Origin of the sequence: Halobacteriovorax sp. CON-3 (genome assembly GCF_043196995.1) — a bacterium.
In the GTDB taxonomy this organism is placed as follows: domain Bacteria; phylum Bdellovibrionota; class Bacteriovoracia; order Bacteriovoracales; family Bacteriovoracaceae; genus Halobacteriovorax_A.
Genome location: NZ_JBEBNA010000002.1, coordinates 57,672 through 115,342, shown reverse-complemented (window position 1 = coordinate 115,342; position 57,671 = coordinate 57,672). Strand labels below are relative to the sequence as shown.

The following is a 57,671-nucleotide window of genomic DNA, read 5'->3' as shown; positions in this document are numbered from 1 at the left end:
TTAAGAATTGACGTCTGCTCAGATAAACTTTCTGCAAAGCCAGAAGTTTCTTGTGCAATTGTCGAGTTAGTATGTGTTACTTCATCAAGCTCATTCATTGCATCCGAAATATTATTAATTCCTTCAGCTTGCTCCTCAGAAGCAGTTGAGATCTCAGTCATCATTTTTGTTACAGCATCAACATTTTCAACAACACTATCTAGGATCTTTCCACAGTTTTCAGAAACATCTACACCCTTAGTGATACTTGTCTGTGCTTCAGAAATAAGTCTTTTTACATTCACTTGAGTTTCATCAACGATTGATTGAACCTTTTTAATTGATCCACCAAGTAGCTCTTCAATCTCAAGAGCAGCATTCCCACTCATTTGAGCAAGGTTTCCTACTTCCTCTGCAACAACTGCAAATCCCTTACCATGCTCACCAGCTCTGGCCGCCTCTACTGAAGCGTTAAAAGAGAGAAGCTTTGTTTGGAACACAATATCGTTGATAACTTTAGTCTTTTCAGAGATTTCATTAATAACATCGACAATCTTTACGATTTCTTCGTTATTGCGATTCATCTCTTTCATAATATCTTCGTTATTGCCGTTAATTTGTCCAATGGCCTCAACCATTTCATTAACAGCGCTCTTCCCTTGAAGGGCAACACGTTGAGACTCGTCTGCTTTCTGGCTTGATACCTTAGCATTCTCAACACTCTTATTTACCATTGCAGTAATTTCATTAAGGGTCGCTACTGTTTCTTGAATAGCGCTTGCCTGTTGAGTTACAGATGATGACACTTTTGATGAAGCCATGCTCATATTAGTTGAAGACTTTTCAGTAACTTGTGATGAGTCACGAAGTCTCTCACTAAGGCCAATGATCTTCTTAATTGACTTAGAGAAGTTGTATTGGAAACCATATGCAAATGCTGCAATAATCGCAAAAAGGATTGGGATATAGAAGCTAATCTTCTCTTCAAGAGCAGTACTTGACTCAATTTTTTCTTCAGTCTTTCTATCAATTAACTCAACATTATCCTGAATATTTTTAAAGATCTTCTTTGTTCCAGAAACTGCGATTTGGCTATACTTTTCAAGAAGAAGTTGGTTTTCATATAATTTACTAAATGAACGAATATAACTATCTACAGATTTAGTTACATCGTTGTAAATATATTGCTTATATTTACGAGCAACTAACTCTTTCTTTATTTTTAGACCTTCTTTTTGAGCTTTTTCTACATATTTCTTTGTTCTTCTTAAAAGAAAATCTTTTTCATGACGACGAAGCGTTAAAAGAGAAATCATAAAACTTGGGTTCAAGTCATATTTTTTGATCTTAGTTTCAATGTCATGAGCATAGCTACGTAATTCACCTCTAAGGCCACTCTTAGAGTCTCCTTCTTTTTTCAGAGTTTCACGTGTGTTTTCAAAGTTTTTAGAGTGTTCTTTATAATTTTTAGAAAGCTCATCCCATTGAACCTCATTAGCATAGTCAACATCTAGCCTCTGCATACTTTCAAAGATTTCTTTATTGATCTTTCCTAGCTCTAAAAAGCGCTTTGCGGCACCAGGGTCTTGTGAAATGACATACTGCTTTTCATTCGATATTTGTTCACCAAGATTTGCTGCAAATGTTCTCATCGAATCTTTCATTCGAAGGTCTCTCTGTACAGTATCTTTTAAACTTTCAACTAGTCCATAGTAAGAGTAAATTGAAATGGCCAGTCCTATACCAAACATTGCAAAGATACCAAGAAAACTTAGAATCGTTTTTTTGTTCATTGACATTTTTGTCTGTTTCATTACTTTCCCCCGGTGCTATAGGCACCATTCTCTACTAAGCAGCTTTCTTTACAAGGCCATTAATTTCATCGATGTTTAAAATTGACTCAAGATCAACTAATTGAATTAATGCTTCGTTATTGCGATATACTCTATTCAGTCGATCACGTTTCTTCGTTTCTACTGAAGCTACTTCTTGAATTTGTTCTTCATCTACTGAAAGAACCTTACAAATATTATCCACAACAATTCCTAAGCAAAGCTGTCCAAATTCCACAATAATAACTGCTTCTTCATTTGATTCAGCTGGCTTAACACCTAAACGAGTACGTAGATCAATAATTGAAATAACCTGTCCACGTAGGTTCATGATCCCTACATAATAAGTTGGACTAAAAGGTACATTAGTTGTTTCAGGAACAGAGATTAGCTCTCTAACTTGCAGAAGTGGAATTGCATAGTGCTCATCTCCAAGTTTAAACTCTAGGTATCTTTTTGTTACATCAGTTGTTTCATTTTCCATATTATCCCCACATATCAAGTTATATATTTTAATTATGCCGCGTTACTTACTGGTCTTTGGCCTTTCGTTTTACTTACTTTATTAACAACAAGTTCTTTTAAATCTAAGATTAGAGCTGGTCGTCCATTTCCAAGAATCGAACTTCCCATAAAACCTTGAGTATTCTTAATATCATTCCCAAGACTCTTGATAACAACTTGCTGACGTCTAAGAACATCATCGACTACGATTGCAAAATCCATATCTTCAGTTCTTACAACAAGAGCAATCTCATTTACCGAAGGCTCTTTAACATTATGTTTTAAAAGTTTACTTAGCCTAAATGCAGGTAGGACTTGTCCTCTTAGAACAATACAGCCACCAACATTATTTACTTTCTTATAATTTTCTTCTGTAACAGAAACTGTTTCGTGAACTAGATTCAGTGGGACGACATAGTTTTCGTCACTAACTCTTGTCACCATTCCTTCGATAATTGCCATTGTCAGAGGAAGCTTAATTCTAAAGGCAGAACCTGAGCCTACTTCAGATTTAACTTCAACGGCCCCTGAAATATCTTGGATATTCTTTTTAACAACATCCATACCAACTCCACGGCCTGAAATTTCACTTACCGCTTCTTTTGTTGAAAAACCTGGTGCAAAAATTAAGTTAATCGCATCTTGATCACTTAATTTGTCAGCATTCTTAATAACGCCCTTTTCAATGGCCTTATTCTTTATAATATCAGGATCGATTCCCTTACCATCATCTACAACTTCAATAACAAGGCTATTCCCTTCGTGATATGCCTTAATTTGAATCTCTCCAGCATCGGACTTTCCAACAGCTTTTCGATCCTCAACACTCTTTTCAAGCCCGTGGTCAACAGCATTTCTTACGATGTGTACTAAAGGATCTGAAAGTTGCTCAAGAATATTCTTATCAACTTCTGTCTCCTCTCCAACAATAGTAAGATTAACTTTCTTACCAAGTGCTTTTGAAGTATCTCTTACAATTCTTTGAAGTTTTGAAAATGTCGTCTTAAGCGGAACCATTCTCATCTTCATTGAAATATCTTGAATTTCTTTGGTAATCTTTGATAAGTGACTAACACTTTTTCTAACATGCTCATCAGCTACGAGATCATTACATTCACTAAGTACAGTTTGTAGAATAACAAGCTCTCCAACATAGTTATTAAGCTTTTCAACACGACTGATACCAATACGAATCGTCTCTTCTGGTTTTGCTGGCTTCTTTGGTGCAGCAGCAACAGCAGGCTTCTTTTCTTCTTTTTTTGCAGCAGTTTCTAAACTTACAACATTATCTGCCACAGGAGCTTCTTTTGGAGAAGCCGACTCATTCATAAGTGCATCGAGATCATTTGGTCCACTTGCAACAGCGGCCACTTCAACAGGCTTCACTTCTTCTGTTGAATCAAAAGACTCTCCATATAACATACGATCGAGGTCACTGATATCTGATTCACTTGGGCGTGATTCAGCAACGACTTCCTCTTCAAAACTTACAGATTCCTCATTATCGAGGATACCTTGTAATTCCTGGTCTTCGAAATCGTCGTGCTCTTCTTCGTCTTGTTCTTCTTGTTCTTCTTCGTGTGCACTAGCTTCAAACTCTGCTTCATCAGGAATATTTGAGATTCTAAGATCATCATGCTCAACATCAGCACTAGAGACATCTTTAATTAACTGGATAATATCGTCTGAATTAAACTTAGCATCAATATCATCTCTAAGAGCAGAGATCATATTATTTAAATGGTCAGAACACTTGAGGAAAACATCAATAACATCAGCACAAATATCAACCTCACCCTTCTTAACCTTTAGGATGAGTTCCTCCATCTCGTGAGTAAACTCTGCAACATCACTGAACTCAACTGCTCTTGATGTTCCCTTTAGGTTGTGAGCGAGTCGAAAAATTTTATCAATATGCTCATCTGTATTATCGACACCAGATTCTAATTCTAGGAAAGATTCTTCACAGTCTTCAAGAAGCTGTACTGCTTCTTCAAGGAAATCCATCTTTAATTCTAATTCAAACTCATCCATAATCACATCTTGTCTTTTGTGTTAATATCTCTTCATTATTCGGACAATATTTTTATTTAATTAATGTTTTTAGAGGCTTACTGTAAATTTCTATAAATAATCTTAGTTTCATGACATTGATCATGTTCGCTTTTTTACAAGTCCTTAATTATTCGTTTGCCCCTAGTAGAATGTAGATATAAAAAGAGCCCATTTTTGTCGCAAGTGGAATCATAAGAGACTCATATTTACCTAAATCAATCTCAGAAAAGTTCTCTCTAAGTAAAACCGATGGAATTGCTCGATCAATAACAATCCCTCTATTTTGATTCAAATTGGCCTTTGCTTGTCCTAAGGTAATATTTGTAAACTCTGCAATAGCATCCTTCACATCGTCGTTAAGCTCAGTATAGTCTTCACCAAAAATTTGGTTATAAATATTGATGAAAACAATATCTGGGAAACAAATAAGAAGCCTTCCATTAAATTGCTCATTTTGAACATCAATGGAACCAATCAACCCAATTTCATAGCTTTCAAAATCTTTTGCTTTGGAAACTTTTCCTGGCAATACTTTTAAATTTGCCTGAACACCAAAAGTATCAATTGCCGCTTGAATAAAAGGGTTTACAAAGTTTACGTCTAACTCAATTCTTTTCTTTTTAAGATTTAGCTCTTGTAGTCTTTTTGAGATCGAATCAGTAAAGTTGAAACGTTCATCAACATAATCACTCTTGAGTTCTCTAATAAGTTTAGAGCGTGCATTAATTGTATATATTAAAATTGACTTCTCTTCAGCTGACTTGAATAACCTAAAAATTTCGTTATAAATTTTTGGAGAAACATACTCAACGCTCTTAAAATCTAAAATTATTAACTTATCTTTCTCATCCTCTAATATCGCATCAAAGATCATCGACAATGACTTGACACAGTCTTGATCGATATCGCCCGAGAAGGCCAAAACTGAGAAGTGAGATTTTGTAATTCTCTCTACCATACCCATGAAAGCCTCCTATTAACCTTGTGGAAACCTTTTCTTCATGGCCAGGGCCAACCTCTTCTTAAAAGATGCTTGATCAAATGGCTTAATTACATAGCCGTCAACATCACTAGCAATCGCCTCTTGAATTTGAGCAACATCTTGTTCGGCAGTTACCATAACGAATGGCATTTCTTTAAAATTCTCACTACCTCTAATAGTTTTTAAAAGATCTAGTCCTGTAGCATTTGGCATACTCCAGTCAGAAATAATAAATGATATCTCGTTTGGTCCACCTTTATTCTCTACAATCTTTTTAAGAGCATCTTTTCCATCAACGGCCTCAACAAATCTATCGGCCCCTAAATCACGCAGTAACTTTTTAACGATCTTTCTCATTGTGCTCATGTCATCCACAATTAAAAAAGAAAACTTTTTAAGATCTTCCATATACTCTTTCTCCTACTCAATAATCTTCAACTAATATATCACCAGGAAATTTTGCCAAATAGCGACCTTATTTTTCCCCGCAAATAAAAAAAGTTTTGATTCTCTATTTAAACTTAATATATCTAGTTAGTTATCGGCGCTTGTGATTTTTTTTTTACGCTCATTTGTGTCAAAGCTTATATTTTCCCCAAAGAAAATCTATTGGATTGAAGGCCAATAATATTCAATACTTGCCAATTAAGTGCCACATAAATTAAACGCTTTAAGAAAATTCTCAACAAAGTAGGTAGTCCATCAAAAATGTTTACACTTTGTTCATACTTATAAGTATTACATTCAACGACTTTTCAAATATTTATTATGATATTAGTCATAGACATGAGTAGGTTAAAAACACTGACAATTATCCTAATTACGTCGATGAGCTTTGCAGCGAAGCAGCCGCAGACCAGTAACGTCCCCGCTCCTGAAGAAGTCATTCAAGACAGCTCACCAGGTGTATATTCGAAATTTAAGTATTTTCTTAGAGATCACCTTTCAAAAGAGAATATTAATCGTAAGTTGATTGATGCTTTCAATAGTTTGAAGATCAGTCTCGATGTGGATATTTTCAAAATCAATATCGCAGACGGACTCTCTCTTAGAGGTAAGTACGAATACGAAGTAGAAAAGTCCTATATTCAAGGAAACTATACTCGTCGCGATCAATTCAATTTCAGAATTCATCACGACACGAAGAATGCATTCTTTCCAGAACTGCAGACACCTTTCTTTCTTAAGCTTGATCGTAATAACGAAGTTGTCATTTCAAGACAATTTGAGAAGAAAACTGATGCGATGAAGGCCCTACCTTTTAATGTGGCAAAAATCCCAATTCGCTCAAAATATGTCGATGAACTAAATCCAGGAGACTTTATCTCCATACCGGCCTCAATGGCATTAACAACAGGGTTTAGCTACAATAATACAATTCCTCTACTAAATACTGGCCTGTCAGGTTTTTACACCATGGCCGGAGACTTTCTCATTCAGGTATATAAGCTCGAAGATCAGAAAGTAAGAGTTAAGATTATCGCACAAAAGAAGAAAACTTCAGGACTAAGCTTTAAGAGTCGATTTGCCATCGAACTTGTTAGCTTTGAAATCTTAGGACAAGAAGTTGATTATGAGTATAAACTCGACTGGTTTAAACTCGATGCTTCCCGCACAAAAGGTAATATCATTCTTGCCGACTATGTCTTTAATCTAAAAGATGACGAGGTTAGAAAGGTTTACGATAGATTATTTAATAATGTCTTTAAATTTAAAGAGGCCAAACTCTTTGCTGAATCATTAAACTCAGATCTACTTGATAAGTACTATGTCGTTAACCTTGAAGATGTTGACCGTATTGCCAGAGTTGACGAATGCCAAGAAAGCCCAAGGGTAGAAAGAGTCTTTAAAGGACACAATAGATACAAATCAAAATCGTCAGGAATTCAGCTTAATCTTGATATTTTAAAATTAAGTGCAAAGAGCCACTATGTTAACAATCGATTTAATTTTGAACGACTCGATGGTTCCACGGTAGCTTTCTACTACCCTAACTATACGAAGACTAAAGAGTCTAAGATTTCCATTGAGATTTTTGATACTAAGGAAAAAGAGATCCTCTCTTATTTCGGGCTAACTTCTTCGCATAGTGATCATAAATTTTTAAATGTTGGAATGAACTTTAATCGCATCGATAATGAATTTAGAAGACTAGAGCAAAGAAGATACTTGAGAATTCTAAAGGGTATCCTACCTTCTCTTATTCGCGATGAAGTCATTGCTCGTATTCCAAAAGAAAAACGTTACGTAAACTTCAATTCAAGAGTTACGATGATATTGAAAAAAGAAGCATTCTCTTATCTGAACAAGATCCCATTTGAAGAGTTCCGCTATCGCCTAGCAGAGCACCTCAGAGGAAAGAGAGTTATTCGCTCAACAAGTCATGATAAGGACTCTAGGCTTCATCCATTTGATGTACCAGAGGACGAGTATCAAAGGAAGACAAAGAAACTTGCAAAGTACTTCTATGACATCATTCATAGTGACATGCCATATAATGAGAAGGTCGATAAGTTCACATCTAAACTAAGAAGAATGAATAATGAACAATATATTATGCAACTTCTAGTGGAACTTCTTCCTAAAGATGATATTGAGAAATATCTCTACCTCGATGTCTATATTGTTGATGACTCTGAGACACTTGTGGACTTAAGAATCGGAACAAATAACTACCAAGAAATCTATAATCAACTTGAGTACTTGAACCGCTATATTAGAGGAACAGGTGAAGATCTAAGAATTGATGATCGAGTTGATCGTATTGAAGATATTCAAGAATTAAATTAAGAGTACCAAATAAAAAAGCCGCTTAAAGCGGCTTTTTTTATTTAACAAATTCGACGTGAGTATGTTTTTGTTGATTTTCTTTTTTAGCAAGACGAGCCTTTTTCTTATTTTGTCTCTTCTTGAATGCTGCTTCCTTCTCTTCGTAAGCCTGTCTTCTAATCTCTTTCTCTTTTGCCTTCTTAGTTTCAGCAATTTCTTTAATCGATTTGAAGTAAGTCTCTCTTCTAAACTTAGTAAAGGCCTTATCATCGGCTGCTGTACAACCTTGGTGACCTTTCTTCTTTAAGTTTACAGACTTTTTACTTGAGATATACTCAACAGCATCTCTCGTCTTATTTCCTGCCATATCAATTCCAATAGCATTTAATAAGTTCTTTCTATTAACAAGGCGGTATGAGCCAGGAGCAATCCCCTCAACAGTTAGTCCACCAATAGCAACACGCTTTAGCTTATCAACAGTAAGACCAGCACCTTCACACATACGACGAATTTCACGGTTCTTACCTTCATTGATTCTAAACTCTAGCCAAGTTTTTGTTTCTAGCTGCTTAATAACACGAACAGCTTGTGGCTTTGTCATTACGCCATCAATATAAACACCTGCTCTTAATTTCTTAAGTAGGAATTCATTGATCGCACCAAAAACTTTTACCTCGTACACCTTAGTAATTTCAGAGCTTGGGTGAATAACAAGATTTGCGAAATCTCCGTCATTCGTCATTAGCAGAAGACCTTCTGAAAGGTAATCAAGACGGCCAACTGGATAGATTCTCTCACTGATCTCTTTACAAAGATCAATAACAGTTTCTCTTCCCTCTGGATCATTAACTGTTGTCATAACTCCACGAGGTTTATTCATAATCATGTAGATTTTTTCTACTGAACCAAGGTCGGCGGCCTTACCGTCAACTTCAACAGCATCAATAGATGGATCAACCTTAGTTCCTAGTTCACGAATAGCAATACCATTAACCTTTACACGTCCTTGAACGATTAGGTCTTCGGCCTTACGACGTGAAGTGATCCCACAATCTGCAATAAATTTTTGTAAACGTACTAATTTAGACATTTGACTCTCCTATCTGCCATCACGGCGGTTAAAAGCTATAAAGAAAAAGCTTACGTCTAAATAGAACTAAACGTAAGCTTTTACAAGTATTTAAGTAATTATTTCTTATTCAATATGAGACTCAGAATCCCCTAAGTCCTTGTTATTTAAGAAATCAAGGTCAAGATCTAGGTCTTTGGCCCCATTAATTAAATTTTGAGTTGTTTCATTGATACTGTCATCAAGGTCAACATCCATCTCATCTTGAGGAAGAGCTGAGTCTCCACCAAATAATTTAGCAAAAGCATCATCAAGTGCCTGTGCTAGATGATCGGCCTCTTCATCAGACTTAGACTCATCAATAATTGCAATTTCTTCAACTTCTTCTGCAGCAGCTTCAATGTCCGCTTCATCATTTTCTTCGTTGATTACAATTTCTTGAGCTTCTGTATTCTCAGAAGAAAGAATAGCGTCCGCAACTTCTTCAAGTGCTTCCTCTACTGTCATATCTTTAATAACTTCACCTGAATCAAGATCGATCATTTCAAAATCATCTTCCTCTTCTTCAGGGATATTAAATGGACCTTTTGTTAGATCAGCAATAACCTCAGGGCAAGTGATCGCAGTAAAGACTTCCGATTCTGCAGACTCTTTATTTGCACCAGTAACAAGAGAGTTATCTAGGTGTTGTTCAAGGAGATCAAAAGCAGTTAAAACAGGTGCTGCTGCTTCTTCGCCTTCAGCTGTTTTAGCAGACTTACGTCTTCTTTCTTGAACCTTAAGAGATTTAGTAAATGCTGTCTCTGAATCAATTGATTTAATCGACATTGCGATATTATCAAGTTCTTCAATTTCATCTTGATCAAAACGTGATGCTAGATCAGCGTTTACAAGAGTCTTAATATCTTCAATTTTCCCTACACCTTGAGTAGCAATTTCAGCTAGCTCATGCTCTGGTGGTAATTGGTCAATATTTGCAAGGTTAAATACTTCTAAGAACTCAGGAGTTGTCCCATAAAGAACCGGGCGTCCAACTTCTTCAGAACGGCCAATAACTTTAACAAGTCTCTTATCCATTAGACCACGAACAATGTGAGAACTATCAACCCCACGAATTTTTTCAACATCAATTTTTGAAACCGGCTGCTTATAAGCAATGATTGCTAGTACTTCAAGAGCTGTTGGAGAAAGTACTAATTCATTAATCTTAAATAGGTCTTGAACATATTTAGAGAATGTTGCCTTCGTTCTAAACTGGTAACCGTTTGCAACTTCTTGTAGACGAATTCCGTGGTGCTTTAATTCGTACTCATCTTGAAGACGAGTAATTGCCTCGTGAACAACACGTAGAGGGATATCTTCATCAATTAATGACTTAATCTTCATTAATGGTACAGGCTTATCACTCATGAATACAATCGTTTCAATTGCTCCACAGATTGTTTCTTCATTAAGTCCAGTTCTAGCTTTCCAAAGCTTATCTTCTTGCATCTTCTCATCGGCAAAGTCAGATTCGAGCTTTAAGTACTCCTCTGGAAACTCTAGGTCTTCATCAGTTGGCATAAGGGCCATTTCTAACTCTTCCACCATCTCTTCATCTGTTGATAGAAACTCTAGATTTGCTTCAGTAACTGTTGTGTTCTCTTCCATTTGTGTGCTCTCTCTAAGTAGCGATTAGTGCGCTACTTGTTCCATATTTTCTAATTCTTGTGTATCGATCTTATCTTTTGATTCATTCTCGTCTTCAAAACCATCGGCCTGAGTTACGTCGAAGTCATCAAGTGTTTTAACGACATCAACATAAACTTGCCCAAAGCTCTCATTTTGGAAAACCTGAACACGCTTAAGCCTTGCTAGCTCAAGAAGTGAGATAAAAGTAATAACAACGTTATCAATTGTATTCTTACCATCTGCAGACATCTTTGCAGTATCTTCACCTGTTGTCGTTGCCATACGGCTATTACTATCGTTTTCAAGTAGTTCTTCTAAATTCGTTTTCTGTCCTACTTGTAGATATGTCTTTAAGAACTCTAATTTCTCTTTAATCGATAAACGGTCACGCTTAATAACCGTGTACTTACGATTTTGACGGAATATGAAGTCAATCATTGTATCCGTTAACTTCTCTAACTGCATCGGTGTAAGAATTGAATTAACAATTTCCTTGCGATTTACCTTTGGTTTAACAAAGATATCTTTGCCCGTTTGAGGAAGTTCTAAAAGCTTTTGTCCCATCTTCTGGTAGAGTGCTAACTCTTCAAGACGGCGAACAAGCTCTGCATGAGAAGTGATATTTAAAGAGCCTTCTGCACCTAGTTGGTTTTGTAGCTTTGCCTGCTCTTCTTCTGTAACTGCATTTTTTGACTTTAGAAGAACTAATGTAGCAGCAAGGAATAGATAGTCACCCGCAATATCAAAGTTAAGCTCTTTCATATTCGCAAGATAGTCTAAGTACTGCTTAGTAATTTTCGTAAGGTCTAATTCCTTAATCGACATTTGCTCTTTTTGAATAAGAAGCAAAAGCAGTGAAAGTGGACCATCAAATGTATCCGTTTTAACCTTAATCGTTGTGTCTAACATGTGTTAATTCCCTCAAATCCCTCAATTAACAAATTAAGAGAGAATACCTGCAAAAGTATTCATTAATACCATTCCTAAGCTCATAACCGGTCTGATCATGTAACCGAAGATTGGTGTAAACCAAAGAATTAGAATAAAAATAAAACTAAATCTTTGAAGCTCTTCATATTTTCGTGCTGAGTTGTAATCTAAATAAGCTGCAACCATTTTCGATCCATCAAGTGGAGGAAACGGAATTAAGTTAAAGACCGCCAGTAGGATATTAATAAATACCGAGTACTGAAGCATATCCATAAATTGCGTCTTTAATGAGAACGTCGATGGAACATAGGCATAGACCATTCCAAAGAATAGCGCTGATAAAACCATAAGAATCAGGTTTGCACCTGGGCCTGCAAAGCTTACCCAAAAAATACCTGACTTCATATTCTTAAAGCGACGAACATCAACAGGGACAGGCTTGGCCCAACCAAAAGGAACACCACCAAGCATGATACCGACCATAGGAAAGATAACTGTTCCCACAAGATCAACGTGTGGAATTGGGTTAAGGGTTAGTCGACCTATTCTCTCGGCCGTATCATCACCATATCTTCTGGCCATCCAAGCGTGACCAAACTCGTGAAATGAGATAGCTAAAAGAAAGCCCGGTAGGGCCAAAGTTAATGTATTGATAATTCGCATTAAATCCATCGCAATAATCTACCAAAAACCACGGGAATCGACAAAAATTTGCGATGCAAAATGAACGGAATGTAAGACAAATTAAAGAAATTAACCTCCAAATTTGCCCAAGGCATTGAAATTAAATTTTTTTGCTATAATAAACCTATGAATACGCGTCATAAAAAGGTTCAAGTTGTCACCATGCACAACGATTTAAGAGCAATCCTTCTATTAGAAATGAAGGCGGATCGTGGTTTTGGCTGGCAGAATGTAACAGGATCTGTTGACCCTGGAGAAGATATTTTTGATGCGGCCAAGCGCGAACTACTTGAAGAAACTTCAATTAATGAAGCTGAGATTGTCGAAATTGATCAAAAATTTGAGTTTCATGACCGTTGGAATAAGGATGTGACAGAGTATTGTTTTCTTGCAAGAACGAATCAAAAAGAGATCACAATCTCCCCTCAAGAGCACCAAGGATTTAAGTGGGTGCCACTTGATCAAGTAACAAAGAAAGACTTTAAATACGAAAGTAACTTCATCGCATTTCAAAAGGCTCTTGAATGTCTAGACTAATTACTCTTACTATCATTGGCCTTTTATCTCAGAAGCTTTGTTTTGCTCAAGCCTCTTCAGATAAGCTATTTGAGGATCTTAGAAGAATCAGCAAGAAAGAAGAAAAAGTTAAAACAAAGGCAAAGCCACGTTTTAAGTATATAAAAAATAACCTCAGGGCCAAGACTTTTCGAAGTGTAATTCTAGCAAACTCTTTAATCGAATCACTTGATGGCAAGAGCTATTACCGTATTCAGAAGAATACAATTATTCGTACAAAAGAAGTCTCTCCTGGCTCACGCTACTTCTTCATCTTACCTAGTGACGGTAGTGAAGATAATGTGAAGTACGTTACATTAAGTACAAACCTTGATCACCTTGAAACGATTTTAACTTTTAATAATGAGAAGTTCACACCTTTTGACCAAACAAAGTTTAAGGCCATCGAATACGATAAAAAACAAATCCATACTTACACACAGCTTAGAGCAGGACTAGGCAGCTCTACTCCAAACTTTTTTTTAGATAATATATCTTTATCAAGTACAACTATTGCTGCAGAAGCAGGAGTCGAGACTTTCGAAAATATTCCAGTATTTCTTAGCGCTGAATATCTTGCTCAAAATAGTGGCCAAGAAGTTCAATTCACATCTTTTTCTGTTGGCCTAAGAACAGAGTATCGCTATTACATTAATGAAAAATCATTTCTTGCGGCCGGCCTAAGTGCGCAAAGATCACTTTATACATCAGCTACGATAAATGATTTAAAAGTTGGCTATACAATTGATTCCTTTGGCCTCAATGTTAATTACAACTACGCCAAGTACTTCATTGGCCTAGATCTTAAAAAGCAAAATTATGCATTTGATTCAAATGTAAATTTCCCAGCAGCAAATCTTACCAATGACAATTCAGCAACTGCCATTAGTATCAATATTGGGAAAGAATTTGAGGTTTCAATATGATCAGAAAGCTATTATTTATAATGCTTTTAACAACATCGGTTTTTGCCACCGATGGAATTATTCGTGTTCATGAGGCCCCAGTCATAAGTAAGCCAAATGAAGATGGCATCATACTTATGAAGCTAAGAAAAGGGACAAAGCTCTACTTACATCCAAACTATTTAAATGAAGAAGCCTACTACGTCACACTGACAAGAGATGGGCGAAAGGCCTATATTCGAAAAGATTTCATTAAGCTTATTTTAAATAATGAGTCAGAAGATTTAGGTCATACGATCTATGTAAAAAATGATCCGACTGATTATGTTATCGCAGAGCCGCTCCCTGATGAATATCCCCTAAAAGGACGCCCACTTAATCGTGCTCAATTTGATCTTATCTTCAAAAAGGGAGTTTCTTCTCGCTACGCTTATAACTCAGAAATTCAACAAGAAAGTACTGGGTTTGAAGGAAGCCTTAACATTAAGTACTTAAGTCCAGCTACTTTTGATGATGGAAACCGTCTCTACTACGGCTTCTTTGGCGGTATCACAACGGGACAAGCGGAGTACCGATTAAGTGGAGATATTTTTACAACAGAAAGTAATATTCACTATACTTTTGGGCCTGTCGTTTCTTACACATTTCACAAAAGACAATATTTTGAAATTGAATCAATGCTACAAGTTGGGCTTAATTACCAAAGACGTTTTGTGAACCAAGACGATCAAACCAATAGCTTAGCAGAGGAAAAACTTTTTAGTGGCCTCTTCTTTAATATAAGACTTTCAGTCAACCTATCCCATAAGAAGATTTTTGACTCCCCTTCTTTCTACCTCTATCACGGGCCAGTTATCGACATCCGTCTTCCATCAACACTTGAGTCAGATGGTCAATTTGTAAATTCTCAATTATGGCCAGACAATCAAATTTCAACAAATCTTGAAGGAACGTTTGGTTACAACGTTGGATTCACCTATCGTTACTAGTATCTTGGGCCTATCGGCAAAGATTTCCGTTCATAAATAATGCTCATAATTTTTTAAAAGAAAAAATTAAAGGGACGATAAAGTTAGTGTCATTGTTTTAGCAAGGACTGCAAAACTATTTCAGGAGGAAGGTTTATGACAATTCAACACAAAGGTACAGAAGTTCTTTTTCAAAAACTAGGTAACAACTGGTTTATCTTTGCAGAAATCAACAACGAAGTAATTTATTCAACAATGCCAGAAGGCATGGATCCATATTCAACAAAATTAGAATTATATGAAGTCATTGAAGAACATATGAAAAGAGTTTCTACAATGAAAAAAGGTGTAGCTGAAGCGGCTGCTTAGGAAATCTCATGGGTGTAAAAAAATATACACACTTATATAAAGGTGCTGACTCACGTGAAAACGCAGCACCTACTACCTCTCAAACTAAAACACAGCAAAAACAAGAGGTAGAGCAACTTCAAAAGCTCATTCAAAAGCGCCTTGAGAACCCTCAAGAAGCTAAAAAAGCAGCACGAATTATCGAGCAAATGCTAAAGGGCTAATTGCGATTAAAGTTGGCAACAGCTTCAATAAGCCCCTTAAGCTCACACTGCTTTAACACCTGGACGACTTCTGTATTCACATTGTAGATCTTACAACTCTCAGCTTCATCCAAAACAAGATTCTGGCCTACAAAACTCTTAGTAAAATTATTATATGACTGACTCTCCATCTTCTTCATTCCCGATATGAGAGCGCGATAAAGTCGTTTATTTGTTTTTCGTACATAGAGATAAACTGGATAGCGATAATAGATAAAGTTCTTCGTATCGATTAAGAGGTTTTCTTTTTGATTAATAATTTCAATGAAGGCTTCCGACACTCCTCTAAGCGTATAATCAGCGCGACTGTCAGATAAGGCCCCATAGATATCATCAAAGGTATCAACTGCAATCAATTTGAATTTATACTTTTCTAGAATTTTATAATCACGCCAATTCTTATTAAATGAAACTCGTTTTTTCTTATACTCTTCAGGAGACTTAATTGCTTCAAATTTTAAACGATCCTTATACTCGTAAACAGGTAAGCGAAGCCCCATAAGGCCTGACAAAATAGGCGCTTCAATTTTTTTGAAACCTGAGAGGTCCCAATTCTCAGATGGAGAATAGATGATATCTCCATTCTTATAGGCACCTGAGTTCACACATTCCTCTTCGTTACCGCAATCAAGTGCCGTCACTTTAAAGTCACCAAAATCATTACGTGAAAGAGTTAGTATCTCTTCTAAGAAATAGCGAAAGTATTGATGGCGAAAATGGCCTTGGAGAATCTTAACTTCGTGCTCTTTATAGATGGGAGCTGGGGCAACTGAAGCTGGCCCTCTTCTCATTGCATCGAAAGCATGAGCCGCTTGTGAAAAGAGAAATATAAGAAATAGGTGCAAAATAAACTTCATACTACAGTTTCTAAAGCTTTTGAGTAAATTAATACTTAAATATCCCTAATATTTATTTATGAAGCTCCTTACAAAAGCCTGTATAAAGGTTTTAAAGCCTTGCCTGAGCGCCTTCAATTTGATAACTAGGTGCAATAATCATTTAGGAGTATAAGTTGCCAGTAAAATCAGACGCTCAAGAAGCGACAAACGATCCATTTGCGTACGACCAAGACCAAGACAAGTCATTTGCTAAGGACTTCCAGTACAAGCACCGCAACCCTTACCACGATAAGTTAGAAGAATTTAATGAATTTGTTCTAAGAGACGAAGAAGCTGAAGTTCACTCTGGTAAGTGGAATAAAGAGGTGTTCTCGCAAGATGGTGAACTGTGCCTTGAGATCGGAACTGGTTATGGCCACTTTATGCTACAATATTGTGACGCTTATAGAGACCAGAATTTTGTTGGTCTGGACTATCGCTTTAAGAGAAGTTACGCATTAGCAAAGAAGCTAAAGTCACTTCCTTACCGCAATTTTAAATACTTAAGAGCTAAGGGTGAAAGAATTGAGCACCTATTTGCTGAAAATGAGTTAGATAAAGTTTTCTATTTCTTCCCTGATCCATGGCCAAAGGCACGTCATCACAAGAAGAGACTTTTTCAACTTCCTTTCCTAGAAAGGGCATATAAAGTAATCAAGCCAGGTGGATACTTCTTTGTTAAGACGGATCATGATGGTTATGCAGAGTGGATGAAAGAAGTTATCGAGAAACAAGATCTCTTTGAGCTTGAGCTTGAGACGAAAGATCTATGGAACGATGCTCCGGATCACCTACTTTGCCAATTTAAAACAAAGTTTGAAAAAATATTTATCGAGCAAGGTGTAAATATTAAAGCTTTTGTTCTAAAATCCAAGAAAGCAAAATAAAAAGCTAGGTTAGTCACACACATGTCATTACAAAGACTGCGCGAAAAGATCGTCAATGAGATCCCGATTTCTGATTTAATCGAGCGCTATGGTGTGCACTTAGTTCGCAAGGGTAATAACCTTTACGGAGTTTGCCCTTTCCACGATGACACAAACCCTTCCATGTCTGTTGTTAACGACAAGAAAATCTATAAATGCTTTTCTTGTGGTGCTGGCCACAGTCACTTTGACTTCGTTATGAATCTCCAAAGTATGGAGTTCATCGAGGCCATGAAGGATATCTGTGATAAATTTGGCATCGATTTCGACTCCTACACAAATACAAAAGAAAAGTCGAAAGAGTTCATTTATGCTGAAAAAATTCTGAAGGTCGCTACAACTATTTACTTCCAATCGGGACGTAACCTAAAGCCAGAGCAATACTTAGACTTTTTAAAGAATCGTCATTTGAGCAATGAGATCGCCGACCTCTATCAGCTCGGTTTTGCGCCAAAGAAGAATAGTATCTATGACTATATCTGTTCACTTCCGGCCAAGGATCGCGGGGAGATTCTTCAAGCGGCCCTGAAAATTGGAATCGTTAAGTATAACGCTGATAATAAGTCCCATTATGATACTTTCCGTGAGCGCATAATGTTTCCGATTTGGGACCACTACGGTAAAGTTATTGGCTTCACTAGCCGACGAATTCATGAATATCAACACGCTAAGTACATGAATTCTATAGAGTCGTTCATCTTTAATAAGAGAAACCTACTCTATGGCCTCCATCTTGCAAAATCATTCATTAGAAAGCGCGATAGCGTGATTATAGTTGAAGGAAATATGGACCAAATTGCAAACTACAAGAAGGGTTTTGAAAATAGTGTCGCAATCATGGGGACGGCCCTTGGCGACAACTCTCTTCGTACGCTTAAGTCCATGACAAAGAATATTTATCTTTCCCTCGATAATGATGAAGCTGGCTCTAAGGCTTCTCAGAGGGCAAATCGCCAATTCCTAGAATCTGGAATCATACCTAAGTTTGTCGATCTAAATCCCCATAAAGATCCAGACGACTTCCTGGAAAAGGAAGGCATCATAGCTTATCAAGATAGAATCGATAATGCGGTTCCGTTCATTGATTATGAATTTTCAAAAATACTACCGGATCGCAAGATTGAGATACTCGATGAGAAATTGGCACTGCTAAGACAGGCCTTTGATCTTGTTTCTCCTCTTGGAAAAGATCTTAATGCCATTGAAAGACTCGTTGGGTGGGCAAAGCAGCTAAACCTCGAATCGAGTAAAGAAAGTATCATTGAGAATTATGAAAATTTCTTAAAAGACGAGAAATCTCAGACCTTTAAGCCGGCCGTTGTCGAAGAGACACCTCCGATGGAAATGCATGCTCCAGAGTATGACGAAGACTACATGGCAAGCTTTGTTGAAAGTGATGCAAACGAGATGCCAATAATGGATGAAGTAGAGGCTCCAATCTCACGTACAGAGAAGACTTTACTGCTTGCTATCGTTGAACATCCGGATTGTCTTGAGTATGATGAAATGACCGATCTGCTTGATTTTATGCACTCAGATAGGGTAAAAGAGTATGTTTTAAATCTGAAAAATTTAATCTTTGAAATAGATGAGAGGGAATTTAAAAATTTTGCGCTTTCGAGTTCTTCCAAGTACGGCCTACATGAAATTATAGATGATGGCATAAGAAATAAATACAAAGGAATCAAACTAGAAAAAGAGAGAGCGGTTAAAATTATTAAGGACCTCAAAGCAAAACTTGAAAGAGTTAGTCTAGAAGAAGAAAGTGATCGCTTAGTTATAGAGAAAGGAAATGTTACCACTCAAACTGAGCTTACTGAGTTGAATACAAAGATTATTGAAATCCGTAAAAAGCTTCATGCTTTAAAAAAGTAAAAGACTGGAGAAACCAAACATGTCAAGTGCTGCACAATTTTTAAAATCGAAGGGTTTCGAAAAACTTATCGCACGCGGTAAGGATCAAGACTCCCTGACTCCAGAAGAAATTAACGATGCTATCCCAGCAAGCTTAATTGCTCCTGAAGAACTTGACCTCATTATGCTAGCTATCAGTGAATCAGAAATTGAAGTTACTGAAGCCGAAGTTGAAGAGGAAGATGAAGGAATCAAACTTGACGGTACTGAAATTATTGAAGAAACGCTTTCGAAAGAAGAGAGAGCTGAACTTAGAAGTGCCTCAACTGATCCTGTAAAATTATATCTAAAGAGAATGGGATCTGTTGCCCTTCTTACAAGAGAAGGCGAAGTTGTTATCGCAAAAGAAATTGAAGAAGGTGAAAGAGAAATTATTCTTTCATCACTAAAGTCTTCTCACGCGATTGCAGAAATTATCACGCTAAAAGATAGAATCAATGAACTAGAAAACCCAACAGAGTTCGTAAGAGAGCTTGTCCGTGGTTTAGATGATGAATCGACTCAAAAAGACGTTGATAAAGTTAAGAAGACAATCATTAAGGTTTGTGACGAGCTTAAAGAAATTTATGACTCTGCACTTAACGAAGATGATGGAACTCTTGATAAGTTTTCTAAAACTGAAAAAACAAAAATGGATGCTATTGCAACTGAACTTGCAGACCTTACTTTCAATAGAAAGATCATTAATAGCTTCGTTGAGCCAGTTAAGAAATACTACCTTCAATTTAAAGACCTTTACGAACAACAAGATCGTATCTTTAAGTTCCTAGAAGTTGAAACAATTGAAGCTTACCGTGATCTACATGAGAAGATCATGGAAGATGATGCATTTAAGCGTGCATTCGCAAAAGAGCTTTACACAACTGATGCAAAGGTAGAGCAACTAGTTCGTAACCAAGAAGATATTCTTAGAAAACTAAGAAGACTATCTCAAGAAGCTGGAATGAGCTTTGATGATATCGAAACAGTTTACAAGATTATCACGAATGGTGAAGAAAGAGCTGACCGTGCGAAGGCCCAACTAGTTGAAGCTAACTTAAGACTTGTTGTTTCAATTGCTAAGAAATACACAAACCGTGGTCTACAATTCCTAGATCTTATTCAGGAAGGTAACATCGGTCTTATGAAAGCAGTTGATAAATTTGAGTACCGTCGTGGTTACAAATTCTCAACTTATGCAACTTGGTGGATTCGTCAGGCCATTACTCGTGCCATTGCTGACCAAGCAAGAACAATCCGTATCCCAGTTCACATGATTGAGACAATCAACAAAATGGTAAGAACTCAAAGACAACTTATCCAAGAACTTGGGCGTGAACCTACTCCAGAAGAAATTGCTGAGAAAATGGAAATGCCAGTAGATAAAGTTAAGAAAGTTCAAAAGATCTCGAAAGAGCCAATCTCTCTAGAAACACCAATTGGTGAAGAAGAAGATTCATCTCTTGGAGACTTCATTGAAGATAAGAAAATTATTTCACCAGCAGATGCTGTAATGAGTATTACATTATCTGAGCAAACTCGTTCAGTACTTTCAACTCTTACACCAAGAGAAGAAAAGGTTCTAAGAATGAGATTTGGTATCGGTGAAAAATCTGACCACACTCTAGAAGAGGTTGGACAGGACTTCTTCGTAACTCGTGAACGTATTAGACAGATTGAAGCCAAAGCGCTTCGTAAGCTAAGACATCCTTCACGTGCGAAACTTCTTAAATCGTATATCGAAAATAACTAAGTAAATTAGGCCCCTATTCAGGGGCCTTTCTCTTAACAGAACTAAGACTATTACATTCTTTATTTTTGCGTTATAATAAGGCTTTTAGACATAAAAGTAATATATGACACAAGAACCTGGACTCGATCTAGCAAAAAAATATTTTTCAACTCTGGCAATTTCTAAGGCCAGAAAAGTTCTCAGCCTTGGGAAGGTCTCACTTTCATTTAAGAAAGGAAGTCTTGATGGTTACCTCATCACAACAGGAATCATTAAAGAAGATCGCCCTTATGAGTCTAAGGTCGTCTATAAGAAAAGGCTTGAAGGAACAGATGAATCACCACTGTCAACATCATGTGATTGTCTAGAATGGACAAAAGAAAAGCACTGCCACCATACAGCTGCTCTCTTTATGTACTATATTGCAACAAATAACGACCAATCTGATACAAGCACTCACCTCCCTCCTATTGGTGGATACGGTGTTTACCCTCTTGAGTACGGGACAATTATCAGTGGCCCGCACGAGTTAGAAAATGCGCCACATGGACCGACTTACTCAACACTAAATTACTCATTAACGAATAAGAAAACGATTGAGTTTCCAATTCCTGAAAATCTCTCAGGAAAGTTAGTCTTTAATATCGCTCCAAATAAAGAACAAAGAGTTGATTTTCAAGATGACTTGAAATCTAGTATTCGCTTTGCCCTACTAGATGAGGAAGGTAAAACTCATCGTGATATCAGTATCTTTGAAAGTTTATATCTTTTTAATTGGGATACTGGTGAACTCTTTTCACTTCCAAGTGAACTAAAAGAGTTCTTCTCGACTCTAAGATCGAATTTATCAACATATAAAATCGATGATGCCTTAAATCTTGCCTACTCTGAAAGGCTAGAGAAGTACATCGCATTTGAAGTTGAGGGTAAGCAATTTGATATCACAAATATTGAGTCACCAGATTTAAGAATTTATATCAATAACTCTCAAAGAAAGGGTTATAACAATTTTTCAGTCGAGTTCTTCAATAAAGAAGAAAAGAGAACAAGGCCTCCACAGTTTATGGCCTCTCTTACATTTGAAGGTGGCTATCTCGATTTATTTCGCAAAAAGGTTGAAGCCTACCACTTCCTAAGAGAAGTTCAGCACTACTTTGAAACTGGTGTTGACGGCTATAAGAAGTCCCTTTCTGGAAAGTCGAAAAAGTCTTCATGGATTCGTCTAATTTCTGAAGTTGTTAGCAAAGACTATACACTTAGCTTTGATCACGAAAATCACAAGCTTTACAAATACGACAATAAGCTTCAACGTCTTCTATTTAAAGTCATGGTAACGGAATTTGGAGACCACTTCTTCCGCTACTCTTACCTATATCGAGATACAAACGAAGTTATTTTCCAAGTTTCAATGTCCCAAATCACTCAAGGCCTATCGAAACTATTTACAGTAACGAAGCCTTACGGTGTTGAGATTTTCTATAATAATAATGAAATTAAAAATTGGAACTCTCGTATTCGCTTTGAAAGAAAGCAAATTGGACGCTCGGGTTGGTTTGATCTTGAACTAGAAATCAATGACGTTGACCAAGAAGTACTTAAGAATGTCGACCTCGACAATAATATTGCTATTACTAAAGATGGTGTCATCTTATTAAATAATGAACAAAAAGATCTTTTGAAATTTGTTCAAAAATACACAAAATTTGAAGCAAAAGAAGAAGTTCAGGACGGAAAATTTAAAAAATTCATCCTACCTTTTTCTCGTGCCAGAATCTTTGAATTATTTGAACTTAAAAAGATTGGACTTGAAGGTGCCCTAACGGATGAAGAAATCGCACTTTGCGAAAGACTTCAAAACCTTGAAGGTATCCCTGACTACCCTATTTCAGAACATCTTGGCTCAACTCTTAGAGCATACCAAAAGACAGGTTATAACTGGCTTAAATTCCTTCATGAAAATAAGCTTGGTGCTTGTCTTGCCGATGACATGGGTCTTGGTAAGACTATCCAAACCATCGCCTTTATTGAAAGTATCTACGATAAAATTGATAAAGTTCTAATTGTTTGTCCAGTTTCCCTACTACTAAACTGGGAAAATGAATTTAAGAAATTCTCGGATATCGATGTTCACATCTTCCACGGAGCTGATAGAGAGCTTCCAGAAGATAGTAAAGCAAAAGTAATTCTAACTTCATATGGGATTCTTAAAAGAGAACTCGAAGCACAATTTGAAGAAACTAATTATGATGTTCTTGTTCTTGATGAGGTTCAGCACCTTAAGAATATGCGTTCTCTAGGGGCTTCTTCCGCAAGAAAGATCAATGCCGACTTTAGAATCTGCTTAACAGGTACACCTGTAGAAAATGATCTTGCTGAGTTCTTTAATATTATTGATCTAAGTATTCCTGGCATCTGGGGAGATTTAAGATTCTTAAGATCAAGCTCTACTCCTAAGTCGAGAGTATACGCAAGAAAAACGGCCGCACCGTTCATTCTTAGACGTACAAAGAACCAAGTTCTTACTGATCTGCCTCCTAAGATTGAAAACAGTGTCCTTCTTAGCTTTGATGAAAATGAAGAAGAATTTTACAAAAATAAATTACAATCAATTAAAGACAATATTCAAAATGCTCCTAAGAATAAGAAGTATGGTGAAATCCTTAAGGGACTTCTCGAACTTCGCCAGAGCTGTCTATGGCAAAACCATAATAATAAAACAACAAAAGACATCAGAAGTCTTTCATCAACGAAAGTTGATTATCTAATTGAAAGTTTAGAGCAAATTGTTGAAGAAGGTCACCAAGTTATCGTCTTCTCTCAATTTACAACATACCTTGATATCATTGGAACGGCCTTTGATGGCCAGTGCTGGAAGTACTCTCGAATTGATGGATCGATGAACGTTAAAAAGCGCCAAGCAGCAGTTGACGAGTTCCAAAGCGGTAAAACAAAACTCTTCCTAATCTCTCTTAAGGCCGGGGGTGTTGGTCTTAACTTAACAGCAGCAAGCTACGTCTTTATTATGGACCCTTGGTGGAACCCAGCGGTTGAATCGCAAGCAATCGATAGAGCTTATCGTATTGGTCAGAAAAATACTCTAAACGTATTTAGACCTATTATTAAAGGCTCTGTTGAAGAGAAGGTTTTAAAACTTCAAGAAATCAAACGTGAACTTTTCAAAGAACTTCTTCCTGAAGATGATGAAGAATTATTCAGTGGAAAACTCACAATGAAGGATTTTGAAGATTTATTTAACTAGGACTTCTTTAAGCGATTAACTTCTTCATGAACCGCTACTTTTAATTCATCTCGACAGAAAATAAAAGGCCCTCTCAGCTTCTTGCTGGAAAGATCCTTAATTTCATCAGAATGAATCCCTCTGGAATGGCAAATAATCACTCCAGCAGCGATGTCCCAAATATTCTTATCACGAAATGAGACAACACATTCAGCTGCACCAGCAGCAAGTAGTCCTAGCTTAAAGGCAATAGATCCAAGTGGAGTAATTCTAAAGTTGTGCTTAAAATCTAATTTATTAGCACCCTTCTCCCACTCCGAGCGCGAGATCATAATATTGACTGCCTCAGCGTGAGCATGGCGACTTCCGAGCGGGTACTTAACATCACTCGTAATTTCAAACCCAGTAAATGGATTATAGATCCAGCCAAAGCTTCGATCATCGTTAATATCTGCTGAAAATAAAATGGCCAGGGAGACTGCACACTCACCATAGCCCTTTGCAAATTCACGAGTTCCATCAATTGGATCTAAGACAATCACAGGAAACTCAAAACTCTCTTGATCTTCTTCCGAGAAGAAATTGAAGTCAAAATTAGACTCATGAAAGACCTTTTTAACTTGGTCAGAAACAAAGATATCAAACTCTGTCACAATACTTTTGTCGGCCTTTCTTTCAATCGACATATCTCCCCACACCATAGTGTCGAGCTTAGTATGAATACTGTTCTTTATTTCTTCTAACTCTTTACGATACATTACTGATCCTAGCGGATATGCCTAACGAATGTGAAAGACAAACTCATGTTTAAAAGTCTTTTCTTGCTCTAAATCAATCAGACCTTCTTTCGTGTAGAAGTCATTATTAGAGTCTAGTGCATCTGTCACACCAAATGCAGGCGCAATCCTAACGAAATTTGCACCAGGATAAGTCCAAATTGAAAGATAAGGAATATTTCCTAAGTCTATATTAACCGACTTCTCGTTTAAAATATTCTTAAGAGCAACGCTCTTTGACTTAATATCCTTAAACACCATCTCCCCACCTCTAAAATTCTCTTGAGTGAAGAAAACACGACAGTCCTGAACAACCTTCTTATTATCGGCATCATGGAAGTTAACAAGATCATTTTCTAAGAAATAGGCTCCACGCTCTTCTTGAGTAGAGAACTCAATAAAGCAATCCTCGTGACCTTCTGGACCTAGTGGAACATTGAAAGTCGGAGCAAAACCTAGAGAGAAGAACATTTCTTTCTTATCTAAATTCTTTATAACAAATGAGACTGTAAGCTTTGGCCCATAAACCATATAGGTTACTTCGATACTATAGCGAAATGGAAAGATAAGCTCTGTGTCTTGGTTATTCGTATGAACAAAAGTGATTCTGTCCTTGCGTTGATTCTTCACTTCAAATTGGAAGTCTTTTAAAAAGCCATCTTTTTGCATGTGATAATACTTACGCCCTAGCCAATACTGGTCATCCTTAAGCTTTCCTACAATTGGAAAGGTAAGCTGTGGCTTCCAAGGATTTAGCGTTGGATGTCCTTGCCATAGATATTCAACATATGATTCAAGATCAAATATTGATAACAGTCCAGCTCCCTGCTTCGTAACAGAAACTCTAATAAACTCACTTTCTAAATGGTAAATCTGATCCTTATTCATCAAATTATCCTCTACTACATAATGATATCAGTTTTTGGCCCAACGTGAAACTCATAAGCAATTGAATATAGGCAATATATTTCATTGTGGGATAGATCACTCATTTCAAATGTGAAAAAAGTCCAAATATATAATCCCCTAGGTTAAAAACTCTACAAGTTTGAAGCATAGCTGATGCTTAAAAACTTACTAATATCCTTCCTTCAAATTTATCTAAATATTCCATTTACCCAATTCATTCGAATTAACCTAAGGCCCCAGAAAAAGGGGCCCTCGCCTTTTCTTATTGCTCATAAATGATTAAAATAAGGTAACAAATTTACACATAGGGAAATACACGAATGAAAGTTATCGAGCATATCGACAAGGCAACAAACCCACTTTTTAGTTTTGAGATTGTACCACCACCAAGAGGCAAAAATATTTCGGCCGTAACAGATATTGTTAAGCAGCTTTTGCCATTCAATCCGGCCTGGATTGATGTAACGGCCCACTCAGCAGGTGCTTATTACAATGAAAAGAATGATGGTTCGGTAGAAAGAAAAATATATAAAAAGCGTCCAGGTACAGTTGGTATTTGTGGAGTCATTCAAAATCGCTTTAAGATTGATACGGTAACTCACCTTCTGACTCAAGGATTTACAAAAGAAGAAACTGAAGATGCTCTTATTGAGTTAAACTACCTTGGAATTCATAATGTGCTTGCACTACGTGGAGATGCTCTTAACTATAATAAGAAGTACGACCTTTCTCGCCAAAGAAACTTCTACGCTAAAGACTTAGTCGAACAAATTGATAACGTAAAAAAAGGAATCTACCTTGACGAGATTTCTAATAGCTTACCGCTAGACTTTTCAGTAGGTGTAGCTGGTTATCCTGAAAAGCACTTTGAAGCACCAAATCTTGCAACTGATATTAAGTACCTCAAAGAGAAAGTTGATGCTGGTGCCGATTATATTGTTACTCAAATGTTCTTTGATAACTCAAAGTATTTTGAGTTCGTTGATAAATGTCGCGAGGCCGGCATTACATGCCCAATTGTTCCAGGAATAAAAGTGATAAAGAGTATGGGACAACTTTCCAATGTTCCGAGACACTTCTATGTCGACTTCCCTGACGAATTTGTTAATGAAGCAACTGAGAATCCAGAACATATTAAGGAAATTGGTATTAAGTGGGCAAGAAAACAAACAGAAGAGTTATTAAGTGCCAATGTTCCTTCTGTTCACTTCTATGTCATGAATGACAGTGCTAATGTTACTGAAGTTCTAAAAGGTTTATTTTAATGAGCGATATTCGTAAAGAGCTAGAGTCGACACTAAAGAGTAGAATCCTTTTCTTAGACGGTGCAATGGGAACAATGGTTCAACAGTATCATCTAACAGAAGAAGACTTTCGAGGAGAACGATTTCAAGAAACAAAAATCGACTTGAAAGGAAATAACGATTTACTGAACCTGACAAAGCCAGAAATTATTAAAGAAATTCATACGAAGTACCTAGCTGCTGGTTCAGATATTATTGAAACAAATACATTCTCGGCGACTCGTATTGCTCAAGATGATTATCACTTAAGTGAAATTGCTTATGAGCTTAATGTAGAGGCGGCCAAAATTGCAAAAGCGGCCTGCCTTGATTTCATGAAAGAAAACCCAGAGCGTAAATGCTTTGTAGCAGGAGCTCTGGGACCAACGAATAAAACGGCTTCAATTTCTCCAGATGTAAATAACCCAGCTTTTAGAGGAATTACATTTGATGAGCTCGTCGATAATTACTATGAGCAAACAAAGGGGCTTATTGATGGTGGAGCGGATCTTCTTTTAGCAGAAACTTCATTTGATACCCTAAATTTAAAAGCGGCCATCTTTGCCATGAGAAAGTATCTTGATGATCATAATCTTGATACTCCGATTATGCTCTCAGTAACGATTACTGATGCTTCTGGAAGAACGCTTTCAGGTCAAACTGTTGAAGCATTCTGGAACTCGGTTGAACATGCTAGACCTTTTAGTGTTGGAATTAATTGTGCTCTTGGTGCCAAAGAGATGCGCCCATATATTGAAGAGTTATCAAGAGTATCAGATTGCTTAATCTCTTGTTACCCAAATGCAGGTTTACCTAATCCACTAAGTGATACAGGTTATGATGAAAAACCAAATGAAACAGCATCGCTGTTAGAAGAATTTGCTGAGTCAGGACTCGTCAATATCGTTGGTGGCTGTTGCGGAACAACGCCAGATCATATCAATGCAATTTATAACCACTTAAAAGAAATCAAACCACGTGAAAAACACGATCTACCTAAGACTCAACGATTATCAGGTCTAGAGCCTCTTAATCTTGAGTTTACTGGTGAGCGTCCATTTATCATGGTTGGAGAGCGTACAAATGTAACAGGCTCTCCAAGATTTGCACGTTTAATTCGTGAAGAGAATTTTGAAGCAGCTTTAGATATCGCCCGTCAACAGGTTGAAAACGGTGCTAATATTATTGATGTCAACTTTGATGAAGGTCTCCTCGACTCTAAAGCTTGTATGGTGAAATTTCTAAACCTAATCGCTTCTGAGCCTGATATCTGTAAAGTCCCAATTATGATTGACTCATCTAAGTGGGATGTCATCGAAGAAGGACTTAAGTGTATACAGGGAAAAGGGATTGTTAACTCAATTTCACTAAAGGAAGGCGAAGAAGTCTTCAAAGAACATGCAAGAAAAATCCTTCAATATGGAGCGACCGTTGTTGTCATGGCCTTTGACGAGAAAGGACAAGCGGCTTCTAAGGAAGAAAAGGTTTCAATTTGCCAGCGTGCCTTTAAGATCCTCACTGAAGAAGTAGGATTCCCTGCAACAGATATTATCTTTGATCCAAACGTTCTAACAGTTGGTACAGGAATTGAAGAACATAACGACTATGCAATCAACTTCATTGAGGCCGTAAGAGAAATCAAAGAGACTTGCCCAGGCGCTTTAACAAGTGGTGGAATTTCGAATATATCTTTTTCATTTCGCGGAAATAATATTGTTCGCGAAGCAATGCATAGCTCTTTCCTCTACCATGCAATTAAAGCGGGCCTTGACATGGGAATCGTAAATGCAGGAATGCTTGAAGTTTACGAAAATGTTGAGCCTGAGCTTATGAAAAAGATCGAAGACGTGCTCTTTAATCGCTCAGAGAGTGCAACTGATGACTTAATTGAATATGCCGAAAAATTCAAAGGCGTAAAATCAAAGTCCAAAGAAGATGACTTAACTTGGCGCGAAGGAAGCCTTGGTGAGCGAATCACTCACGCACTTGTAAAGGGTATCGGCAAATTCATCGAAGAAGATGTCGAACAAGCAAGACAAGAGCTAGGTATTCCTTTAAATGTAATTGAAGGTCCTCTGATGGACGGTATGAAAGTTGTCGGAGACCTCTTTGGTGCCGGTAAAATGTTTCTACCTCAAGTTGTAAAAAGTGCCCGCGTAATGAAGCAGGCAGTAGCTTATCTTGAGCCATATATGGAAAAAGGTGCAGACGGGAAAAGTAAGAAGAATACATTTGTTATTGCGACAGTAAAAGGTGACGTTCACGATATTGGAAAGAATATCGTTGGTGTTGTACTGGCATGTAATGGATATAACGTCGTTGACTTAGGTGTCATGGTAAGCTGTGAAGATATTATAAAAGCAGCAAAAGAACATGAGGCAAAATTCATCGGCCTAAGTGGGCTTATCACTCCTTCTCTTGATGAGATGATTCACAACGTAGCTGAGTTTAATCGTCAAGGCCTTGAAGTCCCTGTACTAATTGGTGGAGCAACAACATCTAAAACTCACACTGCAGTTAAGATTGCACCAGAATGTACTAGTCCAGTTGTTCACGTTGGCGATGCCTCGCAAACGGTAGGAATCTGTAATAGTCTTTTAAGTGAAAAGCTAAAGGACGACTTCTTAAAAGATTTAAAAGATTCACAAAGAAGAACAAAAGAATATTTTGAAAATAAAAAAGACAGTGGCCAAGCTACTATTTCAATCGAAGTGGCCCGTGACCACTTAAGAGTTGACCCAACGAAAACTTTCGTCGACTTCACTCCTCCATTTATTGGAGCTAAGAAGTTTGATGATATCAGCGTTTCTGAAATTGCAAAGTATATCGACTGGTCTCCTTTCTTTTGGACTTGGGAACTAAAAGGGCTCTACCCTCATATCTTATCTCATAAAGATTATGGAGAAGAGGCCAAGAAGCTATACGATGAAGCACAAAATATTCTTGATGATATTATTGAAAATAATCGTTTCTCGCCAAAAGCGGTCTTAGGCTTTTGGCCAGCTTATGCAAAAGATGAAACGGTGACTCTTCTCGATGAAAATAAGAATGAATTTGGTACTTTTAATTTTCTAAGACAACAAAAAGAAAAGACACAAAAAGATCGTCCTTACCTCTCGCTTGCTGACTACATCCTACCTCAGGGAGAAAAACAGGACTTTATCGGTTCATTTGTTGTCACAATGGGTGATCAAGTAGAGAAATATGCTAAGAGTTTTGAAGACAAGGGCGATGACTATACATCAATTATGGTTAAGGCCGTTGGTGATCGTCTCGCAGAAGCCTACGCAGAGTTAATTCATGAAAGAGCACGTCAGTTGTGTGGAATTGAAGAAGAACGTAAGTTCTCACTTGATGAGCTCATTAAAGAAAAATACACAGGGATTCGTCCTGCTGCAGGCTACCCAGCATGCCCAGATCACACGGAAAAAGCAAAGCTATGGGATTATATGAATGTTAGAGAAAATACAGGAGCATATTTAACAGAAAATTTTGCGATGTATCCAGCAAGTTCAGTTTCTGGCTACATATTCTTTAACCCTTGTGCTAAGTACTTTAATATTTTAAATATTGCCCAAGACCAAATTGAGCTTTACTCAAAGGCCAAAGGTCAGGACATCGAAACAACAAAGAAATGGCTAAGGCCAATACTATAGGATTATAAAATGCATGTATGTATTCCATACCACAAAGTATTACCAGTAAAAACTTATGGCGGTGTTGAGAGACTCGTCTTTTGGCATATGAAAGAATTAATTAAATTTGGTCACCAGGTTACCTTTATCGGACCAGGGCAAAGCCAAGTAGCAGAATATGGTATCAACCATATTGCATGTGAAAAGATTGAAGAGTGGCAAAAATTCGTTCCAGATAATATCGATGTTATACATGGCTTTGATAACATAAAAGTTGATCTTGATATTCCTTACGTTATTAATATCGGAGGCAATGGCTTCCCAGGTGAAAAGTTCGACTTAAATACAGTATTTGTTTCAAAATCGCATGCTCGCCATCACGGTTCTACAAGCTATGTAAATAACTGTCTTGATATGAGTGAATACCCGGCCATTTATAAAGAAAGTAAGATTACTGAAATCAAAAGCCTACTCTTTCTTGCAAAGGCTTCTTGGCGAGTGAAAAACCTTCAACAATCTGTAAAGATTGCAAGACAAACTAATAAGCATCTCCACATTTGTGGTGGTGGTTCTAAGTTCTTTGGTTGGCACCCTTTAATTCACAACCATGGTATGGTTGGTGGCCAAGAGAAGTTAGATTATATGCGACAGTGTGATGCCCTACTCTTTGCTGTTCGTTGGCATGAGCCTTTCGGCCTTGCTATCATCGAAGCGATGACTCAAGGGCTACCAGTCTTTGGCTCAAGCTTTGGTTCACTACCTGATTTAATTGCCCCTGGCACAGGTCGTACATTCTACTCTCACGAAGAGATCATTGAATACTTTAATACAACAAAGGATGTCTATGATCGTGACTTTATTCGAAACTATGCAATCAAGAACTTCTCAATGGAAAGATTCACTTCTGACTTTATTGAAAAGTATGAAATTGTTATGTCAGGAAAAAAACTTAATGATGTAGAGCCTGAGTGGATTCACCCATTTAGAGCAGGAAAAAGGCTACCTTTCTAAGGTAGCCTTTAGTATTTTCTAAGATTTTACACTTAACTCATATAATTTCTTATACTCACCACCAAGAGTCATTAACTCCTCATGGCGACCTTGTTCAATCATTCTTCCATCTTTTAAGACAATGATTTTGTCATAATTTTGAATCGTTGAAAGCCTGTGCGCAACTGCTACAACTGTTTTATTTTTAGCAAGTTCATTAAGTGACTGCTGCACAACCTTTTCTGATTCATTATCAAGAGCAGAAGTTGCTTCATCGAATAAGAAGACATCATTATTTTGTAGGTATGCACGAGCAATTGTCAGACGTTGGGCCTGTCCTCCAGAAAGTCTTAAGCCACGATCTCCAATAACTGTTTCAAGTCCACTTGGAAGCTCATTTATATAATCTGTCGCATGAGCAACTTTCAATGCTTCTTCGATTTGCGCTTCACTTACTTCCTTTCCAAGAGTTAAGTTTTCTCTTACCGTTGTATTAAATAGAAAGATATCTTGTGATACAAGGCCAAAATAGTGACGTAGGGACTTTAAAGTGAACTCACTTGAGTCTGCACCATCAATCTTATAACTTCCCTTTTTAACTGGGTATAGGCCAAGAAGAACATTAATTAGCGTTGATTTCCCAGAGCCAGAAAGCCCAACTAGCGCAACCTTCTCACCCTTATTAATATCGAAACTTAAATCGTTAATTACCTGATGATCACCATATGAGAAATCTAAGTTCTTAAATGAAATCTTATCACTTAACTCAGAGTGCTCTTTTGTTCCCGAGTCTTCTTCATTGTCTACCTTTAAGAATTTAAAGATACGCTTTTCTGCTGCTTGGGCCTGGCTAATCTTAAGATTCGCTTCATTAGTTTTTCTGATCGGATCCTGGATCATGGCCATAATAGCAATAAAAGTAATAAACTCTCCTGTCGTCATTGCATTTCCAGTGATCTTTACCTGAGCAAAGACAATGACAGAAGAAAGAATTAACGTTGTCATAAACTCAACAAGAGGATGTGAAAACTGTCTCATCACTTCCGCTTTCATTTGAAAAGTAAAGAAGTCGTTTTGGTAAGACTTGAAGAAATTTCTTGTATAATCTTGAAGATTAAAGGCCTTAATAATTTTTTGTCCACCAACACCTTCGCCAATAACATGAGTCATATCTGAAAGTCTTGATTGTACATCAGCTTGGTGTGCCTTAACTCTTTTTCCAAAGAATCCAAAAATTAAAAGCATAATTGGAAGAAGTGCAAATGTGACAAGAGTAAGCTGCCAATCTAAGTAGAATGCATATCCTAATAAAACAATTAATGTGATTGGCTCCCTAATTAAAGTAAGAAGGCCACTAATACCTTGAGAGTAAATCATCGTATCATTTAAGATCGTTGAAATAACATCACCTTGTTTTGTTGTTGTATAAAAAGAAATTGGAATATCTTGAATCTTTGAATAGATCTTCGTTCTAATTTCACAAACTGCATCGTTCATTGCAAATTGCATCCAGTAAAAGTGGAAGAAACGAACTGGTAAATTAATAAGTGCAAGTAAACAAGCAAGGCCCACAATCCCTAGGATCTCTTCAAGTGTCGACTCTGGAGAAAGCCCCTTTGTAAAAAGAGGATTGATTAGCGCCATTTGACCACCTTTAATAAGCGCCATACCAATACCGAAAATCATACTTCCGATAACTCTGGCACGATGGCGATGAATCAATGGCCATATATTTTTAATAGTTTCAAACATGAAAAACCCTTGCTAAATTAGATATAGTTAACTTTGCTAGTTTAGAACAAAATAACTAGTTTGCACACCATGTTAGGCATTATGATTGAAAAGTATTTTAGAAGACTCAGAGCACAATACCCAGTGGCCTTCCTCTCAGATGCAAGGCTAAGTCTACTATTGGAGAATATTCACTCAGAAGAAGAATTGAAAATAATCTTTAGTTACCTACAAAAGCATCTAAAATCTTCACCAAGTCAGAAAGAAAATGGTGAACTCTTATTTAGCCTTATCGATAAAACTCAATACTCTGTTCGTGCTTGGATTGAGGCCATCCTCACATTTGATTCATGGCTAAAGGAAAATGAAAGAGAGACAGATTTTAAAACAATGATTGGCTATATCGAATGTTCTACTCTGTCTCCCGAAAATAAGATTTTAAAATATCAATTAAAAGAACTCGTTGCCAAAATGCTTAACGAGTTCGGCTATGTTGGTTAGTTTGACTTACCTTGCTAAACTGAGAGAGCTATTGATCAAATCACTATAATTCCCATGACCCCACATAAGAATTTTTTGTTTTTTGACAACATTGTTAGAACTCTTTTTGTGACTACGCTGAAGCTCTTCAACAAAGCTATTTAACTGGTCAAGCATTGAGTTTAGAATTAACTCTTCCGTTTTGTTAACATATACTTTCTGTAGTTTTAGAGAGCGATTATTTTTTTGATTAAAGTAATTAGCGACCATCGAGTTTGATACTTCGTTAACTTCTTTTTTTATATTTTCAGGTGTATTTGCAATTAATAAACTCTTTGCATCCTTATTAATTGAATATGAACTATTTTGTCTCTGCAAAATACCTTTCTTATTTAAACGAATACAAAGACTTCCTACTAAAGATAAGTCCATTCCTGTTTCATCAGAAATTTGAAATATCGTCTTTTGAGATTTTCCACAAACTTCTAGTATTGCTCTTTCAACCATTAATAAACGTGACATCTCTTCTCCCTATAACCCTGCTAACTTTCTAATAAAAAACTTTTCTTCTAAATCACTCACGATTTCATTACAATCGTTTCGACTTAAGCTAAATGAATGTTTTTCCAAGAATTGTATTAGTAAGCTCAACTCTGAAGAGTTCATTTCTAATTTTTCTTTGATTTTAAAATACTCACTTGTTCTCATCTCAGCACCATTCATCAGTCTAAATAGACGTGTCGTTTGCATCTGAAATATCTCTCCCAGCTGTTTGTATGTGTGCTTTGGGAAACGTTTTCTAACTTCTTTAACTAATTGCTCTTGTTGAACCATAAGACCTCCTTAACAAGCCTGTTTTTAATAAAGAAGTTATTTTTTAACCACTTGTGTCGATCTTGGAGTTTTCTATTTTTCTATTGATGAAAAATATGTTTTCATTAATGGAATATGTTTAATTTCACTGTAATTTCTTCAAATATTCGCTTTAATAACCCGGCCGATGGAATTCATTCATGGGATGGAAGACGTGTCATTCTTGCCAATGCGCTAAATACTTACCGTCCTGCAGTTATCGGAACCCAAGAAGGATGGGAGCCTCAGTTAAGAGACTTTCAAGAACTCCTCGATGGCCTAGAGATTATTGATACAAATCGAGAATGGATTGAAGATCGAATGTATCCTTCTCTGTATTATCGTCCCGAAATATTTGAATTGATTAACTCTGGAGATATTTGGCTTTCTGAAACACCTTATATTGCAGCATCAAAATCATTTGGAAGTGCCTTTCCAAGACTATGTACATGGGCAGTTCTAAAAGCAAAAGAAAATGGTAAACACTACTTCTTTGTTAATGCACACTTAGATCATCTCGAATCAAGCACACGCCAGGAACAAATAAAAGTTCTTATTAACGAAATTGAAAAAGTCAGAGCAGATTATCCGTTAATTTTAATCGGTGACTTTAATGAGTCTCCATTTGAGAGTGTTAGAAAAGAGCTAAACGAAAGTAAGTTAAACCTTACTGACCCTTGGATTGATCTGGGACACGAAGAGTGCGAGAGTCACCATAGCTTTAAAGGCTTTCGTGAAGATGGTTCTCGCATCGACTGGATTCTTCACTCAAAAGATTCATTGAAATGTGAGCAGATACATCTACATAAGGAAAGTTCTGACGGGGTTTACCCATCAGATCATTTTCCAGTTTGCGCAACTTTATCTGCTAAATGAATATAAGTTTCAATTCCATTCTTTGTATTATTTAAAATATCTGATGTTGGTGCCCACTTACCTTTTTCACCAATAACGATAACTGTTGATCCACCAAATAAGAAGTAACCTTTTTCATCACCTCTTGAGAATGTCGTTAAATCGCTTGATTGAACAATGCGGCCAACCATTGTTGCCCCAACTTCAACATAAGCAATTTTACCAAACTCTTTAGTTTCCATTACTGTCACTTCGCGAATATTAGTACTGAAAATATCATTCTTCTTACGAAGTGCAAGTGGATTGACAGAGTGATAGCCTCCACCAATTTTATAATAGTCGATAACTTCACCATCAAGGGGATAGTGAAATCTGTGATAATCAACAGGACACAATCTTGCGAGTAAAAGTGGCCCATCTTCAAAAGTTCTTTCCCACTTTGTATTTTGTAGTAATTCAGTTGAATTTAAGAATTTACCTTTAACTGGAATCTTTACTTGGTTCGTAATTGACTCGTATCCAAAGTATCTAGCTTCAGCAAAAGCCGACATCGAATCAGCTTCATCAAGAAATGGCCTCTTTCCTTCTTTAAACCTACGAATAAAGAATTCATTAAAGCTTCCATAGGGGTCATCCTTAGAGCGCCCTTCAGTTGGTAAAAACTCATCCATATTGATCTGGTAATCTTTAACAAATTTTGGAACCTTATTCTTAGTAAAGTTCATATTTTGAATTTCGCCATACATACAAGAGACGATTGATGAAGTAATTGCACCAGAGATCAGCTTTCCAAGCGGATTTCCATACAAGAAATTGATTGCGGCATCCCCGTAAACTTTCTCCACTTCCATTTGATTTGTATAACGATTAAAATAATTAATATCCACGGGTGACCTCAGAATTCTTACAGAAATTTGACATTTCTGTGTTACAAAATTTTTATACTATGATTATATATGTATAATGAGATGAGCGTCAAAAAGAGATAATGAGGAATATTATGAAAAGCAGTTTAAGGCCATTCTTTTTAATTCTTATTCTATTAACATCCTTTAATTCAAAGGCTTTGTTTGATGAAAATAAGGCCGTCTTAGAAAGTGAACGAAATACGATTTCAGTATTTGATCGTTCAGTGAACTCAGTCGTAAATATTTCAACACTTGGTCGCATGAGAACCAGAAGAGGATTTTTCTTTTCAATGACAAATAAACAAGTTGTCAAAGGAGAAGGATCTGGTTGGGTCTGGGATGACAAGGGCCATATCATTACAAATTATCACGTCGTTGAAGGTGGAGATAACTTTCTTATAAGATTCAACAATAATAAGAAAGAGTACAAGGCCAAATTAGTTGGAACAGAGCCCGCTAAGGATATTGCCGTTTTAAAATTAATTGAAGTCCCAAGAGATATTAAACCTCTTAATCGAGGAGATTCTGACAAAGTTAGAGTTGGTCAAAAGGCCATAGCTATTGGTTCACCATTTGGACTTGATGCGACGGTTACAACAGGAATCATTTCAGCAAAGAATCGTGGAATCCAAGGAATTGGAGGCGTTGAAATTCGTGGGATGCTCCAAACAGACTCTTCAATTAACCCAGGAAACTCTGGCGGGCCACTATTTGACTCTTCTGGGAATGTCATCGGCGTCAATACAATGATTTTTTCAAACTCAGGATCATCAGCAGGTGTCGGTTTCGCTATCCCTATCAATATTGTCAGTAAAGTAGTTCCACAAATTATTAAGTATGGAATGGTAAAAAGACCAGGCCTTGGAATTGCTATTGCAGAAAAAAGAGAGCTTTCATACTTTTATGGCATTGATGTTGAAAAAGGACTTCCTATTCAAAGTGTTCGCCCAGGTGGACCATCTGAAAAAGCAGGCCTAAAAGGTCTAATTCAAGATCCACGTACCAGAAGTATTATTCTTGGTGATGTTATTCTAAAGATCGATGGAAAAGAGATTAATGACTTTGATGATATTTTCAATACTCTATACGAATACAAAGTTGGAGATAAGGTCGAAGTTCTCTACCGTAGAGGTTCAGCTCTTAAAAAGGCTATCGTCAAACTAGAAGAAATAAAAAGAAATTAAGCTTACTGCTTTCTAAATAGTTGGAGTGCCAGCACTGGTGCTCCAACACATGCTGTAATTGCACCAATCGGTATAATACTATTCTCTAAAACAATTCTTGAAATAAAATCACAAAGCACTAAAAAGCCACCACCTAAGATAAAGGTTGGCATTAAGCTTCTCTCATAATTAGCACTAACAAGTCTTCTTGTAATATGTGGAATAATTAAACCAACAAAACCAATTGGCCCACATTGCCAGACAACAACGGCAATAAGAATATTCGAGATAAGAATTAATGTTGCATTGACCTTACGGGTTGGTACTCCCCTCGTTTGAGCAAAGTCTTCCCCAATAGAAATGAGAGTTAAGCTTCTTTTGTGTATGATAAAGAAGATTAATCCCAGGATGTATATAGGAGCTGTATAATAGAGGCCCTCAAATCCTACAATAGATAGGCTTCCCATCATCCAACGAATTAACCTAGCGATACTTTCATTACCAAGCATACTTTGTACAAAGACAATTGCACTAGATGAAAAGATTGAAAGGCAAACACCAAAGAGTAGGACTCTTTGAGATGAAAACTTATTAAGATAAAGAAATAATAAGATGAGTAGAAAAATTGATGAAAGAGCAACATAGGCTCCTAAAGAAAAAGAGTTAAACCCTAATTCAGCAATAGCAAGCCCAAGGGCCGCCACACTTGAGAACCCCAGCGTATATGGCGTAGCAAGAGGATTTCTAAAGATGACCTGAGTGGTGCTTCCGATGACAGAAAGTATTCCCCCCACGAGAAAGGCCAAGTAAACACGTGGAAGCCTTAAGTTTTCTAAAATATAAAGGCCCTGTACATCTAAATCAATTACTCCCTCACGACCTAAGAATGGTGTAAGTGCCACAGCAATAATAACGACTAGGTATAAGAGAATTGTCTTCTTCACAGAATATACCTCTTATTATCCATGACATGGTAATTAAACTTCTTATGAAAAACCTTATCAAACACCTTATTTTGAAATGCCTCATCTACAGTCGAATCAAAACTTAATTTTGAATTTTCAAATGCCACAAGTCGGCTACATATATTGATGATAAAGTTAAAGTCATGTGAAACAACGAAACAACTTTTCTTAAACTCTTGAAGAAAATGACTTAAGCTCTCGACATAAATTGGATCTAAGAAATTCGTTGGTTCATCTAATAATGTTAATTCACAATCATAATAGAAAGTGCAAATAAGATTTAATCTTTGCTTCTCGCCACCACTAAGAGTTGATACCCTTCTTGATAAAAGACCCTCAAAGTTAAAATGTGAAACTAACTTTTTAAGATATTCTAAGTCTTGTGCCTTACTACCACGAGCATAGGTCAAAACCTCCTGTGCGGCCATATCACTTTGAATAGAAGAACTATCACCACAATATGCAACATCACCTTCAACAAAGCACTTTCCTTGAAAATCCACAAGATTAGCAACTGCCTTAAGAAAGCTCGACTTTCCCGCACCATTTGGTCCAATGACACCACAGTGCCCGGATTCAAACGAGAATTCCTTAACAGATAACCTATTTTGAATTGATAAATTTTCACAATGAATCACTTCAAAATCTCCCTAAAGTCTTTCACTAGTGACAATGTTCTAGGACCTAGAACAACTGCATAATCTTTTTCATATAGATAGATTTTATCTTTAAATAAAGAATTCTTCCAATCTTCTTCAGCTTTAACTTTTCGATCTGAAATACGAAGAATTAAATCAAATTCTGAAGTCAGTAAGCTTTCGAGACTTCTAAGCGGGTAACCGGATTCAGCTACGATATTTTCAGCACCTAACTTTGTTAATATCTCATGATAATAATTATCTGTCCCAATGGCCCTTACTTCATGCAACTTACCATCTTTGAATTTTTCATCGATGACCATCAAAACCCTTTTTCCTTTTGAAATAGGTTTTAGAAGGGCCTTTAACTTATTAGCAAAGTCTTGAATCTTTTGGTCTTTATTAAGTTTAAACTTCTTATTAAAAATCTTAAGCATTTCAACTGCATCCCCCAGTCTCTTATAAGGAGTAGTGATGACATCAACACCAAGCTTTTCTAAGTTCTTTTTGACTCGTACTCCCTGAACCTCTGCTAAGAGCACAGAAGTGACTTTATCACTTACGACTTTCTCTAGATTGATTTCAAAGGAAGATCCATAGCGAGGAAGCTTCTTTGCCTCTTCTGGATAATTACAATAGTTAGAAACACCAACAAGTAAGCCACCAGCATCAAGGTAATACATCGATTCAGTAAAGCTTGGTAGTGTTGAAAGAACTCGATAATTTTTTGCGTGAGAATTAAAGAAAAGAATGGCGGAGAATATTAAGATGAATATTCTCACGCCAACCTCATTATTTCATTTTTGGATCAAGTGCATCTCTTACCCCGTCTCCAACAAGTACGAGTAAGAATAAACTTGAGAATAGTGCTGCTGATGGATAAACAGCTAGCCACCATGCAATTCTAAAGTTCTGGTGGGCCTGATTTAAAAGCTCTCCCCAAGAAGGTGTTGGAACTGCAAGACCAAACCCAAGGTAATCTAGAGAAGCAAGACCAGAGATCCCTGCCGCAATAGAGAAAGGTGCGAAAGTAATAATCGGACCAAGAGAGTTTGGAAGAATATGCTTAATGATAATACGAGAAGTTGATGCTCCCATACCACGTGCAGCTTCTACGAATTCTTGTTTTCTATTCTTTAAGAACTCACCACGAGCGTAATAACTAACACCCATCCATCCAAAGATAGAAGAGATGAAAATTAGAAGCGTTAAAGTCGGCTTAAAGATAGAAATCATCGTAAGTAGTAATAAGAATACTGGTACAGTACTAAAGATTTCAACAACACGCTGTCCGAAGAAATCCACTTTCCCACCAAAGTATCCCATGATACCACCAAAAAAGACTCCCATAATAGTAGACAGTAGCCATACTAGAAATGCGTAAGCAATCGAATACTTGTATCCATATAGAAGACGAGTAAATACATCACGCCCTCTATCATCTGTACCCATGATATTTTCATCACTAGGAGGTGCAGGATACTCATATACGTCTCTATTAGATTCAAATGGATCCCATTGAACTAGAGGCCAGACAACACTATCCATTTCTAGAGTTCGATAATTGGTAACGTAAACGTTAGTGATTCCAAACTCTTTAGGATGGTAGTCCTTGAATACTGGAAAGTAAGACTTTCCTTGGTAAGTCATATAAACCGGCTTGCTATTAGCAATTAATGGTGCCGATAAAGTTAAAAGTACAGAAACAAAAAGTAGAACTACTGCAACAACAGCAGATTTTCTCTTTTTAAAGCGTCTCCATCTTTTAAGTGTAAGTTCGTTTTCAATAAATCTTTCAATCATGAGAAATCAATCCTTGGATCAACAACAGTGTAAAGAATATCACTGATTAAGTTACCTAAGAACATTAGGACAGTTTGAATAAAGAACAGTCCCATAATTACATTATAATCTCTTTCTAGTAGCGATTGGTAACCAAGTAGACCAATACCATCTAGGTTAAAGATCCTTTCAATAAGAAGAGATCCAGCAAAGAATAGAGATAAGAAATGTCCAAATCCAGTTACAATTGGAATCAAGGCATTTCTAAGAGCGTGCTTATAGTAAACCATCTTATCTGATAAACCTTTCGCTCTTGCAGTACGAACATAATCTTGAGAGATAACATCTAGCATAGAGTTTCTCATAAGAAGAGTTAGAACTGTAAACTGTCCTACCATATATGCAATAAGCGGAAGGACAAAGTGCCAAACTCTATCTGTGATCTTTCCAAAGAAACCTAGGTCATCGTAATAATCTGAAACGAGGTCACCAATCGGAAACCAATCCACAAATGTCCCACCAGCAAAGTAAACAAGAAGTAAGATACCTAGCATAAATGGTGGAATTGAATAAAGTGCAGATAGAATAAACGATGATGCTGCATCAAATTTAGTTCCTGCCTTAACGGCCTTAATGACCCCGAGAGGGATACATATCAGATAGGACATTATAAAGGACACTAAACCAAATTGAATTGATACAGGTAGCTTACTCATAACAACATCAATTACTGGCTCTTCATATGTAAATGACTCTCCAAAATCAAGTGTTGCAAGATTCTTTAGCCAAATCACATAACGAATGTGAAGTGGTTTATCAAAACCATATTGTTTCTTAAGTGCCTCAACAACTTCTTGAGATACTGCCCCATTGTTAGAGCTTGTATCAGTTGTTGTTTGACCAACTCCACCAAATCTCATTTGTTGAAGCTTTTGTTCAATTGGAGAACCTGGTGCCAGGTTAACCATAACAAACATAAGGATACTGACCCCGAGCAACGTCGGGACCATAATCATTAATCTTCTTAGGATATAATTAAACAAGTCGTCTCTCCTACTTACTTAGCTGGTTTAATCGACCACTTACTTCCGTATCCAACGCCGTAAGTATAAGTATCTTTCTCTTTTTGCATACGCTTAGTATGTCCGTAGAAAGTGTAACGGTCATTAAATAGGAAAATATATGGGTAGTCTTCAGCAATTAGCTTGTATACTTTTTTAAGCATTGTCTTTCTTGCTTCTTTATCAAGAGTAAGTTGCGCTTGATCAATTAGCTTATCAACTTCTTTATTTGAATAAGAAATAAAGTTAGATCCGTTATTAGCAGCTGAATCTGAGTGCCAGATTTGCTTTGGATCCCAATCTAGTGATCCACCAGACCATGCAAGAGTAACAGCATCAAAGTTTCTTTCATCAAGAGCTTTAATGAATGAGTTCCACTCGATATACTTAACTTCAATCGCAACACCAGCTTTCTTTGCATCTTGCTGATACATCGTTAGGTATTTAGAGAAAGTTTTTGAAGGGTTTAAGATTGTGAAAGCAAGTTTCGTCTTCTTTCCATCAATCATTTTATCAAGAACAGCATCACCATCAGAATCTTTCCAACCATCGTTCTTTAGGATCTTAATTGCTTCTGTAACATTAAAAGGAATCGCTTTAACGTCTTTATTTGCATATTCAGATTGAACATATAGTGGACCAGTTGCTAGAACAGAATATCCAAAACGGAATTTCTTATTCATTTCTTCACGGTTCATTAGGTAGTTCATTGCTTTACGAACTTCTTTTGATTTAAAGATTGGGCTCTTAAAGTTCCAACCAACAAATCCGTAACCTTTTACTGACTTATTTTCTGTTTTAACTTTTAAAACATCTTTACCCCATCTTGGGCCATTTGTTTTTTGCTCATACTCTTCAGGTGAAAGAGAATTGAAGTCTAAGTCACCTTTTTCAAGTCTTTGGATAGCAACAGAAGACTCATTGATAAATCTCATGAAGATCTCACCATATGAGTATTCGTTTTTATGAAGATCAGTTTTATATCCCCACCAATCTTTATTTTGAACTAAAGAGATACCTTTACCTCTTCTAAGCTCTTTAAAGATATAAGGACCTGTACCAATAAGAGTCTTATTAAGTTCTTTTTCTTGCTCTTTTGTTGGGTTTTCATAGATGTGCTTTGGAACGATTGCAAGGTATCCACCACTAGCAATTGACATTAGGTTCCCAAAGTATTTTTTGCTGGCCTTAAAACGAATTGTTCTTGGACCTTCAACAACTGCTTCTTTAAAGTTTGCGAAGTAAGACTTCATGTGAGCAGTCTTGTACTTATTCTCTGGATGAGTTACCGCATCAAAAGAAAACTTTACATCTTCTACAGTGAAAGGCTTTCCATCATGCCACTTAACACCTTCTCTAATTTTGAAAACAAAATCATAACCATCGTTCTCAATTGACCATGATTCAGCAAGACCTGGTTGCCACTCATTTGTTTCAATATCTTTAGTTAAAAGACCTTCAAGTACATAACTATGAACATTTGATGAGTATGCATCAGTTGATGATAACGGGTTCAGAGTTGTTGGAGTACCACTTAGATTGTAGTAAAAAGTGTTGTTTGATTTTTTAGCTCCACCGCTTTTATTACACCCTACTACAGACAATAGAAGTGTACTTAAAAGAAGTAAAAAGATTCCTTTTTTCATAAACTTATCCTTTTTATATTTAGCGAGTCACAATATAAAATTTTACACCAAATGGCTAGAATGCACATTAGGACGTACGCGTTCGTCTGTCTAGATGCTAAAATTATTTACAAAAGAGATAATTATTTTGTGATGTAATTCCTTGGATCTAAAGACCATCGGTCTTCTTTGAGATTTTTAGACTCGATGCGGTACTGCTGTAATTTATAATCAACTTCATTTAAACGAGTTTGAATGCCTTCAGTGTTACGAACGAGCTGCTGATGGTCATCTTCGAGTCGACGCAACTCATCACGCCACTCCTTCTCAAGTTTCTGACGCAACAAATCGTATCGTGCATTGATAGTTTCGACTCTTTGCGTATAGGTCGTAATATCTTGTTTATTGCGGCTAATTTTTGACTCAAGGGCCAATTTTTTCTTAGCAAGAATTTCTATTAACTCATTACCCATTGCAACATTATTAACGAGATCCTGTGAATAAAAGTTATAGTATCTTCCAGTTGAAAAAGCTGACTTACGATTGCACTCATCATATCTTGGAATGCGTAGTAGTAAATAATGACTCGTACGGCCCATAACAATGGCCTTACATTTTGAGGACTCTTGATGAAGTCCCCATAGGTCAACTTCATCTAATTTATTAATGTATTTGATATTATCAAAATCAACCTTGAAGCGAACAAGTCTCGCACTCCCTTCAATATGTGATACCCTGCCGGAAAAATAACCTAGGTCTTTATTGAATTCGAGAATATTTGCATAACAAACAATTCCACTCAAGAATGTAGCAACTAAGATGAAGTACTTCACTCTTTCCATTGTGCCATATTAAATTATTTTAGATAGTTGCGGGAAAGAGATGCCTTTTATTCGGGCTTTTGAGCGATGATTGATTGAGTTAGCTCGGCATTGTGACGTGGCTCTTCATATTTAAGGATTTTGAAATCACTGAACATACTTAATAGTTCTGCTGGTTTTAAGAAATAAGAATCTACACTCTGCTCTTTGAATTTCTTCTTGTGATCTGTCGTGTAGCCTTCATAAATAATAACTCCACCAGGTCTAAGCCACTTCTTCAATTTTTCAGAAACTTCTCTATCAACATAATAGAAGCAAATAATTGCATCGAGTGAGTTATTTGCAATTTTTAAATCATCAACTGATTTGTGAATTGTCTTAATACGAACACCTGCTTGTCTCGCAAGTCTTAGGGATTTATCGATAGCAACTGAGCTAATATCGACGCCTGTTACTTTATAACCTTTTGAAGCAAGGAAGACAGCGTTTCTCCCCTCACCCATTCCTATATCTAAAACAGTCGCACCTCTAGGGATCTGCTGATAGTTTTTTGCTAGAAAGTGAGCTGGGGATTTTCCATAGATATAGTCATGTTGGGCAAATTTCTTATCCCACATATTTGAGGCTTTTTCTTGGACCCTTTGACCAGTCAGTAATTCATAGCGAGAACCAGAAATACTCTGGCGTGCGAAAGCATCCTGAAATAGACAAGATAATATAATGATGAATTTAAGCACTAGCGCTTTCTTCATGAGTCTCAAGCTCCGCATTTAGATAAAGATTTAATTGTTCATACTTGTTTTTCACCATTTTTACCATAGCATGGACTTTATCTTCAATAGTTGCGGGCATATCTTCTGTATGCGCAAGGTACCAATGGAGATCATCCACGGTATTATAGAAATCTTCAAGATTAACAATCAGCTCTTCAGATAGAAGCATAAGCTGTGCAACTGTTATGGTTTTAAAATTTGATCTAAAAATTGCATTGAAATGTTCACGGGTGCGCTTCATCGATAAGATTTGCAGATACTCTCTTTCGCGGTGAATGATTTTATCAGCAAGTCTGGCAGCATCTTGCCTTAGAATAATAAGTAAACGACTTACTTCCTTTGAAACTCTCATTCTCTCTCAATCCCTTTTAATACTCAGGTAATTTTGCTCTTTTCCCACCTGGCCAGCGAGAAGAGTTTGTCACAAGTTTGCTGAACATCTCTTGTCCTGCACGATCGGCCATACGAAACATACTGACAGGAAGTCTTTCTTGAAAGACCTTCTTAGTTTTTAGGATGGCATCGTCGTGAGTAATAGCAAATGAGCTATATTCAAATAAAGTGATACTTCCCTGCCTAAGCATGAAGTTCATATATCTTTTTAATAACTTTTGATAATTGATCAGTGCTCGAATATCACGAACGCAACAAATTACAAATTGATGTTCCTTCATTCTTATGGACTTAAAATCATCAAGCTTCATTGGTACAAGCTTCATTCCAAATTCTGAAAACACGCGAGACATATAGAGAAACTCTTCTCCTAGCGCTCGTTCAAATTGTAAATAGATGACATAGTTTGATTTTCTCACAATGATCCCATCGGTTCATTGCAAGTGTTAGTTAAAGGTGAAAGAGATGGAGGAAAATAATTCCCTAGAATGTAGAAAGGCCGAGAGTACTCCTTTCTTAAAACCACACACGTTACTCTCGGCCTCTATAAGCTTTGGGTCAAATCATAGGGAGAGAGGGATGTCTCCAAAGCTTATCTATAAACTTCCATGTTTTCTTCGTGTCCTTCCGTGGACACTCTAAATAAACAACAAATTTTTAAAAGGGGCCTAGAGGTGGTTTTGATTAAGCTTCTTGCTTTTTACAATTCTGTTGCCCTTTCCTCTAGGCCCATTTTTTCCTGAAAGCGACCTTACATTCATAAGTGTAACTCTCAGTTTCCATAGCAACGTCCTATTGCTAAATCCCAAAATCGTCCTAATCCTGGGGAGGCCCCCTGGCCTCTGGATACTTATATATAAGCAGGTAGCGTGCCAAAACTGGCAAATAATAGATTCAATAACTTACAAAAACTTTACAATTGAAGTGTGCAAAATGCCCCACAGGCCGCACTATAGAAAGATCAGTGGTCCTACAAAAACAGCCACTTAGCATAGGACCAAAAAGGAACTAGTACCTGAGTACTTTCCTTTGTGGCCCCATAGCAAATTTATTGTCAGGAAAATTTAAAGAGATGTACCGATTCGACTTGGTCTAAAGTGAAATGGTTTATCTGACCAAGGGTACACCATCGACATCCAAACCATGAATGCCTTACCGCGAATATTCTTCATTGGGACAAATCCCCAAACACGAGAATCACTTGAATAATCTCTGTTATCACCCATAACGAAAACGTGTCCATCAGGAACAGTTACCTTTTCTTGATTTAGGTGTCTAAAGAATGTTGGGTTCTCACCTACAGTGAACTTCTTCTCACCAATTGTTTGATGATAGAACTTCATATCTTCAGGGTTAAGTGAAGGCTCTTTATCATATAGACTTCTTAGCTCTTTATCCTCTTCAGCTTCGACTGCTGTCTTCTCAACCTTTTTACCATTAATGAACAGTTCATTTTCATAAACTTCAATTGTATCCCCAGGTAGACCAATTGTTCTTTTAACAAAAAGAATTGAAGGATTTATTGGATATTCGAAAACAACAATATCACCACGCTCAGGAAGAGATTGTCCACCGATGTAGATCGGATTAAAAAATTCAGTAAATGGAACCTTAAATCCATAAGACATCTTATTTACAACAATCGAGTCACCAATCGCATTTGTTGGAAGTAGTGATCCTGTTGGAATGTGGTAGTGGTCAATAAAAGTCGATCTAAAACCAAAAACGATTAAAATAATTTTAATCCATGATAGTGCTTCGTCTTTAAACCATTGACCTGAAAGAAAAGCAGGTTTCTGCTCCTCAACTTCTTGCGTTTTATTAAACATATTTCCTCACTTTATTAACTTTAAAAATTATAACGAGTTGTCCCTAAAAAGTATAAGGCTAATTGCGTTAGACACTTTGGTTGCACATCCTTCATAAAACTGCATAAAATAATATTATTCATATAACTTTAGGGAGGAATTATGAAATCAACTTTAGTATCGATTGTATTTTTAGTTTTTACTATTTTCAATGTAAGTGCATCAAGTGAACAGGAGGCATACTTCCCGTCACATTGTTCAAATTTTGGAGACAAAGTAAGCTACTCATTCACAAGTTGTATCAACTCAAATTTTAGGCGAGCCGAATTTGAACTTCCGAACCTATTTCTCCAATACTGCAATAATTTTGGAGATGACCTGAGCTTCTCATTTGAAAGTTGTGTAAATAATAATTTCAGAAGGATTGAAAGTGAGCTTGGAATGTTTCTAAGTCACTGTATGAATATTGGAAGAGGTGTAAGCTACTCTTTCGTAAGCTGTGTTAATCGCAACTTTAGTGACATTAGCTATGAATTAAGAAAACAAGAACAGTAGAAATTACTCATATCACAAGCGGCCTAAAGAGCCGCTTCTATATTTAGAACCGACTTCATTTTATCTTCTAGGACATTTGCAGAAAAAGGTTTTAATAAATAATTATTTGCACCCAATTCGATTGTTCTTTTAATGATAGAAACAGAGTTCTCTGAACTAACCATGACAACAGGTAGATCTGCCAATCTCTCATCCGCTCTTAATTGAAATAAAAAGTCTAGGCCATCGGAATTTGGCATATGAACATCACAGAATACAATTTGATATGGAGAGCCGTTTTCATGTGCTTCAACAACTTTTCTAAAAGCTGAAGCACCATCAACTGCTTCATGAATATTTTCAACACCGATATCATTTAAAATGGTTCTTACTGAGTTTCTAATATAATCGAGATCATCAACAACAAGTGCTTTGATACTTGAATACTCCATGAACTTTCCCCTTAAAGTGAACTCTTTCGTAATAAATATTATATCGGAATTCGATTAAAATACTTTATTTACTAAAGATAAGCGGTGTAAGCGGTTGAAAATTATAAGAGTAAGACGGATTGGGTTTGGAAATTGGCGCCTTGAAGAGTTGGCTTTTTCCATAAGAGAGTCTGTTGCTAACTTGCACTTCGTGAACATCCTGCGGCAAAAGTGCCCCAACGGGCAGTTTTGAAGTAGAGATGAATGTGACTCAAGAAACACAGAGCGAAGCTCGCGTGTTTCGGTCATGTTAGAAAGTCTGCTGCTAACTTTCACTTCGTGAAAGTGCCGCTCTTTCATTGCAGTTGCTTTCCCATTGCTCCTGAGACAACAAAGCCGGGCTTGAACCCGGCTTGTTGAAATAGTTTTTTAGCTAAAGATTGGGGGCCTAGCGCCGCGAACAATAGACTGGCCTTAGCCAGTCAATTTCGCGGTCGCTTACCAGGCATACTGCCTGGCTGATTAGACTTTTGAGCTATGCTCAAAAGGCTACATCATTCCAGGCATTCCGCCCATTCCGCCACCCATTGGAGGCATCGCTGGACCGTCTTCCTTAGGAATATCAGCAATCATTGTTTCAGTTGTCAGCATAAGACCTGCAACTGAAGCAGCGTTTTGAAGAGCTGAACGAGTAACCTTAACAGGATCAATGATACCTGCAGCGATTAGATCTTCGTATCTTTCGTCACGAGCGTTAAATCCGTATTTTGCATCTTCGTTCTTCTTCACTTCGTTAACAACAACAGAACCTTCAAGGCCTGCATTAGTTGCAATTTGTCTTAGTGGAGCCTCTACAGCTCTTTGAACGATTTTAATTCCGTGCATTTCTTCTTCTCTATTTGCTTTTAGATCAGCTAGAACTTGAGCTGCTTTTACAAGAGCAGATCCACCACCAACAACAATACCTTCTTCAACAGCGGCTCTTGTTGCGTTTAGTGCATCTTCAACACGATCTTTCTTTTCTTTCATTTCTGTTTCAGTTGGAGCACCAACGTTAACAACAGCTACACCACCAGAAAGCTTAGCAAGTCTTTCTTGTAATTTTTCTCTATCGTAGTCTGAAGTTGTTTCCGCAATTTGTGCTTTGATTTGAGAAACACGTGCTTCAACAGCTGTTTCATCACCTGCACCATCAACGATCGTTGTATTTTCTTTATCAATAGAGATTTTCTTAGCAGAACCTAGGTGCTCAAGAGCAGCAGTCTCAAGGCTCATTCCAAGCTCTTCAGAAATCACAGTACCACCAGTAAGTGCAGCGATATCTTTTAGCATTTCTTTTCTTCTATCACCAAAACCTGGAGCCTTAACAGCAGCAACGTTTAATGTTCCTCTTAGCTTGTTAACAACAAGAGTAGTGATCGCCTCACCTTCTACATCTTCAGCGATGATTAGAAGTGGTCTTGAAGTTTGAACAGCTTTTTCAAGGATTGGAAGAAGCTCTTTCATATTAGAAACTTTCTTATCAGTAATTAGGATATTTGCATTATCAAATGAAACTTCCATTTTTTCTGAATTAGTTACAAAGTATGGAGAAAGGTAACCACGGTCAAATTGCATCCCTTCAACAACATCTAGAGTTGTTTCTGCAGTCTTTGACTCTTCAATAGTGATAACACCATCTTTTCCAACTTTATCCATTGCTTCAGCAAGTAGAGTTCCGATCTCTTTATCATTATTAGCTGAAATAGTTCCAACTTGCTCGATCTCTTCATTAGTCTTGATTTCTTTAGCTACAGTTCTTAGTTCAGAAACGATCTTTTCTACAGCTGTATCAATCCCTCTTTTAAGATCCATTGGGTTGTGACCTGCAGTTACAAGCTTAGCACCTTCAGTATAAATTGCTTGAGCAAGAACTGTTGCAGTTGTCGTACCGTCACCTGCATCTTCGTTTGTCTTTTGAGCAACTTCTTTAACCATTTGAGCGCCCATATTTTGAAAGTTATTTTCTAGTTCAATTTCTTTTGCAACAGAAACACCATCTTTAGTGATGTGTGGAGCACCAAATGATTTTTGGATAACTACGTTTCTACCTTTAGGCCCTAGAGTAACTCTAACAGCATTCGCTAGTTGATTTACACCTTCTAAGATTAGTCCTCTTGCTTCTTCTGAGTACTTTAATTCTTTTGCCATTTTTATCTCCTATCTATTAATCAATTTGATTAAACTAAAATTCCTAAAATATCTGATTCTTTCATAATAATATATTCAACACCATCAAGCTTAACTTCACTTCCGGCGTACTTACCAAAAAGAACCTTGTCACCCTCTTTCACTGCCAGTTCAGCAACTGATCCATTATCTAGACGATATCCTGGCCCAACTGCAATAACTTCACCTTCACTTGGCTTTTCAGAGTTGTTATCTGGAATATAAATTCCACCAGCTGTCTTTGTTTCATTTTCAATTCTTTTGATTAAAACTCTATCTTGTAATGGTTTAACTTGCATAAATCCTCCAGTTAAATACATTTTTTATTTAATTACTAATTATTTATACACAAGGTGGTAGTGAACGGATACATGTCAAGGTCTGCCAAAGCGAAAAAATCATATTTTTTCACATTTATCTTAGCGCAAAGCAAAATTATCCTTCACGGAAGCTTAAAACTGTGAGATATTCCAAAAAAATTAGCCAGTTAACTTATCTTTATAAGGAGTCGCTCCGATAATTAGCATATGAAACTAAAGTTTAATGAAAAACTTTTAGGTAAATTCCTGCAAAATGAAGCCGCAGAGGAAAGAACATTTTTTGTCCTTACGCTCATTACAGGTGTTACATCAGCTCTTATCGCCGTCGGTCTACAAAAAGGTGTTCACTGGATTCAACAAATCCTTCAAACAGATACAACATTTACATGGCAATCAGTCCTTCTTGGAGGAGCAGCTCTCTTTATATCTGGTTGGCTAACAACTCGTAAATTTCCTTTCTCTGAAGGATCAGGTATCCCAAAAGTTCGCGCGGCCCTTGTTGTTGATCACGGAAGAATTAGTTTAAAAGATACTTTTGCTAAAGCTGTGACAACTCTGCTTGCACTTGGTTCAGGTGTCTCTCTTGGAAGAGAAGGGCCAACCGTTACCATTGCCTCAGGTGTCGCCTCTTGGCTTGGTTATTCATTTCATATTTCAAAGAAGCGAGTAAAGGCCCTTGTTGCAGTTGGAGCAGCGGGCGGAATTGCGGCTGCATTTGCAACTCCTATTTCAGCAGTTGTTTTTACATTAGAAGAAGTCGTTGGTGATCTTAATGCCAAAGTTCTTGGTTCAATTGTTATCTCATCAGTTGTGGCATCAATTACAGGGCAAATGCTTACAGGACAGCATCACATGTTTGAGCAACTTTATTATAAGATGCACGATCATCGTGAACTTCTTTTCTATTTACTCATAGGAATAAGTTGCGCTTTCATTGGCCCACTTTGGATGAAGTCTGTTTTGGCCTTTAGAGAATTCAATCGAAAACATATGAAGAGTCACAAGCTAACTTATATGATGATTGTTTTTCTAATCATTGCATTGATGACTCAAGTTCACTCAAGTGTTATTGGAAGTGGACACGGAACTTTAGAAGACACATTACTTTCACTTATTCTCGATCCGAAAGTTTTATTCTTAATGTTTTGTTTAAAATTCCTAGCAACATCTCTATGTTACTCGGCCGGAATTTCTGGTGGTCTTTTCATGCCAACACTTTTAATGGGAGCAACACTAGGAAGTTTAATTGGTTCCCTTGCAAGTGTTTTCTTTCCAGAAATTACGACGAATACTGGTGCGTATGCACTTGTTGGAATGGGAGCATTCTTTGTAACAGTTATTCGTGCTCCATTTACTTCTATCCTAATCGTGTTTGAGTTAACGAGAGACTACAATATTATTCTGCCACTGATGATTGCAAATATCATCGCCTATATGCTCTCTTCTAAACCGACAGAGAATGAATCAATCTACGAACAAATTTCTGCACAAGATGGAATTCACTTACCAACACGTGATGATTTAGAAGTGCTTGATCAACTTCATGTTGAAGATGCAATGATAAAAGATATCGTTACATACGGTGCCACTTTAACAGTTAATGAAACGCTAAAAGACATTCAAAAATACAATCCAGATCTTCAAGGTTTTCCTGTTTTAAAAAATGGAAGATTACTTGGAATGATGTCAACATCAGAGCTTAGAGTTCAACTTGCAAAAGGAAATGGCGACATAAGAATTGAACAATTCTGCGAGAAAAAAATTATAAAAATCTATCCAGATCAAAGTTTATATATTGCTCTTCACAGATTAAAAAGATTCCAAATCTCCCGTCTACCGGTCGTTTCGAGACTTGACGAAAAAAGAATCATTGGTATTCTCACACCAAAAGATATCGTAAAACAATTCGGTTATCAGATAACAGAATCAAAAGAAAACGAAGCCAACAGTTAACCTTTTCTTAAAAGCCGGTTAATTAAGTACAAATTCAGGCCTTCCACCCTTGACCCCTCTCGACTTTCAAAAATTCGGTTGCTACAAATTTATCCATCAATATTTTTTGTCTAACAACCTAACTAAAAAGGAGAGGGTAATGAAAAAATTACTACTAGCTTCGGCTCTTTTTATGGGAGCTTTCTCGACGCAAGCGGCGAGAGTTCAATTCGACTTTGATGTTTATTCTTCGGGAGCATCAATCTATCCATGTAACGCTGGTTTAAAGCACAAGAAGCACAGAGGTGTTTTCTGCTACAATCCGAAAACATTAAGATCATGTGACCCTGGATCAAGAGGTGGACATGGTGGTTATCCATTCCTAGAAGGTCTAATCGCTGAAGGTGGTAACGGTGGTTACAACGGTGGCGGCGGAGGCCAAGACTGTGGACCAGATGGAACAAATTGTGATTGTGTATGTGCTGGTGATCTAGATGGAAGAAATGAAAACACACTAGATACAGTACGTGGTAAAATCACGAAGTGGAAAGATCATGGTGATCGTTCTAACTTCAGATACTCAGTTGAGAAAACAGCTGGTGAGTATAACTACCACACTCTAATTGATCAAAATGATCAATTCAGCAAAAGACTTAAAGAACTATCTTTCAACCTTGGTTCAGAAATGTATGGTGCGAAGTACTTTGTTGACATCTGTTTCCGTGCAACACAAATCGACTACGGACAAAAACCAGACTACCTAACAGAGTCTACAGAAGACAGATTTGACTTCATCGTTCCAGATGAAATCAGAGATGACTACGTAGTAGGTATGCCAGAATCATTTGGTAGCATCGACAACCCACTTTACAAATTCGAAAGAAAAGTAACAGTAACAGATCTTGCTGGTTCAAACACTAGCGACCACTGGGATCTAGGTGAAGATGACACTATCTGGTCAGAAGAAAGTTACCAATCAGCAGCAAGACTTGCTGTTAAGTCTGGAATCTTCTGTAAAGACAAAGATGGAGACTATGTTCAAGTTTACGGTGGATCAGGAAACCCTTCTGCTCAAATTGACCTATCTTCAAACTCTGTTGTTGAATTCTTCAAGCGTTTTGCAGCAGCTGACCTAAAAGGTTGTGTTGTTCGTTACGAATTCGAAGAGAATGCAAGATATGCTCACAAAACTGTTGATAAGTTCAGAAGATGGAAAATGCAAGCTGCAAACATCTGTACTGATACAGCTATCACTAATATTCAAGGTCACGATCACGACTACGACTATTAATCAAAATCTTTAAATACTGCAGGGTGGTTTACCACCCTGCCTTTACTAAGTGAAGAGATGTGCGGGGGAAATATGATTTACAGGGGCTTAATACTATTATTTTTAACATTTAATACTCTTGCGTGCTTAGTTGCATCTGCACCAAAGAATATTAACATTTCTATTTCTCCACTCAGTAAAGGTCTGTATATCTACGACGACTCAGGAACGAAAAGAGAAGAAATGCCAAATATACTTGCTTCAAACTGCTTGACTGCGGCATCAAATAATCACTACACAATGATTACAGTAGGAATTGAGAACTACGTTCTAACAGATAAATTCCTTACATACAGTATTAATGACAAGGTTACTTACGGCTCAAAAGATTTCTGCCGTATCGAAAATCTTGAAAACATAAATGGAACAACTAAAGACGAGAGAGAGCAGCGTCTACTAAAACGTCGTCGTATCATGAATCGATGCCTCGAGTTTGAAGTAAATGATGTTGCGGAGTCTGGTATTGAATTTCCAAAAACTCAGTCAGGTTGTAAAGTCACCAGAATTGACAAAAATAAAGCAAGGTTTCAAGGATACTACTGTTTCTTTAAACCAAGCACTGACTCAGCCTACATCATTAAACCAATTATTAATGAGGCTTGTTTAACAAATGATTTCTACACAGAAAACGAATTTGAATTACAAGATATATTGGCATCAATTGGTATCTATGTTTCAGGGGATGCAACAGGGCGCTCACCAGACTTAAAGTATGTAAAAGACTTTAAGCTAAGGTTAAATCAATCACCAGAAGGAATCTTAGCAGTAAATAAAACAATTGAGCCAGATGAGCCAAAGTTTCCAATCAAGTGGCCTGTAAATGACATTCAACTTGGGAAGCTCTATCTGACAACATCGAAAGATACAAAGAATAGCGCATACTTTGGTGTTCCATTATTCGTAAGAAATACATGCGAGAAAAAATGTGAACAAGGAAAGCCGTGTACAGCTCCATGTAATTATACTCAACCAATTGCCGCAGAGTTTGTTCTTACACAACTAGCTGGCAATGGAAAAAAACACTATGTTACTTCTTGGTTTGATGGAGGAATCGCTCCAGCGAATTGGACAGGTTTAATAAATGGTATTGGTACACAAATTACTTCTAATTATTTTGAAGTTGGTAAGGACTATGAACTAGAAGTTATCCTTGATGATCAAGAATACAACTTCATGATGTTCAAAGGACGTATTAAGTCTCGCTTAAACTTACGTCCAACAACAATCCCGGCCATTAACAGAGAAGGGAGAACAATTGGAGAAATTTCACCTTTTTCAAAAGTTGAAGTTTTAAAATCACTTCCTAGCTACCCTGTATTCGATGCAATTAAGTTTACAGGTAATAGTCACCTTGGCGTAAAGAACACTGTTAACTCAATTAGCCGTGTTTTTGATGATCCGGTATGGCCTCCATACTTTTCAGACTACTGTATAAACGGATCATGTGTCCTGATGAAAGATCACATGCTAAGGCTAAAATTAAAATTCAAGGTAACTCAAGACGAGAAAACAGGAGAGCTAATTTCAGAAGTTTTAGAATATAAAAAAGAGGCTAACCTTCAAGATAATAAAACAGTTAACAACTATACAGCACCATACTTTACTTGTACTCCTCCAGGGAAAGACCCAACGGATGATGACAGTGATGATGATTTTGGGGATATTGATTTTTAGTAGCTATATATAGCAAAGGGGAAACAATGAAGAAATTACTGATGATTTTGTTATTAATGTTTACAAGCACGACTTTCGCAAATGATGTTGATGATATGTTTGGTAGCGGAGAGGATCAATTCGAATTTGAAAAATTTTCAAATGAAGAAATCCTATTAAGAATTGAAGAAGACATTAAAGTTTCATGTCGAAAAGGAGAATGTACTCTCTTCTCAACTGAAAACAAATTTGCTGGTTTTGAAGTTGGATTCAACATCGGTGAAGGAATGAATCAACAAGCTGGAAGTGGAGTTAATATCTACACTGGAGGATACGGTGGACAAATTAACGGAGAATACTGGGGAGTTAACGTTAGATACTACAACGGTAAGTGTACTCAACGTATTAAGGTACCTAAGTCTGTTTATATTGCTATTAACCGTTATATGTATGGCCTACTTGACACAGATGGTAATACACGCCGTGGTTTCACTCCTGCTGACGAAGCAATGATTCTTTTCTACACAACGATCATTGGGAAATCAAGCAACTGTAATGGAAATGGCGGAAGCTAAAAAAATTAAGCTTTTCTTTAATTGTTAAGAAAAATTCTAAGTTATAAAACCTCTCTATGATGAGAGGTTTTTTATTTCTATTTTTAATTACTTTTACCGCCCATGCGAAAATCAAATGGCATGATTGGCAACATCAAGAACTAAATGACTTGATTACTCCGCTGACAACAATCGACTTAAATAACCGTGCATCCTGTGCAATCGATTCTAAGAAACCAACAACATCAATGTTTGTTTTCTTAAATAACACGATTCCGGCCAAAGCAGCATATCGCTTGGCAAATCGAACAGGCCAAGACAAAACAAAAGTAATTAAAGAATTAATTAGGGACTATCGAAATAAAGTAACTCGACTTCTTTATGAAATTCATCAAAAGCTAGTTCATCAAGAACTCCCACTTCTCCCCTACCTAGATAGTGAAAACAATATTCCCGTCAAGTATCAAAAGATCTTAAAAGAGTGTTATGGCAAGCTAGAGTGTCCAAAACTCAATAATTACATGGATGCCCTCTGGACAAGCTCTCATAAGTTAAAACATCGACTATATGATAGCTTTGAAGATAGTAATTATATTCAGAAAAAATATGTCAAAAAAAATGAAACGTTTAAGTGCATTAGGATAAAGAAATTTGGTCCACTACAAGCAAATCTTTTCGGCCAAAAACCATCAGTTCAAGACCTTAACCGTATCGCACAAGAGTTATTAGATTTAGATGAAAGAGTATCTGATTGTCGCTTAGAAGATATCGACCAGATTGATAACCTACAAGTCTCTGGTTACCAGTTTGATATCGAGGGGATCAAAGAAAGATATTGGGAAAAAGAAGTTGGATTTGATTATTGGAACTCAATGAAACTCTATTTCGCTTGGGCAATGAAGAATTTGAAAGTTGAAAACTCTAAGTACGAACAAATCATTAGAAATTCGAATACCCAAGATTATATACTCTTTTCTCCGAGTGGATGTAAGAGCGATATCATTCCTACTTGTAATAACAAGAGACTCGCAGAAAACTCATTTAGAGAGTTCTCTCGCAAGAATTTTGAAAAGGATGCTC

The 57,671-nt window shown here is 36.9% G+C and carries 52 protein-coding genes and 1 pseudogene (2 of these 53 cut by a window edge); 23 read left to right on the top strand and 30 right to left on the bottom strand.

Annotation, left to right across the window (positions count from 1 at the left end; genetic code table 11):
- The 5 genes from ABMA72_RS11165 to ABMA72_RS11145 all read right to left on the bottom strand — a co-directional run.
- Window positions 1-1,793, bottom strand: the 5' portion of a protein-coding gene (locus ABMA72_RS11165; RefSeq protein ID WP_393057159.1) for a methyl-accepting chemotaxis protein. It extends 313 nt beyond the left edge of the window; only the first 1,793 of its 2,106 coding nucleotides appear in the window; its start codon is at window positions 1,791-1,793; its stop codon lies off the left edge, out of view.
- A gap of 34 nt (window positions 1,794-1,827) precedes the next feature.
- Entirely contained in the window at window positions 1,828-2,295 is a 468-nt protein-coding gene (locus ABMA72_RS11160) for a chemotaxis protein CheW (protein ID WP_392858218.1), read from the bottom strand.
- 32 nt (window positions 2,296-2,327) lie between these two features.
- On the bottom strand, window positions 2,328-4,349 hold the full coding sequence (locus tag ABMA72_RS11155; RefSeq protein ID WP_393057157.1) for a chemotaxis protein CheA: 2,022 nt from the start codon (window positions 4,347-4,349) through the stop codon (window positions 2,328-2,330).
- 148 nt (window positions 4,350-4,497) lie between these two features.
- Window positions 4,498-5,334, bottom strand: coding sequence for a chemotaxis protein CheX (locus ABMA72_RS11150; protein WP_392858214.1), 837 nt, complete (start codon window positions 5,332-5,334; stop codon window positions 4,498-4,500).
- Between the two features lie 12 nt (window positions 5,335-5,346).
- Window positions 5,347-5,760 (bottom strand): response regulator, encoded by a 414-nt coding sequence (locus ABMA72_RS11145; RefSeq protein WP_103217672.1) that lies wholly within the window; start codon window positions 5,758-5,760, stop codon window positions 5,347-5,349.
- Between the two features lie 378 nt (window positions 5,761-6,138).
- Between ABMA72_RS11145 and ABMA72_RS11140 the strand changes: the two genes are divergently transcribed.
- Entirely contained in the window at window positions 6,139-8,142 is a 2,004-nt protein-coding gene (locus ABMA72_RS11140; RefSeq protein WP_393057155.1) for a hypothetical protein, read from the top strand.
- A 37-nt stretch (window positions 8,143-8,179) separates the two neighbouring features.
- On the opposite strand, the gene ABMA72_RS11135 is transcribed toward ABMA72_RS11140, so the two are convergent.
- The 4 genes from ABMA72_RS11135 to ABMA72_RS11120 form a co-directional block, all read right to left on the bottom strand.
- Window positions 8,180-9,211 carry a pseudouridine synthase gene (locus tag ABMA72_RS11135; RefSeq protein ID WP_392858210.1) on the bottom strand — a complete coding sequence of 344 codons (1,032 nt, stop codon included), beginning with the start codon at window positions 9,209-9,211 and terminating at the stop codon, window positions 8,180-8,182.
- 105 nt (window positions 9,212-9,316) lie between these two features.
- Window positions 9,317-10,840, bottom strand: coding sequence for an SMC-Scp complex subunit ScpB (scpB, locus tag ABMA72_RS11130; RefSeq protein ID WP_393057153.1), 1,524 nt, complete (start codon window positions 10,838-10,840; stop codon window positions 9,317-9,319).
- Between the two features lie 24 nt (window positions 10,841-10,864).
- Window positions 10,865-11,770 carry a segregation and condensation protein A gene (locus ABMA72_RS11125; RefSeq protein ID WP_392858206.1) on the bottom strand — a complete coding sequence of 302 codons (906 nt, stop codon included), beginning with the start codon at window positions 11,768-11,770 and terminating at the stop codon, window positions 10,865-10,867.
- Between the two features lie 33 nt (window positions 11,771-11,803).
- On the bottom strand, window positions 11,804-12,463 hold the full coding sequence (locus ABMA72_RS11120; protein WP_392858205.1) for a site-2 protease family protein: 660 nt from the start codon (window positions 12,461-12,463) through the stop codon (window positions 11,804-11,806).
- Window positions 12,464-12,601: 138 nt separating this feature from the next.
- Here ABMA72_RS11120 and ABMA72_RS11115 point away from each other — a divergent pair, with 138 nt between their 5' ends.
- The 5 genes from ABMA72_RS11115 (at window position 12,602) to ABMA72_RS11095 (ending at window position 15,475) form a co-directional block, all read left to right on the top strand.
- Entirely contained in the window at window positions 12,602-13,012 is a 411-nt protein-coding gene (locus tag ABMA72_RS11115) for an NUDIX domain-containing protein (protein ID WP_392858203.1), read from the top strand.
- Entirely contained in the window at window positions 13,000-13,956 is a 957-nt protein-coding gene (locus ABMA72_RS11110) for a hypothetical protein (RefSeq protein ID WP_392858201.1), read from the top strand. Before ABMA72_RS11115 ends, ABMA72_RS11110 begins: the two co-directional genes overlap by 13 nt.
- Entirely contained in the window at window positions 13,953-14,924 is a 972-nt protein-coding gene (locus ABMA72_RS11105; RefSeq protein ID WP_392858199.1) for a hypothetical protein, read from the top strand. The genes ABMA72_RS11110 and ABMA72_RS11105 overlap by 4 nt, the downstream gene beginning before the upstream one ends.
- A 135-nt stretch (window positions 14,925-15,059) precedes the next feature.
- The gene (locus ABMA72_RS11100; protein WP_392858197.1) at window positions 15,060-15,272 is read left to right on the top strand and encodes a hypothetical protein; all 213 of its coding nucleotides are present in this window, start codon (window positions 15,060-15,062) and stop codon (window positions 15,270-15,272) included.
- An 8-nt stretch (window positions 15,273-15,280) separates the two neighbouring features.
- Entirely contained in the window at window positions 15,281-15,475 is a 195-nt protein-coding gene (locus ABMA72_RS11095) for a hypothetical protein (RefSeq protein WP_393057151.1), read from the top strand.
- Here the strand turns inward: ABMA72_RS11095 and ABMA72_RS11090 are convergent.
- Entirely contained in the window at window positions 15,472-16,371 is a 900-nt protein-coding gene (locus ABMA72_RS11090; protein WP_393057149.1) for a hypothetical protein, read from the bottom strand. The two genes, ABMA72_RS11095 and ABMA72_RS11090, sit on opposite strands and share 4 nt — an antisense overlap.
- Window positions 16,372-16,526: 155 nt before the next feature.
- On the opposite strand from ABMA72_RS11090, the gene trmB reads away from it, so the two are divergent.
- The 5 genes and pseudogenes from trmB to ABMA72_RS11065 all read left to right on the top strand — a co-directional run bounded on the left by trmB (window position 16,527) and on the right by ABMA72_RS11065 (window position 24,202).
- The gene (gene trmB / locus ABMA72_RS11085; RefSeq protein WP_392858191.1) at window positions 16,527-17,279 is read left to right on the top strand and encodes a tRNA (guanosine(46)-N7)-methyltransferase TrmB; all 753 of its coding nucleotides are present in this window, start codon (window positions 16,527-16,529) and stop codon (window positions 17,277-17,279) included.
- Window positions 17,280-17,300: 21 nt separating this feature from the next.
- Complete coding sequence (gene dnaG / locus ABMA72_RS11080) at window positions 17,301-19,193, top strand: DNA primase (RefSeq protein ID WP_393057147.1); 1,893 nt, start codon at window positions 17,301-17,303, stop codon at window positions 19,191-19,193.
- A 19-nt stretch (window positions 19,194-19,212) separates the two neighbouring features.
- Window positions 19,213-19,554 (top strand): annotated as a pseudogene (locus ABMA72_RS11075) (RNA polymerase sigma factor region1.1 domain-containing protein); the annotation flags it as partial.
- Window positions 19,528-20,964 carry an RNA polymerase sigma factor RpoD gene (gene rpoD / locus ABMA72_RS11070; RefSeq protein WP_232215063.1) on the top strand — a complete coding sequence of 479 codons (1,437 nt, stop codon included), beginning with the start codon at window positions 19,528-19,530 and terminating at the stop codon, window positions 20,962-20,964. The pseudogene ABMA72_RS11075 and the gene rpoD, both read left to right, overlap by 27 nt.
- Before the next feature lie 103 nt (window positions 20,965-21,067).
- Entirely contained in the window at window positions 21,068-24,202 is a 3,135-nt protein-coding gene (locus tag ABMA72_RS11065) for a DEAD/DEAH box helicase (protein ID WP_393057146.1), read from the top strand.
- Here ABMA72_RS11065 and ABMA72_RS11060 read toward each other — a convergent pair.
- A complete protein-coding gene (locus ABMA72_RS11060) occupies window positions 24,199-24,939 on the bottom strand; it encodes an inositol monophosphatase family protein (protein ID WP_392858184.1) in 741 nt (246 codons plus the stop codon). The genes ABMA72_RS11065 and ABMA72_RS11060 overlap by 4 nt on opposite strands.
- Before the next feature lie 21 nt (window positions 24,940-24,960).
- Window positions 24,961-25,845, bottom strand: a complete 885-nt coding sequence (locus ABMA72_RS11055; protein ID WP_392858182.1) for a hypothetical protein — start codon at window positions 25,843-25,845, stop codon at window positions 24,961-24,963.
- Between the two features lie 341 nt (window positions 25,846-26,186).
- Between ABMA72_RS11055 and ABMA72_RS11050 the strand changes: the two genes are divergently transcribed.
- Genes ABMA72_RS11050 through ABMA72_RS11040 form a run of 3 tightly spaced genes read left to right on the top strand, consistent with a single transcriptional unit; the run spans window position 26,187 to window position 31,795 of the window.
- The gene (locus tag ABMA72_RS11050) at window positions 26,187-27,131 is read left to right on the top strand and encodes a methylenetetrahydrofolate reductase (protein ID WP_392858179.1); all 945 of its coding nucleotides are present in this window, start codon (window positions 26,187-26,189) and stop codon (window positions 27,129-27,131) included.
- Entirely contained in the window at window positions 27,131-30,805 is a 3,675-nt protein-coding gene (gene metH / locus ABMA72_RS11045) for a methionine synthase (protein ID WP_393057144.1), read from the top strand. Before ABMA72_RS11050 ends, metH begins: the two co-directional genes overlap by 1 nt.
- A 9-nt stretch (window positions 30,806-30,814) precedes the next feature.
- A complete protein-coding gene (locus ABMA72_RS11040) occupies window positions 30,815-31,795 on the top strand; it encodes a glycosyltransferase (protein ID WP_392858175.1) in 981 nt (326 codons plus the stop codon).
- Between the two features lie 18 nt (window positions 31,796-31,813).
- On the opposite strand, the gene ABMA72_RS11035 is transcribed toward ABMA72_RS11040, so the two are convergent.
- The gene (locus ABMA72_RS11035) at window positions 31,814-33,526 is read right to left on the bottom strand and encodes an ABC transporter ATP-binding protein (RefSeq protein ID WP_392858173.1); all 1,713 of its coding nucleotides are present in this window, start codon (window positions 33,524-33,526) and stop codon (window positions 31,814-31,816) included.
- A 69-nt stretch (window positions 33,527-33,595) separates the two neighbouring features.
- Between ABMA72_RS11035 and ABMA72_RS11030 the strand changes: the two genes are divergently transcribed.
- A complete protein-coding gene (locus ABMA72_RS11030; RefSeq protein ID WP_392990059.1) occupies window positions 33,596-34,006 on the top strand; it encodes a hypothetical protein in 411 nt (136 codons plus the stop codon).
- 6 nt (window positions 34,007-34,012) lie between these two features.
- On the opposite strand, the gene ABMA72_RS11025 is transcribed toward ABMA72_RS11030, so the two are convergent.
- Both ABMA72_RS11025 and ABMA72_RS11020 read right to left on the bottom strand, forming a co-directional pair.
- A complete protein-coding gene (locus ABMA72_RS11025) occupies window positions 34,013-34,507 on the bottom strand; it encodes a hypothetical protein (RefSeq protein ID WP_393057142.1) in 495 nt (164 codons plus the stop codon).
- A gap of 9 nt (window positions 34,508-34,516) precedes the next feature.
- Window positions 34,517-34,819 (bottom strand): hypothetical protein, encoded by a 303-nt coding sequence (locus ABMA72_RS11020; protein ID WP_393057140.1) that lies wholly within the window; start codon window positions 34,817-34,819, stop codon window positions 34,517-34,519.
- Between the two features lie 114 nt (window positions 34,820-34,933).
- Here ABMA72_RS11020 and ABMA72_RS11015 point away from each other — a divergent pair, with 114 nt between their 5' ends.
- On the top strand, window positions 34,934-35,713 hold the full coding sequence (locus tag ABMA72_RS11015; RefSeq protein ID WP_393057138.1) for an endonuclease/exonuclease/phosphatase family protein: 780 nt from the start codon (window positions 34,934-34,936) through the stop codon (window positions 35,711-35,713).
- Here the strand turns inward: ABMA72_RS11015 and ABMA72_RS11010 are convergent.
- Window positions 35,677-36,579: a phosphatidylserine decarboxylase gene (locus tag ABMA72_RS11010; RefSeq protein WP_392858163.1), complete on the bottom strand. Its 903-nt coding sequence runs from the start codon at window positions 36,577-36,579 to the stop codon at window positions 35,677-35,679. The genes ABMA72_RS11015 and ABMA72_RS11010 overlap by 37 nt on opposite strands.
- A 113-nt stretch (window positions 36,580-36,692) precedes the next feature.
- On the opposite strand from ABMA72_RS11010, the gene ABMA72_RS11005 reads away from it, so the two are divergent.
- On the top strand, window positions 36,693-37,784 hold the full coding sequence (locus ABMA72_RS11005; RefSeq protein ID WP_393057136.1) for a S1C family serine protease: 1,092 nt from the start codon (window positions 36,693-36,695) through the stop codon (window positions 37,782-37,784).
- A gap of 2 nt (window positions 37,785-37,786) precedes the next feature.
- On the opposite strand, the gene ABMA72_RS11000 is transcribed toward ABMA72_RS11005, so the two are convergent.
- From ABMA72_RS11000 to lepB, 11 genes are all read right to left on the bottom strand, one after another.
- The gene (locus ABMA72_RS11000; protein WP_392858159.1) at window positions 37,787-38,707 is read right to left on the bottom strand and encodes a FecCD family ABC transporter permease; all 921 of its coding nucleotides are present in this window, start codon (window positions 38,705-38,707) and stop codon (window positions 37,787-37,789) included.
- The gene (locus ABMA72_RS10995; RefSeq protein WP_393057134.1) at window positions 38,704-39,366 is read right to left on the bottom strand and encodes an ATP-binding cassette domain-containing protein; all 663 of its coding nucleotides are present in this window, start codon (window positions 39,364-39,366) and stop codon (window positions 38,704-38,706) included. Before ABMA72_RS10995 ends, ABMA72_RS11000 begins: the two co-directional genes overlap by 4 nt.
- Entirely contained in the window at window positions 39,363-40,148 is a 786-nt protein-coding gene (locus ABMA72_RS10990; protein ID WP_392858154.1) for an ABC transporter substrate-binding protein, read from the bottom strand. Before ABMA72_RS10990 ends, ABMA72_RS10995 begins: the two co-directional genes overlap by 4 nt.
- A 10-nt stretch (window positions 40,149-40,158) precedes the next feature.
- The gene (locus ABMA72_RS10985) at window positions 40,159-41,169 is read right to left on the bottom strand and encodes an ABC transporter permease subunit (RefSeq protein WP_392858151.1); all 1,011 of its coding nucleotides are present in this window, start codon (window positions 41,167-41,169) and stop codon (window positions 40,159-40,161) included.
- Window positions 41,166-42,191: an ABC transporter permease subunit gene (locus ABMA72_RS10980; RefSeq protein ID WP_392858149.1), complete on the bottom strand. Its 1,026-nt coding sequence runs from the start codon at window positions 42,189-42,191 to the stop codon at window positions 41,166-41,168. Before ABMA72_RS10980 ends, ABMA72_RS10985 begins: the two co-directional genes overlap by 4 nt.
- A 14-nt stretch (window positions 42,192-42,205) precedes the next feature.
- Window positions 42,206-43,855, bottom strand: a complete 1,650-nt coding sequence (locus ABMA72_RS10975) for an ABC transporter substrate-binding protein (protein ID WP_392858146.1) — start codon at window positions 43,853-43,855, stop codon at window positions 42,206-42,208.
- A 122-nt stretch (window positions 43,856-43,977) separates the two neighbouring features.
- Complete coding sequence (locus ABMA72_RS10970) at window positions 43,978-44,676, bottom strand: hypothetical protein (protein ID WP_392858144.1); 699 nt, start codon at window positions 44,674-44,676, stop codon at window positions 43,978-43,980.
- Window positions 44,677-44,723: 47 nt separating this feature from the next.
- Entirely contained in the window at window positions 44,724-45,407 is a 684-nt protein-coding gene (locus tag ABMA72_RS10965; protein WP_392858141.1) for a class I SAM-dependent methyltransferase, read from the bottom strand.
- Window positions 45,385-45,780 (bottom strand): hypothetical protein, encoded by a 396-nt coding sequence (locus tag ABMA72_RS10960; protein WP_392858138.1) that lies wholly within the window; start codon window positions 45,778-45,780, stop codon window positions 45,385-45,387. The genes ABMA72_RS10965 and ABMA72_RS10960 overlap by 23 nt, the downstream gene beginning before the upstream one ends.
- Window positions 45,781-45,796: 16 nt before the next feature.
- Entirely contained in the window at window positions 45,797-46,240 is a 444-nt protein-coding gene (locus tag ABMA72_RS10955) for a hypothetical protein (RefSeq protein ID WP_392858136.1), read from the bottom strand.
- Between the two features lie 645 nt (window positions 46,241-46,885).
- Entirely contained in the window at window positions 46,886-47,650 is a 765-nt protein-coding gene (gene lepB, locus ABMA72_RS10950; protein WP_393057132.1) for a signal peptidase I, read from the bottom strand.
- Window positions 47,651-47,791: 141 nt separating this feature from the next.
- Between lepB and ABMA72_RS10945 the strand changes: the two genes are divergently transcribed.
- The gene (locus ABMA72_RS10945; protein WP_392858131.1) at window positions 47,792-48,184 is read left to right on the top strand and encodes a hypothetical protein; all 393 of its coding nucleotides are present in this window, start codon (window positions 47,792-47,794) and stop codon (window positions 48,182-48,184) included.
- A gap of 23 nt (window positions 48,185-48,207) precedes the next feature.
- Here the strand turns inward: ABMA72_RS10945 and ABMA72_RS10940 are convergent, their stop codons facing one another.
- From ABMA72_RS10940 to groES, 3 genes are all read right to left on the bottom strand, one after another.
- Complete coding sequence (locus ABMA72_RS10940) at window positions 48,208-48,615, bottom strand: response regulator (RefSeq protein WP_392858129.1); 408 nt, start codon at window positions 48,613-48,615, stop codon at window positions 48,208-48,210.
- A gap of 528 nt (window positions 48,616-49,143) precedes the next feature.
- Window positions 49,144-50,784 (bottom strand): chaperonin GroEL, encoded by a 1,641-nt coding sequence (gene groL / locus ABMA72_RS10935; protein ID WP_392858127.1) that lies wholly within the window; start codon window positions 50,782-50,784, stop codon window positions 49,144-49,146.
- 29 nt (window positions 50,785-50,813) lie between these two features.
- Window positions 50,814-51,101: a co-chaperone GroES gene (gene groES / locus ABMA72_RS10930; RefSeq protein WP_392858125.1), complete on the bottom strand. Its 288-nt coding sequence runs from the start codon at window positions 51,099-51,101 to the stop codon at window positions 50,814-50,816.
- Window positions 51,102-51,329: 228 nt separating this feature from the next.
- Between groES and ABMA72_RS10925 the strand changes: the two genes are divergently transcribed.
- From ABMA72_RS10925 to ABMA72_RS10905, 5 genes are all read left to right on the top strand, one after another.
- Window positions 51,330-53,075, top strand: a complete 1,746-nt coding sequence (locus tag ABMA72_RS10925; protein ID WP_392858123.1) for a chloride channel protein — start codon at window positions 51,330-51,332, stop codon at window positions 53,073-53,075.
- Window positions 53,076-53,214: 139 nt separating this feature from the next.
- Entirely contained in the window at window positions 53,215-54,345 is a 1,131-nt protein-coding gene (locus ABMA72_RS10920) for a hypothetical protein (RefSeq protein WP_392858122.1), read from the top strand.
- Between the two features lie 72 nt (window positions 54,346-54,417).
- Window positions 54,418-56,058: a hypothetical protein gene (locus ABMA72_RS10915; RefSeq protein WP_392858120.1), complete on the top strand. Its 1,641-nt coding sequence runs from the start codon at window positions 54,418-54,420 to the stop codon at window positions 56,056-56,058.
- Between the two features lie 26 nt (window positions 56,059-56,084).
- On the top strand, window positions 56,085-56,612 hold the full coding sequence (locus ABMA72_RS10910; RefSeq protein ID WP_392858118.1) for a hypothetical protein: 528 nt from the start codon (window positions 56,085-56,087) through the stop codon (window positions 56,610-56,612).
- 56 nt (window positions 56,613-56,668) lie between these two features.
- Window positions 56,669-57,671, top strand: the 5' portion of a protein-coding gene (locus ABMA72_RS10905) for a hypothetical protein (protein ID WP_392858117.1). Its footprint extends 1,628 nt past the window's final position; only the first 1,003 of its 2,631 coding nucleotides appear in the window; the start codon lies at window positions 56,669-56,671; its stop codon lies beyond the right edge, outside the window.

Excerpts from the sequence above, each read along its gene's own strand:
- ABMA72_RS11040 (WP_392858175.1), top strand. The coding sequence starts at position 30,815 with ATGCATGTATGTATTCCATACCACAAAGTATTACCAGTAAAAACTTAT.
- ABMA72_RS11025 (WP_393057142.1), bottom strand. The coding sequence starts at position 34,507 with ATGTCACGTTTATTAATGGTTGAAAGAGCAATACTAGAAGTTTGTGGA.
- scpB (WP_393057153.1), bottom strand. The coding sequence starts at position 10,840 with ATGGAAGAGAACACAACAGTTACTGAAGCAAATCTAGAGTTTCTATCA.
- ABMA72_RS10925 (WP_392858123.1), top strand. The coding sequence starts at position 51,330 with ATGAAACTAAAGTTTAATGAAAAACTTTTAGGTAAATTCCTGCAAAAT.
- ABMA72_RS11125 (WP_392858206.1), bottom strand. The coding sequence starts at position 11,770 with ATGTTAGACACAACGATTAAGGTTAAAACGGATACATTTGATGGTCCA.
- ABMA72_RS11050 (WP_392858179.1), top strand. The coding sequence starts at position 26,187 with ATGAAAGTTATCGAGCATATCGACAAGGCAACAAACCCACTTTTTAGT.
- ABMA72_RS10960 (WP_392858138.1), bottom strand. The coding sequence starts at position 45,780 with ATGAGAGTTTCAAAGGAAGTAAGTCGTTTACTTATTATTCTAAGGCAA.
- ABMA72_RS11060 (WP_392858184.1), bottom strand. The coding sequence starts at position 24,939 with ATGTATCGTAAAGAGTTAGAAGAAATAAAGAACAGTATTCATACTAAG.
- dnaG (WP_393057147.1), top strand. The coding sequence starts at position 17,301 with ATGTCATTACAAAGACTGCGCGAAAAGATCGTCAATGAGATCCCGATT.
- ABMA72_RS11140 (WP_393057155.1), top strand. The coding sequence starts at position 6,139 with ATGAGTAGGTTAAAAACACTGACAATTATCCTAATTACGTCGATGAGC.
- ABMA72_RS10965 (WP_392858141.1), bottom strand. The coding sequence starts at position 45,407 with ATGAAGAAAGCGCTAGTGCTTAAATTCATCATTATATTATCTTGTCTA.
- ABMA72_RS11145 (WP_103217672.1), bottom strand. The coding sequence starts at position 5,760 with ATGGAAGATCTTAAAAAGTTTTCTTTTTTAATTGTGGATGACATGAGC.
- groES (WP_392858125.1), bottom strand. The coding sequence starts at position 51,101 with ATGCAAGTTAAACCATTACAAGATAGAGTTTTAATCAAAAGAATTGAA.
- ABMA72_RS10920 (WP_392858122.1), top strand. The coding sequence starts at position 53,215 with ATGAAAAAATTACTACTAGCTTCGGCTCTTTTTATGGGAGCTTTCTCG.
- ABMA72_RS11105 (WP_392858199.1), top strand. The coding sequence starts at position 13,953 with ATGATCAGAAAGCTATTATTTATAATGCTTTTAACAACATCGGTTTTT.
- ABMA72_RS11015 (WP_393057138.1), top strand. The coding sequence starts at position 34,934 with ATGTTTAATTTCACTGTAATTTCTTCAAATATTCGCTTTAATAACCCG.
- ABMA72_RS10970 (WP_392858144.1), bottom strand. The coding sequence starts at position 44,676 with ATGGAAAGAGTGAAGTACTTCATCTTAGTTGCTACATTCTTGAGTGGA.
- ABMA72_RS11150 (WP_392858214.1), bottom strand. The coding sequence starts at position 5,334 with ATGGGTATGGTAGAGAGAATTACAAAATCTCACTTCTCAGTTTTGGCC.
- lepB (WP_393057132.1), bottom strand. The coding sequence starts at position 47,650 with ATGTTTAATAAAACGCAAGAAGTTGAGGAGCAGAAACCTGCTTTTCTT.
- ABMA72_RS11135 (WP_392858210.1), bottom strand. The coding sequence starts at position 9,211 with ATGTCTAAATTAGTACGTTTACAAAAATTTATTGCAGATTGTGGGATC.
- ABMA72_RS10910 (WP_392858118.1), top strand. The coding sequence starts at position 56,085 with ATGAAGAAATTACTGATGATTTTGTTATTAATGTTTACAAGCACGACT.
- ABMA72_RS11120 (WP_392858205.1), bottom strand. The coding sequence starts at position 12,463 with ATGGATTTAATGCGAATTATCAATACATTAACTTTGGCCCTACCGGGC.
- rpoD (WP_232215063.1), top strand. The coding sequence starts at position 19,528 with ATGGGATCTGTTGCCCTTCTTACAAGAGAAGGCGAAGTTGTTATCGCA.
- ABMA72_RS10945 (WP_392858131.1), top strand. The coding sequence starts at position 47,792 with ATGAAATCAACTTTAGTATCGATTGTATTTTTAGTTTTTACTATTTTC.
- ABMA72_RS11005 (WP_393057136.1), top strand. The coding sequence starts at position 36,693 with ATGAAAAGCAGTTTAAGGCCATTCTTTTTAATTCTTATTCTATTAACA.
- ABMA72_RS11065 (WP_393057146.1), top strand. The coding sequence starts at position 21,068 with ATGACACAAGAACCTGGACTCGATCTAGCAAAAAAATATTTTTCAACT.
- ABMA72_RS10985 (WP_392858151.1), bottom strand. The coding sequence starts at position 41,169 with ATGATTGAAAGATTTATTGAAAACGAACTTACACTTAAAAGATGGAGA.
- ABMA72_RS11160 (WP_392858218.1), bottom strand. The coding sequence starts at position 2,295 with ATGGAAAATGAAACAACTGATGTAACAAAAAGATACCTAGAGTTTAAA.
- ABMA72_RS11095 (WP_393057151.1), top strand. The coding sequence starts at position 15,281 with ATGGGTGTAAAAAAATATACACACTTATATAAAGGTGCTGACTCACGT.
- ABMA72_RS10915 (WP_392858120.1), top strand. The coding sequence starts at position 54,418 with ATGATTTACAGGGGCTTAATACTATTATTTTTAACATTTAATACTCTT.
- ABMA72_RS11100 (WP_392858197.1), top strand. The coding sequence starts at position 15,060 with ATGACAATTCAACACAAAGGTACAGAAGTTCTTTTTCAAAAACTAGGT.
- ABMA72_RS10975 (WP_392858146.1), bottom strand. The coding sequence starts at position 43,855 with ATGAAAAAAGGAATCTTTTTACTTCTTTTAAGTACACTTCTATTGTCT.
- ABMA72_RS11020 (WP_393057140.1), bottom strand. The coding sequence starts at position 34,819 with ATGGTTCAACAAGAGCAATTAGTTAAAGAAGTTAGAAAACGTTTCCCA.
- ABMA72_RS11110 (WP_392858201.1), top strand. The coding sequence starts at position 13,000 with ATGTCTAGACTAATTACTCTTACTATCATTGGCCTTTTATCTCAGAAG.
- metH (WP_393057144.1), top strand. The coding sequence starts at position 27,131 with ATGAGCGATATTCGTAAAGAGCTAGAGTCGACACTAAAGAGTAGAATC.
- groL (WP_392858127.1), bottom strand. The coding sequence starts at position 50,784 with ATGGCAAAAGAATTAAAGTACTCAGAAGAAGCAAGAGGACTAATCTTA.
- ABMA72_RS11030 (WP_392990059.1), top strand. The coding sequence starts at position 33,596 with ATGTTAGGCATTATGATTGAAAAGTATTTTAGAAGACTCAGAGCACAA.
- ABMA72_RS10940 (WP_392858129.1), bottom strand. The coding sequence starts at position 48,615 with ATGGAGTATTCAAGTATCAAAGCACTTGTTGTTGATGATCTCGATTAT.
- ABMA72_RS11115 (WP_392858203.1), top strand. The coding sequence starts at position 12,602 with ATGAATACGCGTCATAAAAAGGTTCAAGTTGTCACCATGCACAACGAT.
- ABMA72_RS11035 (WP_392858173.1), bottom strand. The coding sequence starts at position 33,526 with ATGTTTGAAACTATTAAAAATATATGGCCATTGATTCATCGCCATCGT.
- ABMA72_RS11155 (WP_393057157.1), bottom strand. The coding sequence starts at position 4,349 with ATGGATGAGTTTGAATTAGAATTAAAGATGGATTTCCTTGAAGAAGCA.
- ABMA72_RS11090 (WP_393057149.1), bottom strand. The coding sequence starts at position 16,371 with ATGAAGTTTATTTTGCACCTATTTCTTATATTTCTCTTTTCACAAGCG.
- ABMA72_RS11055 (WP_392858182.1), bottom strand. The coding sequence starts at position 25,845 with ATGAATAAGGATCAGATTTACCATTTAGAAAGTGAGTTTATTAGAGTT.